General features: G+C 70.3%; 43 protein-coding genes and 2 pseudogenes (1 of these 45 running past the window's edge). 23 read left to right on the forward strand and 22 right to left on the reverse strand.

Going from position 1 to position 57671, the window contains the following annotated elements; genetic code table 11:
* Window positions 1-678 precede the first annotated feature (678 nt).
* Genes ACFY9I_RS19635 through ACFY9I_RS19645 form a run of 3 tightly spaced genes read right to left on the reverse strand, consistent with a single transcriptional unit; the run spans window position 679 to window position 3325 of the window.
* Complete coding sequence (locus ACFY9I_RS19635) at window positions 679-1692, reverse strand: FAD-dependent monooxygenase (RefSeq protein ID WP_391003222.1); 1014 nt, start codon at window positions 1690-1692, stop codon at window positions 679-681.
* A complete protein-coding gene (locus ACFY9I_RS19640) occupies window positions 1689-2228 on the reverse strand; it encodes an isoprenylcysteine carboxylmethyltransferase family protein (protein WP_391003224.1) in 540 nt (179 codons plus the stop codon). The genes ACFY9I_RS19635 and ACFY9I_RS19640 overlap by 4 nt, the downstream gene beginning before the upstream one ends.
* A gap of 38 nt (window positions 2229-2266) precedes the next feature.
* On the reverse strand, window positions 2267-3325 hold the full coding sequence (locus ACFY9I_RS19645; protein WP_391003226.1) for a 3-oxoacyl-[acyl-carrier-protein] synthase III C-terminal domain-containing protein: 1059 nt from the start codon (window positions 3323-3325) through the stop codon (window positions 2267-2269).
* Window positions 3326-3474: 149 nt separating this feature from the next.
* Here ACFY9I_RS19645 and ACFY9I_RS19650 point away from each other — a divergent pair, with 149 nt between their 5' ends.
* Window positions 3475-4344 (forward strand): UbiA family prenyltransferase, encoded by an 870-nt coding sequence (locus tag ACFY9I_RS19650; protein WP_391003228.1) that lies wholly within the window; start codon window positions 3475-3477, stop codon window positions 4342-4344.
* Between the two features lie 239 nt (window positions 4345-4583).
* On the opposite strand, the gene ACFY9I_RS19655 is transcribed toward ACFY9I_RS19650, so the two are convergent.
* On the reverse strand, window positions 4584-4955 hold the full coding sequence (locus ACFY9I_RS19655; RefSeq protein ID WP_391003230.1) for a low affinity iron permease family protein: 372 nt from the start codon (window positions 4953-4955) through the stop codon (window positions 4584-4586).
* 183 nt (window positions 4956-5138) lie between these two features.
* Here ACFY9I_RS19655 and ACFY9I_RS19660 point away from each other — a divergent pair.
* The 8 genes and pseudogenes from ACFY9I_RS19660 to ACFY9I_RS19695 all read left to right on the forward strand — a co-directional run.
* Window positions 5139-5406, forward strand: a pseudogene (locus tag ACFY9I_RS19660) (RNA-guided endonuclease TnpB family protein); the annotation flags it as partial.
* Window positions 5407-5896: 490 nt separating this feature from the next.
* Window positions 5897-7360, forward strand: a complete 1464-nt coding sequence (locus ACFY9I_RS19665; RefSeq protein ID WP_391003232.1) for an FAD-dependent oxidoreductase — start codon at window positions 5897-5899, stop codon at window positions 7358-7360.
* 871 nt (window positions 7361-8231) lie between these two features.
* Window positions 8232-9605, forward strand: coding sequence for an extracellular solute-binding protein (locus tag ACFY9I_RS19670; protein ID WP_391003234.1), 1374 nt, complete (start codon window positions 8232-8234; stop codon window positions 9603-9605).
* Window positions 9602-10546: an ABC transporter permease subunit gene (locus ACFY9I_RS19675; RefSeq protein WP_391003236.1), complete on the forward strand. Its 945-nt coding sequence runs from the start codon at window positions 9602-9604 to the stop codon at window positions 10544-10546. The genes ACFY9I_RS19670 and ACFY9I_RS19675 overlap by 4 nt, the downstream gene beginning before the upstream one ends.
* Window positions 10543-11403 carry an ABC transporter permease subunit gene (locus tag ACFY9I_RS19680; protein ID WP_391003238.1) on the forward strand — a complete coding sequence of 287 codons (861 nt, stop codon included), beginning with the start codon at window positions 10543-10545 and terminating at the stop codon, window positions 11401-11403. The genes ACFY9I_RS19675 and ACFY9I_RS19680 overlap by 4 nt, the downstream gene beginning before the upstream one ends.
* A gap of 519 nt (window positions 11404-11922) precedes the next feature.
* Window positions 11923-12921, forward strand: coding sequence for a family 43 glycosylhydrolase (locus ACFY9I_RS19685; protein ID WP_391003240.1), 999 nt, complete (start codon window positions 11923-11925; stop codon window positions 12919-12921).
* The gene (locus ACFY9I_RS19690; RefSeq protein WP_391003242.1) at window positions 12903-14336 is read left to right on the forward strand and encodes a family 43 glycosylhydrolase; all 1434 of its coding nucleotides are present in this window, start codon (window positions 12903-12905) and stop codon (window positions 14334-14336) included. The genes ACFY9I_RS19685 and ACFY9I_RS19690 overlap by 19 nt, the downstream gene beginning before the upstream one ends.
* A 239-nt stretch (window positions 14337-14575) precedes the next feature.
* A complete protein-coding gene (locus ACFY9I_RS19695) occupies window positions 14576-14716 on the forward strand; it encodes a hypothetical protein (RefSeq protein WP_391003244.1) in 141 nt (46 codons plus the stop codon).
* 280 nt (window positions 14717-14996) lie between these two features.
* Here ACFY9I_RS19695 and ACFY9I_RS19700 read toward each other — a convergent pair whose 3' ends face one another.
* Window positions 14997-17003, reverse strand: coding sequence for an FAD-dependent oxidoreductase (locus tag ACFY9I_RS19700; RefSeq protein WP_391003246.1), 2007 nt, complete (start codon window positions 17001-17003; stop codon window positions 14997-14999).
* A gap of 283 nt (window positions 17004-17286) precedes the next feature.
* On the opposite strand from ACFY9I_RS19700, the gene ACFY9I_RS19705 reads away from it, so the two are divergent.
* On the forward strand, window positions 17287-19197 hold the full coding sequence (locus tag ACFY9I_RS19705; protein ID WP_391003248.1) for an NAD-binding protein: 1911 nt from the start codon (window positions 17287-17289) through the stop codon (window positions 19195-19197).
* Window positions 19198-19451: 254 nt separating this feature from the next.
* Here the strand turns inward: ACFY9I_RS19705 and ACFY9I_RS19710 are convergent, their stop codons facing one another.
* Window positions 19452-22259 (reverse strand): DNRLRE domain-containing protein, encoded by a 2808-nt coding sequence (locus tag ACFY9I_RS19710; RefSeq protein WP_391003250.1) that lies wholly within the window; start codon window positions 22257-22259, stop codon window positions 19452-19454.
* Window positions 22260-22704: 445 nt separating this feature from the next.
* Here ACFY9I_RS19710 and ACFY9I_RS19715 point away from each other — a divergent pair, with 445 nt between their 5' ends.
* From ACFY9I_RS19715 to ACFY9I_RS19740, 6 genes are all read left to right on the forward strand, one after another.
* On the forward strand, window positions 22705-23703 hold the full coding sequence (locus tag ACFY9I_RS19715) for a substrate-binding domain-containing protein (protein WP_391003687.1): 999 nt from the start codon (window positions 22705-22707) through the stop codon (window positions 23701-23703).
* 109 nt (window positions 23704-23812) lie between these two features.
* On the forward strand, window positions 23813-26779 hold the full coding sequence (locus ACFY9I_RS19720; RefSeq protein ID WP_391003252.1) for a glycoside hydrolase family 2 TIM barrel-domain containing protein: 2967 nt from the start codon (window positions 23813-23815) through the stop codon (window positions 26777-26779).
* Window positions 26780-26846: 67 nt separating this feature from the next.
* Window positions 26847-28160, forward strand: coding sequence for an extracellular solute-binding protein (locus ACFY9I_RS19725; protein ID WP_391003254.1), 1314 nt, complete (start codon window positions 26847-26849; stop codon window positions 28158-28160).
* A 98-nt stretch (window positions 28161-28258) separates the two neighbouring features.
* Complete coding sequence (locus ACFY9I_RS19730) at window positions 28259-29239, forward strand: ABC transporter permease subunit (protein ID WP_391003256.1); 981 nt, start codon at window positions 28259-28261, stop codon at window positions 29237-29239.
* Window positions 29236-30114 (forward strand): ABC transporter permease subunit, encoded by an 879-nt coding sequence (locus tag ACFY9I_RS19735; RefSeq protein ID WP_391003258.1) that lies wholly within the window; start codon window positions 29236-29238, stop codon window positions 30112-30114. Before ACFY9I_RS19730 ends, ACFY9I_RS19735 begins: the two co-directional genes overlap by 4 nt.
* A 52-nt stretch (window positions 30115-30166) precedes the next feature.
* Entirely contained in the window at window positions 30167-31666 is a 1500-nt protein-coding gene (locus ACFY9I_RS19740; RefSeq protein ID WP_391003260.1) for an alpha-L-arabinofuranosidase C-terminal domain-containing protein, read from the forward strand.
* A gap of 312 nt (window positions 31667-31978) precedes the next feature.
* Here ACFY9I_RS19740 and ACFY9I_RS19745 read toward each other — a convergent pair whose 3' ends face one another.
* From ACFY9I_RS19745 to ACFY9I_RS19760, 4 genes and pseudogenes are all read right to left on the reverse strand, one after another.
* Window positions 31979-32746, reverse strand: a complete 768-nt coding sequence (locus tag ACFY9I_RS19745; RefSeq protein WP_391003262.1) for an enoyl-CoA hydratase-related protein — start codon at window positions 32744-32746, stop codon at window positions 31979-31981.
* A gap of 35 nt (window positions 32747-32781) precedes the next feature.
* Window positions 32782-34155, reverse strand: a complete 1374-nt coding sequence (locus ACFY9I_RS19750; protein WP_391003264.1) for a hypothetical protein — start codon at window positions 34153-34155, stop codon at window positions 32782-32784.
* Window positions 34155-35759 carry an amino acid adenylation domain-containing protein gene (locus ACFY9I_RS19755; RefSeq protein ID WP_391003266.1) on the reverse strand — a complete coding sequence of 535 codons (1605 nt, stop codon included), beginning with the start codon at window positions 35757-35759 and terminating at the stop codon, window positions 34155-34157. The genes ACFY9I_RS19750 and ACFY9I_RS19755 overlap by 1 nt, the downstream gene beginning before the upstream one ends.
* Window positions 35760-36061: 302 nt before the next feature.
* A pseudogene (locus tag ACFY9I_RS19760) lies at window positions 36062-36286 on the reverse strand (transposase family protein); the annotation flags it as partial.
* Between the two features lie 46 nt (window positions 36287-36332).
* Between ACFY9I_RS19760 and ACFY9I_RS19765 the strand changes: the two are divergent.
* A complete protein-coding gene (locus tag ACFY9I_RS19765; protein WP_391003268.1) occupies window positions 36333-36497 on the forward strand; it encodes a hypothetical protein in 165 nt (54 codons plus the stop codon).
* A 56-nt stretch (window positions 36498-36553) separates the two neighbouring features.
* Here ACFY9I_RS19765 and ACFY9I_RS19770 read toward each other — a convergent pair whose 3' ends face one another.
* The 8 genes from ACFY9I_RS19770 to ACFY9I_RS19805 form a co-directional block, all read right to left on the reverse strand.
* On the reverse strand, window positions 36554-38257 hold the full coding sequence (locus ACFY9I_RS19770) for an AMP-binding protein (protein ID WP_391003270.1): 1704 nt from the start codon (window positions 38255-38257) through the stop codon (window positions 36554-36556).
* Entirely contained in the window at window positions 38254-40056 is a 1803-nt protein-coding gene (locus ACFY9I_RS19775; RefSeq protein ID WP_391003272.1) for a CoA transferase, read from the reverse strand. The genes ACFY9I_RS19770 and ACFY9I_RS19775 overlap by 4 nt, the downstream gene beginning before the upstream one ends.
* Complete coding sequence (locus ACFY9I_RS19780; protein ID WP_391003274.1) at window positions 40053-40844, reverse strand: methyltransferase; 792 nt, start codon at window positions 40842-40844, stop codon at window positions 40053-40055. Before ACFY9I_RS19780 ends, ACFY9I_RS19775 begins: the two co-directional genes overlap by 4 nt.
* A gap of 211 nt (window positions 40845-41055) precedes the next feature.
* A complete protein-coding gene (locus tag ACFY9I_RS19785) occupies window positions 41056-42618 on the reverse strand; it encodes an AMP-binding protein (protein ID WP_391003689.1) in 1563 nt (520 codons plus the stop codon).
* A gap of 1 nt (window position 42619) precedes the next feature.
* Complete coding sequence (locus tag ACFY9I_RS19790; protein WP_391003276.1) at window positions 42620-44002, reverse strand: FAD-dependent oxidoreductase; 1383 nt, start codon at window positions 44000-44002, stop codon at window positions 42620-42622.
* Window positions 43999-44973, reverse strand: a complete 975-nt coding sequence (locus ACFY9I_RS19795; protein WP_391003278.1) for a UbiA family prenyltransferase — start codon at window positions 44971-44973, stop codon at window positions 43999-44001. The genes ACFY9I_RS19790 and ACFY9I_RS19795 overlap by 4 nt, the downstream gene beginning before the upstream one ends.
* Window positions 44974-45092: 119 nt before the next feature.
* The gene (locus ACFY9I_RS19800; RefSeq protein WP_391003280.1) at window positions 45093-46250 is read right to left on the reverse strand and encodes an aminotransferase class I/II-fold pyridoxal phosphate-dependent enzyme; all 1158 of its coding nucleotides are present in this window, start codon (window positions 46248-46250) and stop codon (window positions 45093-45095) included.
* Window positions 46247-47440 carry an aminotransferase class I/II-fold pyridoxal phosphate-dependent enzyme gene (locus ACFY9I_RS19805; protein WP_391003282.1) on the reverse strand — a complete coding sequence of 398 codons (1194 nt, stop codon included), beginning with the start codon at window positions 47438-47440 and terminating at the stop codon, window positions 46247-46249. The genes ACFY9I_RS19800 and ACFY9I_RS19805 overlap by 4 nt, the downstream gene beginning before the upstream one ends.
* 229 nt (window positions 47441-47669) lie before the next feature.
* Between ACFY9I_RS19805 and ACFY9I_RS19810 the strand changes: the two genes are divergently transcribed.
* The 6 genes from ACFY9I_RS19810 to ACFY9I_RS19835 are packed head-to-tail and all read left to right on the forward strand — an operon-like array spanning window position 47670 to window position 53507.
* The gene (locus ACFY9I_RS19810; protein WP_391003284.1) at window positions 47670-48746 is read left to right on the forward strand and encodes a Gfo/Idh/MocA family oxidoreductase; all 1077 of its coding nucleotides are present in this window, start codon (window positions 47670-47672) and stop codon (window positions 48744-48746) included.
* A gap of 1 nt (window position 48747) precedes the next feature.
* Window positions 48748-49680, forward strand: coding sequence for a TIM barrel protein (locus tag ACFY9I_RS19815; RefSeq protein WP_391003286.1), 933 nt, complete (start codon window positions 48748-48750; stop codon window positions 49678-49680).
* On the forward strand, window positions 49677-50972 hold the full coding sequence (locus tag ACFY9I_RS19820) for a M20/M25/M40 family metallo-hydrolase (protein ID WP_391003288.1): 1296 nt from the start codon (window positions 49677-49679) through the stop codon (window positions 50970-50972). The genes ACFY9I_RS19815 and ACFY9I_RS19820 overlap by 4 nt, the downstream gene beginning before the upstream one ends.
* The gene (locus tag ACFY9I_RS19825; RefSeq protein WP_391003290.1) at window positions 50969-52129 is read left to right on the forward strand and encodes an Ldh family oxidoreductase; all 1161 of its coding nucleotides are present in this window, start codon (window positions 50969-50971) and stop codon (window positions 52127-52129) included. Before ACFY9I_RS19820 ends, ACFY9I_RS19825 begins: the two co-directional genes overlap by 4 nt.
* The gene (locus ACFY9I_RS19830; RefSeq protein WP_391003292.1) at window positions 52126-53076 is read left to right on the forward strand and encodes a Gfo/Idh/MocA family oxidoreductase; all 951 of its coding nucleotides are present in this window, start codon (window positions 52126-52128) and stop codon (window positions 53074-53076) included. The genes ACFY9I_RS19825 and ACFY9I_RS19830 overlap by 4 nt, the downstream gene beginning before the upstream one ends.
* Before the next feature lie 26 nt (window positions 53077-53102).
* Window positions 53103-53507, forward strand: a complete 405-nt coding sequence (locus ACFY9I_RS19835) for a DUF6917 domain-containing protein (RefSeq protein WP_391003294.1) — start codon at window positions 53103-53105, stop codon at window positions 53505-53507.
* Window positions 53508-53631: 124 nt separating this feature from the next.
* Here ACFY9I_RS19835 and ACFY9I_RS19840 read toward each other — a convergent pair whose 3' ends face one another.
* The 4 genes from ACFY9I_RS19840 to bla all read right to left on the reverse strand — a co-directional run.
* Window positions 53632-54165 carry an EF-hand domain-containing protein gene (locus ACFY9I_RS19840; RefSeq protein ID WP_391003296.1) on the reverse strand — a complete coding sequence of 178 codons (534 nt, stop codon included), beginning with the start codon at window positions 54163-54165 and terminating at the stop codon, window positions 53632-53634.
* Between the two features lie 208 nt (window positions 54166-54373).
* Window positions 54374-55633, reverse strand: a complete 1260-nt coding sequence (locus ACFY9I_RS19845; RefSeq protein WP_391003298.1) for a nucleotide sugar dehydrogenase — start codon at window positions 55631-55633, stop codon at window positions 54374-54376.
* 53 nt (window positions 55634-55686) lie between these two features.
* Window positions 55687-56136 carry a hypothetical protein gene (locus ACFY9I_RS19850; protein WP_391003300.1) on the reverse strand — a complete coding sequence of 150 codons (450 nt, stop codon included), beginning with the start codon at window positions 56134-56136 and terminating at the stop codon, window positions 55687-55689.
* A 1327-nt stretch (window positions 56137-57463) separates the two neighbouring features.
* A protein-coding gene (bla, locus tag ACFY9I_RS19855) for a class A beta-lactamase (RefSeq protein WP_391003302.1) crosses the window boundary here: on the reverse strand, window positions 57464-57671 show its 3' portion. Its footprint extends 692 nt past the window's final position; only the last 208 of its 900 coding nucleotides appear in the window; its start codon lies off the right edge, out of view; the stop codon is at window positions 57464-57466.

Consider the following 57671-nt stretch of genomic DNA (forward strand, 5'->3'; position numbering starts at 1 on the left):
CCACCCCCCAGGTCATGCGTTCGACAGGGGGCAAAAGTCATGCCGGGCCCGGAGGCCAGCGGCCCTCTTGCAGGACCGCAAAAAACATAACGGGGTCGGCGTCTGGAATGTCGTGAGTTTCAGCAACACCGCCGGGGCCGCGGGAGCACCGATGAAAGTGCTGCTGCTGCTCCGACCGGACGGGCGGCATCGTGATCACGATGCCGCCCGTCCCGTGTTGCGCTCAACGGCGCGGCGGTCGACATCACGTGCGGTCTTTCCTGGCTCGCGGACGCCGAGGCCAAGGCGACCAGCTGGATCACCGCCAACCAGCTTCCCGCGTACCTGGCGGAAGTTCAGCCCCGTCGCCTGGCGGAGTTGGTCAAGACCCGGGAACTGGTGACCAAGCGCCTGACCTCGGAGAGCGAGCGGCTGCTCCTCGATGCTGCGGTGGCCTCCGAGAAGGAACGGAGGGGCGAGAAGCCCAAGGAGTCCTCCGCGAGCCTCCACCGCAAGGCTGCCGAGCTTGATGTACGGCTTCGAAAGCGTCTCGCACTTTCTCGGTTAGGTGCCCTGATGGGACGGTACGGGCAAAGTCCGGCCGCACCGAATGGCTCTGTTGCGGGACCCATCTCCCTCGGTGCGGAGAGCGCGCACGGTTGGGTTCGTTAGCTTTCGGCAGGGGGAAAGGCCGGACCACTACTGCAGTGCGTGGACCGCGGCTGAGAACACCGGAGGCATGCGGGACGCTGCGGGGACGATGAGGCGGGCGGTGCCAGGACGGCGGCTCGCGGTCAGCAGGGCTCCGGTCAGCAGACGGTGGCGTCGGGTCAGCCGGGCCCAGGCGCGCTCGTACTCCTCCGGTCGCCCGGCGGCCAGGCAGCGGACGGCTGCCCCGGCCGTCGCCAGCGCGAGGGCGATGCCCTCGCCCGTGAGGGCGTCCACGTAGCCTGCGGCGTCGCCGACGAGCAGGACACGGCCGGCGGTTCTGCGCCGCACCCGCTGCCGCAGTGGTCCGGCGCCGCGTACCTCCGTCGCGGCCGGGCCGCGCAGCGACGCGGTGAGCGCCGGGAAGGCGGCCAGGTGCTCGTCGTACCCGCGACGCCTGCGGCTGAGGACCGCGACGCCCACCAGGTCGTCACCGACCGGTGTCACATAGGCCTCGCCGTGCCGGGACCAGTGGACCTCCACGAAGTCCGTCCACGGTTCGACGCGGTAGTGCCGGCGCAGTCCGTAGCGGCCGTGGGGGCGGCCCGGCAGTTCCAGCCCCAGGCCGCGGCGCACCGGGGAGTGCAGGCCGTCGGCGGCGATCAGCCAACGGGCCGTGATCCCGGCGGCGGTGACCGTGTCCACGCTCTGGCGCACCTCGCCGACCTTGCCCGGCAGCAAGCGCACGCCGAGGCCGAGAGCGCGCTCGCGCAAGGCGGAGTGCAGTGTCGTACGGCGGATCCCCAGCCCGCTGCGGTCGCGGAAAGACGCTTCGGCGCGGACGGTGCCGTCCACGTAGCGGATGCCGCGCAGTTCGCGGCCACCGACCTCGACGCCCAGTGCCCGCAGCGCGGCGACACCGCCAGGCATGACTCCTTCGCCGCAGGCCTTGTCCACGGGCCCGGTCCGGGGTTCGACGACGACGGCCTCCAGGCCGGCGAGCGCGGCGTGTATGGCAGTGGCCAGACCGGCCGGCCCACCGCCGGCCACCAGTACGTCGATCACACCGGAGCCGGTGTGATCGGCGTGGTCGCGGCGGTCAGCGCCCGGTTCTCGCAGCGGATGCGCACAGTGAGCAGGACGGCGTTGAGTACGGTGAACACGGCCGCGGTGGCCCAGGCAGTGTGGACGAGCGGCAGGGCCACGCCCTCGGCGACGACGGCCACGTAGTTCGGATGCCGCAGCCACCGCCACCGGTAGGGGCCGCTCGTCACCAGCGGCATGCCGGGTACGACGATCACCTGGGTGTTCCACCGGGGCCCCAGGGTGTTGATGCACCACCACCGCAGTGCCTGGGCGCCCGCCAGCACGGCCAGCATCGGCCAGGCCAGGGCGGGTACGAAGGGCCGGTCGGCCAGCCACGCCTCGGCCGGGCAGGCGATCAGCAGGCCTGTGTGGAGGGCGACCATCGCCGGGTAGTGGCCCTGCCCGGTCACCCTCGCGCCGCGGGCGGTACCCCACCGCTCGTTGCGGCGGGCGACGACGAGTTCGGCGACGCGCTCGCCGGCGACGGCGGCCACCAACAGTCCGTACCAGATCATGTGTCCTTCGTGTCCTTCGTGTCCTTCAGCGGTCCGAACTACCAGCGCAACAGGACGAGTTCGCAGGCGAAGCCGGGCCCCATCGCCAGCAGCACACCCGGCGTGCCCGGCGGCGGGCGGCGTTCGGCCAGGGTGTCGCGCAGTACGTGGAGCACCGACGACGAGGACAGGTTGCCCACGTCGGCCAGGTGACGCCAGGTCACATCGAGCGCCTCCTCCGGCAGGTCGAGGGCCTCGGTGACGGTCTCCAGGACCTTGGGGCCACCCGGGTGGCAGACCCAGGCGGTCACGTCCTTCGGCTTGATCCCGTGGTCGCTGAGAAACCCCCCGACGTCATCGGCGAGGTAGCGGCGCACCACATCGGGGACCTGCGGGTCGAGGACGACCTGGAAGCCGGAGTCCTTGATGTCCCAGCCCATGACCCGCCCGGTGTCCGGATACAGATGGCTGCGGGTGTCCACGATCGTTGGGCCGGATGTCTCCTCCTGACGGTCCGCGCCGCAGGCGACGACCGCGGCGGCACCGTCGCCGAACAGTGCGGTGGCGACCAGGTTGGCCATGGAGGCGTCGTCGCGCTGGAAGGTGAGCGAGCACAGTTCGACCGACAGCAGCACCGCGACGTGGTCGGGCCGGCCCAGCAGGTAGTCGTGCATACGGGCCAGGCCGGCGGCGCCGCCGGCACAGCCCAAGCCGAACAGGGGCAGCCGTTTGACGTCCGGCCGCAGTCCGAGGTGGCCGACCAGCCGTGCGTCGATCGAGGGGGTGGCGATGCCGGTGACGGAGGTGAAGATCAACAGGTCCACGTCGGCTGCGGACAGCCCGGCCAGGTGCAGTGCCTCTCGGACGGCCTTGGCACCCAGGTCGGTGGCCGAGGCGATGAAGACGTCGTTGGCGGCGCCGAATCCGTCCAGGTCCCCGTACCGTTCGAGCGGCAGCGTCATGTGCCGCGAGCGGACCTTCGCGCTGCGGTGCAGCCGGTCCAGGACCCGGCGGTCGGCGCCCTCGGGCAGGCAGGTGCGGGCCACCATGTCGGTGATCTCGGACTGGGCGCGACGGTGCGGCGCGAGGGCACCGTGAACGGCGGCGATCCGCGTCATATCGTTCCCGTCGGGTTGTCAACTCGGGTGAGTCGCTTCCCACGTGTTCCCCGAGCCGGGGCTTCGACACCATGAATCGCCCGTCCGGCCGTTCCTCCCCGGGGCGCGTGCTCCAGCCGAGTGGGCCGGGGCCGCCTACGATCGACCGGGTGGGCACTCCCGAACAGTCGATGGTCGGCGGCCCGGCCGCGAGTCGGGCCGGCCGGGTGGGCGGCCTGGCCGGGTCGTGCCACCCCGGGCCTGTTGTGGCGGTCACCGCCCTGATGACAGCGCTCGCCGTCACTGCAGGCCAGAGCGCCGCGCGTTCTGTTCTGACCGGAACCGCCGTTCTGGCCGGTCAGTTGTCAGTCGGCTGGTGCAACGACGCGTTCGACGCGCGCCGGGACATTGCGGCCGGCCGCCGGGGCAAACCGGTCGCCGACGGGGCGGTCGGTGTGACGGAGGTCTGGGTGGCCGCGTATGCCGCGCTGGCGCTGTGCGTGCCGCTCTCGCTCGCCTGTGGACTGTGGGCGGGCGCCGTTCACCTGACCGGAGTCGCGGCGGCGTGGGCCTACGACCTGCGGCTCAAGGCGACCGCATGGTCCTGGGCACCGTACGCGGTGGGCTTCGCCGCGCTCCCGGCGTTCGTGGCACTGGGGCTGCCGGGGCAGCCGTGGCCGGCCTGGTGGGCGGTAACCGCCGGGGCCCTACTGGGCGTCGGCGCCCATCTGGGAGACGTACTGCCGGACATCCGCGGAGATCTGACGACGGGCGTACGGGGATGGCCGCACCGGCTGGGCCCGGACGGCACCCGGCTGCTCCTGCCGGTGCCGCTGGTGGCCGCGTCCGCGGTTCTGGTGCTGGGGCCCGCCGGACCACCCGGCAGGTGGGGAGTGGCGGCGCTGGCGGTGGCCGTCCCGGTCGCGATGGCTGGGACGGTGCTGGGACGCCGCCGGGAGCGGGCGGCGTTCGCCGCAGCGGTCGCCGTGGTGGTGGTGGACGTGGCATTGCTGCTGCTGCGCGGCACCGGAATCGCCTGACCCTGCCGCCTCGCCGGCCGTCAGCCTCACGCCCCTGCGGATGAAGGTGTCCACTCACAGCCCCTCGCCGAGCGTGAGCTGCGGTTCCTCCAGCCGCCCGCTGATGTCGCCGGAGCGGGCAGCGGATGAGTTGCCTCGGTCCGGGACAACGACGACCGGACCCATCCCGGTGCCCTTGCACGGCATCACTCGGCCCGGACAGGTCATGAGGCGGGGCAAGCGTGCGACAGCCGGGCGCATCAGGAGTTTGCTTCCTTGCCGAGGGTGGACCGTAGTTTCTGGTGTGCTTCTCCAGGGCCGCCGCCCTCCTGCCCTTCCAGCAGGGCTGCTGCGATGGCGTCCAACTTGCGCTGGACGGCGCGTTCGGCCCGCAGTTCGGAGTTCTTCAGCAGCGCCACCAGGAGCAGGGTCACCGCCGACATTGTCTCGCCCACGAAAAGGAGCCAGGTGATCGGCAGGCCGATCACGTGCAGCGTGACAGCCACGGCGACCAGGATCAGGCAGATTTCGAAGAACGTTGCTGAACTGGTGAACCGTGAGGCATTCTCGGCCAGCCTCTCAAACGGCTTGCTCCGCGAGCCTCCGCGGTCGGACGGATGCTTGAGAATCATGCCCATTCTCTACAGCGGACGGTGGCATGCCCGAGGGCTGCCACGCCCGGCCAGGACGCGGACCATCCCCGCGGGTTCGGCGAGATTCCGTCCTGGTACGCGGTGAAGGGTTCTTGGTCGACGCGATGGGCGCCGTGACGGACTTCCTGGAGGTGGGCCTTCGACGGGAGAGGGCCCAGGCCTGTGCTCGGCCAGCGCAAGCTCAAGGCGAACATCCGCAGCGGGAATCTCGGCAAGCCCGGCAGCAAGCGCCGCCGCAAGGCCGAGTCCAAGCCGATCGGTTTTCCGCCCCGATGCCGCGCAGCCGTATGACGATCGCTGCCTGTCCTGGCAGGTCGATGAGTAGACGGTGAGCATCTGGACCATGTCCGGGCGCATTCGCGGGGTTCGGTTCGCCGGCTCCGAGCAGGGCCGCAAGCTCCTTGCCGAGCGCCGCAAGGGCGAAAGTGAACGAAAAGGCGAACCGGGTCGGTCAGGCGTGCTGTGTCTGCCGGGGGTGCGGGGACGCCCACGCCGACCGGAATGCTTCCTGCACGATCGCCCACCGCGGCGAGAACGCGTGGAATGCGGGGCGTGAGTCACGCGCCCCTGCCACCCCATAGCCGGATGTCTGGACGGAGGAGCCAACCCGGCGGCCAGTTGGGCACTACCTCCAGGCCCGGCCCTTCAGGGCACGGGTGAAGTTGACCTCGTCCGGAGGAATGAAGCCAGGGAGCATCACGAAGCCGTTGAGCGGTGGGCAATCGGTTTTTCCGGTAGGTCGTGCGGCTCTGGATCGGAGGATCTTCGACTCCGGTCCCGCCGTGCAGAAGCCGGCGCGGCACCGTGAGACCCGAGTGAAGGAGTCGTTGTCGACCTGGCCATGCGCTGGGCACAGGGGGCCCGCAACCGGGATGATGAGCGAGCTGGCTGCGTCGATCGCCCAAGGGGAGTGGCAGTTGATGAGAGCGTGTGTTGTCGGGGCCGGCCCCGGGGGAATCGTCACCGCCAAGATACTGCTGGAGAACGGCTTCGACGTCACGGTCTTCGACAAGTACCAGCAGGTCGGTGGAATTTGGTCATCGGGAGGCTGCTACGACGGGCTGGCCAACCAGTCCGCGCTCCGCATCTTCGAGTTCGCGGACCTGCCCAACCGCTTGCACTTCGCCAGCGCGGCGGACACGCAACGCTACTTGGAGAACTACGCCGAGACCTTCGGCGTGCTGGACCGCGTTCGACCCGGCACCGAGGTGATCTCCATCCGGCCGGTGGACGGCCCTGGGCGGGTGGGCGCCTCCGGCTGGTCGATCGACTCTCGGCCCGCTGGGGACAAGGCGGCGGAGGTTCATCGCGAAACATTCGACTACGTCGTTGTCGCCACCGGGGCTCATCATCATGCCCAGCTGCCCGAGCTGCCAGGGCGTGAATTGTTTCGTGGGACCGTGCTGCACTCCAACGAGGTGCGGGCGGGGACGTTCGCCGGCCGGCGCGTGGTCGTCGTGGGCGGCGGCAAGTCCGCGTTGGACCTGGTCACCCGCGCCGCACGCGAGGCGGCCTCGGCCACCCTCGTGCAGCGCAAGGTGAACTGGATGGTCCCCGAGCGGTTCCTGCTCGGTCTGGTCGGCTACAAGTGGATCCTGTTCACCCGGCTCGGTGAGGCGCTCCTGCCCCGTTACCACGATCCGGCCTGCATCCGTCCGATCGACCGCATCGACGAGCGGGTCAAGCGAGCCCTGTGGTGGCTCATCACCCGCGACACGCTGTTGTCCACCGGGCTGTACCGGCTACCGAGGGAGCTGCGGCCCGCTCACACGCTCCCCTTCCACCTGGCTCACGCGGGAGTGATGCCACGCGGCTACGTGCGGGCCGTCCGCCGCGGGCTGATCGCCCCCAGGATCAGTGCGGTCGAGGAGTACACCGACAAGGGGCTGCGACTGGCGACCGGCGAGGAAGTGGCGGCGGACGTCATCGTGTTCGCCACGGGGCATCACAAAGTCTTCCCCTTCCTGGATCCGAGAGTACGAGTGCACGATTCCGCCGGGCGGCTGCGGCTCTACCGAGGCATCGTGCCACCCAGCGCCGACCGGCTCGGGTTCGTCGGTTTCCGGCAGGTCTTCAACAACATCATGGGCATGGAACTCACCGCGCACTGGCTGACCTGCCATTTCCAGGCGTCGCTGCGCACCGCCCCGAGCGAGCAGGAGATGCGGGAGGCCATCGACGCTCGCCTGGCCTGGCAGGAACAGGTGCTGCCAGGCTCCGGCGGCTACGACTTCGGCCCCTACGACATCCACTGCGCGGACGAACTCATGCACGACATGGGATTGCCGTCCCACCGCGCCGGCAACCTACTGGCCGAATACCTGCTTCCCGGCGGACTCGCACACCGCTACGCGGGCCTGACTCGATCGGGTTCGGCGAAATGAACGCGGGGCATGAGCGGCCCCGATGGCGTGATCGGTAGTAGGTGACCACCCGTCAGTGCTGGATCTCGTCGGTCACCCAGCTCGGGGAATCCCGTCGGGGGAGGTCGGGCCCGCCTCGGCCGTTTACGCTCTTTTGACGCTCTGAGGGCCTGACACCCGCCCGAAGGACCGCGAAAAGCCAACTGGCCTGCGGGTTCTCCCGCTCCCTGCTTCATGTGACGGGATTCCGATGACGCATCACATGGAGATTCCGCGCTCGGGTACCTTGGCGGTTGTCTTAACGGAGTTTGGCGGACACGAACAGGGACAATCCCAACCGTCAGGTCCGCTTGGGTCTTGCGCATCGTCGAACAATTTCGATCGCGGACGTTGCGACGGGGCGGCGGGCCGCTGCCCCGCATGTGGTCCGGATCTCGGTCCTGAAGGTGATCACCAGCGGCACGCACGGCTGGGCGGGACCCACGCCGGACTCCGAGAGGAAGTCTCCTCATAGGCGCGGGGGAGCACCGTGGAGACGTGAGCTCCCCCGCCCTGGACGTCCGCGGTGCGCCCGGTCACTCTGTGCACCACGGGGTCATGAACGCTGGGCTACCGCAGGACCCGCCCGCCACTCCATCTCACCCGGATTCTCATACATGGCCTCCAGGTCACTGGCATCTTCGGCCCGCGAGGGGCGACCGCCACTGGTCGGCCGGTGGCGGCGTCCACCAGTTCTGGGATGCTGCGAGTTTCGGCCACTCGGGCGGACGGACGCCACCGGCCCGCTGTGTGGATGCCTGCGTGAACCGTTGACTCGGCAGCGCTTCGGAATCTACCGTCCGTCCGAATTCGCGAGCATCGTTCGGCATTCCGGACGATCGAGGGGTGGGCCATGAGCGATGAACCACGCTGGAGCAGAAGGAAGTTACTCGTCGGCACCGGAGGGCTGGCGCTGGGTGCGGCAGGCTGTGCCGCACCCTCCTTCGGGGCCGAGGGGAAGACCCGGTTGCGTTACTGGCACCTCTTCGGTGGGGGTGACGGCGCCAATATGACCGCGTTGGTCGACGCGTTCGCCAAGGAGCATCCGGCGATCGACCTGGAGGCGACCCAGCTTCAGTGGGGTACCCCGTACTACACGAAACTGAGCATGGCGGGGGCCGGCGGGCGGGCGCCCGAGGTCGCGGTGCTCCACCTGGCGCGGCTCGCGGGGTTCGGGCCCGGGCGACTCCTCGACCCCTTCGACCTGGATCTGCTGCGTGCACTGGGCGTGGGCCCCGACCAGTTCCCCGAGGACATCTTCACGCGCGGCACGGTCGGCGGGCAGCAGTACGCGATCCCGCTCGACACCCACCCCATGGTGCTCTACTACAACACCGACGTCTGTGAGAAGGCCGGGCTGCTCGGCCACGGCGGTCAGCTCCAACCCATTCGCAGCGCGCGGGAGTTCATGGACGCCCTGCGCGCCGCGAAGAGGGCCACGGGCGCGCCCGGGCTGAGCGCCGAGACGACCGGACCGGACTGCGTCATGCCCTGGCGGCTGTTCGCCACCTTCTACTCGCAACTGGGTGGCACGGTCCTGTCCGCGGACGGCAGACGCCTCACGCTCGACGACGGCAAGGCCCTGGAGATTCTCGAGTTCATGGCCCGGCTCACGGCGGAGGGGTTGATGGTGCGCCGTGTCGACTACCCGGGCGCCATAGGGGTGTTCAACGCCGGCAAGACCGCCTTCCATCTCAACGGCGAGTGGGAGGTGTCGACTTTCACCGCCGCTGAGCTGCCGTTCTCCATGACCCGCGTACCCGCGCTGTTCGGGCGTCCCACTGCCCAGGCCGACTGCCACACCTTCGTACTCCCGCACCAGGAAGGGCGTTCGGGCGGGGCGAGCGAGGCGGCCCACACCTTCGTCGCCTGGATGCTCAAGCACTCCGTGGAGTGGGCCAAGGGCGGCCATGTCCCCGCGTATCTGCCGACGCTGACGCGACCGGACTATCTGGAGCTGGAGCCGCAGTCCGCGTACCGGTCCGTCATCGACGACGTGGTCCTCGACCAGCCAGCCTGGTTCGCGGGCTCGGCCTCGCCGATGTGGATCCAGCTGGGCGCGGTCTTCTCGGGCGTACTCACCGGATCGCGCACGCCGTCGGGCGCACTGCGCGAGGCGAAAAAGCGGCTGCGCAAGCTGCTCGACACCCCCGATCCGCTCGGTAGTGGTCGCGTCGGCGGCGCGCTGGGCAGCGAGCCACTTGTCAGCGAAGGAGGTGCCGTGTGACCACGACGACCGCGACCGTCGTCCCGGGATCGGCGGAGCGGTCGACGGGGCGACCTGTCACCGTCCGCCGTAAGTGGACCGAGCACGGCCTGGTGTTCATTGCCCCTTTTTTCCTCACCTATGCGCTCTTTCTGCTCTGGCCGCTGGTATCCGGCATCGGGATGAGCCTGCGCAGCGACAACATCACGGGCGAGGGGGGAGAGTTCATCGGCTTCGACAACTACACGGAGGCGTTCCAGGACCCCAACGTCTGGTCGTCGCTGTGGAACACGATCTGGTTCACGATCCTGTCGACGGTCCCCTTGGTGGTGACGGGCTTGGTCCTTGCCCTGCTCTCGCACCACCTGCGGTTCGTCCAGTGGTTGTGGCGGCTCTCCTGGTTCGCGCCCTTCCTCCTGCCGTCGGGCGTGATCGGACTGCTCTTCCTCTGGGTGATCTTCCCCTCGGACTTCGGCCTCGCGGACCAGCTGCTCTCCGGGTTCGGCCTGCGCCCGGGGATCGGCTGGCTGACGGACGAGCGGTACGCGATGCTGTCGATCGTGGCGGCCACCGTGTGGTGGACGGTCGGCTTCAACTTCCTTCTCTACCTGGCCGCGTTGCAGTCGATTCCTCAACACTTGTATGAGGCCGCCGAGTTGGACGGTGCGAACGCGTGGCGACGGCTGCGGCATGTGACCCTCCCCCTGCTGAAGCGCACCACGGGAGTCGTCCTGGTTCTCCAGATCCTGGCCTCCCTCAAGATCTTCGACCAGGTGTACATCATGACCGGCGGTGGCCCCGACGACTCGACCCGCCCGATCCTCCAGTACGTGTACCAGGCGGGCTTCACCGGCTACCGCATCGGCTACGCCTCGGCGGTCTCGTACCTCTTCTTCACCCTGATCGTGATCGTGTCGCTGGTACAGCTGCGGTTCTCGCGGCGGAGTGGGGAGTCGGCATGAGCGCGTCACTGTCAACGGACGAGTGCCGCAAGGTGCGGTGGACCCCGGGCCGCTGGGTCATGCTGATCGCGGCCCTGCTTCTGACGGTGGTGTGGGTCCTGCCCCTTGCGTGGGCCCTGGCGACGTCCTTCAAACCGGAAGGCGAGGCGACACGGACGCCCCTGCGCTGGCTCGGCTCCCACTTCACCTTCGACGCGTACCGGAAGGTGTGGGACGCGGGTGATATCGGACGTTGGATGTTGAACACGGCGTACATATCGGTGATGACGACGATCCTGACGGTTCTGCTGTGCGCGATGGCGGCGTACGGCTTCTCGCGCACGACGTTCCGTGGCCGCAAGGTGCTGTACGCCGTCGTCCTGGCGGGAATCATGGTCCCGCCCCAGGTCTTGATGGCCCCGTTGTTCGCGGAGATGGTGCAACTGGGGCTGGTCGACACGTACTGGGGTGTGATCCTGCCCCAAGTAGCCGTCCCTGCCATGGTGTTCATTTTGGTCAAGTTTTTCGACGGCGTCCCCCGCGAACTGGAGGAGGCGGCCTTCGTCGACGGCGCGGGCCGCTGGCGCGTCTTCTGGACGATCGTGATGCCCCTGTCCCGTCCGGTCCTGGCGGCGGTCGGCATCTTCACGTTCATCTCGACCTGGAACAACTTCCTCTGGCCGTTCCTCGTGACCACGGATCCGGGCGGTATGACGCTCCCTGTGGGCCTGGTCAACGTCCAGACGTCCTACGGCCTCCGCTACGAGCAGATGATGGCGTCGGTCGTCATCGCCGGCCTGCCACTCCTGATCGTCTTCGCGCTGTTCCAGCGGCAGATTGTGCGGGGGGTGGCGCATACGGGGCTGGCAGGGCAGTGAGGGGCGGTCTACTGGGGCGTGCTGTGCCCGGTGATCGGAACTCCGGAGGCGTCCACGTGGCGCACGGTCGAGCAGCGAGGCGGACGACGTGTCTCGCGGGACTGGCCGGGACCTGAACGGGCTTGCCGGGGCACTGGGGGTGCGGGCCGGACGGCGAGGTCGTGCATGGGGTGCAGGTGTCATCCTCCCTGTGCGGCGGAGGGCCGTGGGGCTGCTGCGCCGCCCGGCTGCGAGAGCAGGTCGGTGCCTGGGTGGAGCGGCTTCGCCCAGGAGGTGTCGAGTGACCCGCGCGACGGGGTGAGTGTCGCACGCGATTCGATGACCGTCGCGATTCGATGACCGTGGGAGGGGAGTTGCTGCGCGAACGCTTGACGCGCAAGGTGTTCGATTCTACCTTCCGGTTCGAAGATGTGACCGATGTTCACCCTGTCGAACATGCAGGCCGAGCGCACTCAGCGCTCAGAGCACGCCGAACACGTCCTACGGGCCGTCTCTCTCCCCCACGCAAGGAGGATCCGCGTGAGCCTCACCTCCCGCACAGGCGCTCGCAGAACCACCCGCAGAACCGCTCCCCTCGTCGTCCCCGCGGCGATCCTGCTCGCACTCGTCCCGACTCCGGCGTCCGCGTATCCGAACCCTGGCACCGTCTCCGGCTCGATCATGGTCCACGATCCGACGATGATCCGCACGTCGTCGGGTCAGTACCTCCTGTACGCCACCGGCGGCGGCATCAGCAACCGCACCTCCACCAACCGCATCGCGTTCAGCGGCGGCGCGGATGCCTTCTCCAGCAGGCCAAGCTGGTGGCGCACCTACTCCTCAGTGCCGGAGGCCTGGGCACCCGACATCTCGTTCCACGGCGGCAAGTACCTGATGTACTACTCCGTCTCGACCTTCCGCTCGCAGAACTCGGCCATCGGGCTGGCGACGTCGGCGACCGGCCGGCCGGGCAGCTGGACCGACCAGGGCATCGTCTACACGTCGCGTACGTCGAACGACTACAACGCCATCGACCCGAACCTCTTCGTGGACGACGACGGCAAGTGGTGGCTGTCCTTCGGCAGTTTTTGGACCGGGATCAAGATGATCCAGATCAACCCGGCGACCGGGAAGCAGCTCTCGTCCAACACGACCCGCTACTCGCTCGCCTCCGGCCCCACCAACACCGGGGCCGTCGAGGCCCCGTACATCGTGAAACGCAACGGCTACTACTACCTGTTCGCCTCGTACGACACCTGCTGCGCCGGCGTCAACTCCACGTACAAGGTCAAGGTCGGCCGGGCCACCAGCATCACCGGCCCGTACCGCGACAAGAACGGCGTCGCCATGCTGAACAACGGCGGTACGCCCGTGCTGGAATCGCACGGCCGGTACATCGGCCCCGGCGGGCAGTCGATCATGAAAGACGGGGACGGCGATCTGATCGTCTACCACTACTACGACGGCCAGGCCAACGGCACTCCGAAGCTCGGCATCAACTCTCTGAACTGGGGCAGCGGATGGCCCGTCGCCTACTGACCCTGCTGGCGGCCCTCCTGCTCGCGCTGTCCTTGGGCCAGCCCTCGGCGAGCGCTGCCTCCTTCGCCAACCCGGTCAAGGCCCAGAAGGGTGCCGACCCCTGGATCTCCTACCACAACGGCAACTACTACCTGGTGACGACGAGTTGGACCGACGCCATCACCATCCGCAAGTCGTCGACACTCGCCGGTCTCTCGACAGCGCCGAGCGTCCAGGTGTGGACGGGTGACGCGGCCTCGCGCTGCTGCAACATCTGGGCACCGGAACTGCACTTCCTGAACGGCCGCTGGTACCTGTACTACGTCGCGGGCCAGAACGTCTCCGACTACAACCCCACTCAGCGCTCCCACGTCCTGGAGAGCGCCGGCTCGGACCCGATGGGCCCGTACACCTACAAGAACCAGCTCAACAGCGCGTGGATGCTCGACCCGAGCGTGGCGACCATCAACGGAAGCCTGTACCTGTTCGGCAGCACGAACGGCGGCACGCAGAATCTCGTGGCCGCGCGGATGTCCAACCCGTACACGGTCAGCGGCTCCTTCTCGACGATCTCCACGCCCACACACGCCTGGGAGCGCTCGGGCGGCACGGTCAACGAGGGCCCGGAGATACTCCAGCGGGGCGGTCGTACCTTCCTCGTCTACTCGGCGAGCGGCTGCTGGACGCCCGACTACAAGCTCGGCCAGCTGGAGCTGACCGGCTCCAACCCCCTGGCCGCCTCCTCCTGGACGAAGAAGTCCACGCCGGTCTTCCAGCGCGACGACGCGAACGGGGTCTACGGGCCGGGGCACCACGGCTTCTTCACCTCGCCCGACGGCACCGAGAACTGGATCGTCTATCACGCCAACGACAGCACGAGCGACGGCTGCGACAACGGCCGGACCGCGCGGGCGCAGAAGTTCACCTGGAACTCGGACGGTACGCCGAACCTCGGTACGCCGGTGCGGCTCGGCGCCTCGCTCGCCGGGCCCTCGGGAGAGCCGTCGTCCGCCTCGACGACGTACACGGTCGTCAACCGCGGCAGCGGCAAGTGCCTGGATGTGGAGGGGAGTTCGAGCGCCGACGGGGCCAATGTACGCCAGTGGACGTGCGGCGGCGGCAACAACCAGCGCTGGCGCCTCGAGGACCTGGGCGATGACACCCACCGCCTGGTCAACGTCGCCAGTGGCAAGGTGCTGGACACGGAGAACTGCTCCTCGGCCGACGGCGCGGACCTGCGCCAGTGGTCCTGGCTGAACAACACCTGCCAGCGGTTCCGGTTCCTCGCCACGAGCGGTGGCTACGTACGGATCGCCAATCAGGCCACCAGCAAGGTCGCCCATGTCGCCGACTGCTCCACCGCCGATGGAGCCGACGTACGACAGTGGGCGTGGCAGAACAACAACTGCCAGCAATGGCAGCTCAAGCCCGCCTGAGCGAGCCCCCACGGCGTAAGCCGCGACCGGGAGGACAGGAGACGCGCCGGCAGACGCCCTCTGCGACGCGGCCCGGTTCTCCCGGCCGGCCCAGGCCTCGTCGCGGGAAGGCGAGGCCTGGGCCGGTCAGAAAACTGGACGCACCGGAGGTGAGGTCCACTGCGGCCGGCGTCATACGTCCTGTCCGGCTGCGAGGCGTCCTTCGCCACGGTCGTCGCGGCGGCGCAGCAACGGGGCGAATGTCGCCGGCGTCATACGTCCTGTCCGGCTGCGAGGCGTCCTTCGCCACGGTCGTCGCGGCGGCGCAGCAACGGGGCGAATGTACCGTCGGCTACCCCTGGACCGATCGCGACGAGGTGGTCGTGATCGTGCTGGACTGACGCGGCCTCGCCCGGCATGACGTTGGTGAAGCCGACCACTGGACCGGCGACGACAAGAGCGCGGCCGACGGGTCAACGCTGCGGCTCTAACTGAGGAAGCTCAACCGAACCCGACGATCCGTGTCGCCCGGTGTCCAGCTGAACGCCCGCCGCCCAGGTCGAAGGACAGCGGGCTGACTGATCATGAGTCGCGGCAAGGTTCCCGCCACCGCGTGAACGAACCCGGGCGCGGGAACACAGATCGCTTCTCCGCGAGCCCTTGGGCGGGCCGTCGATCAGCTCACGAGGTGTGGACCTCCAGTGCGGCGCGGACCGCCGACTCCAGGGCGCCCTCGATCCAGGCCGGCTTCAGGGAGGTGTGGTCGCCCGCGAAGTGCATCGGGCCCTCGGGCACGGGGATGGAGGGCACCAACTCGGTGTGCTGGCCGGGCAGCAGTACGGACGCCTCTCCGTAGGCGTAGGGGTCGCGCAGCCAACTCTGGGTGCGCCCGGCGCCGGTGTAGAAGACCTCTACGCGCTGTCCGTAGACCTGTTGCAGTCCGCACAGGGCGAGCGGATAGCGGGTCTCGTCGTCCAGGGAGTCCCAGCGGAGTGCGTCGTCCGCCCAGCTGTAGGAGGCCAGCACCACTCCGCCGGAGCTGCCGGGCACCGGGTGGGAGGGGTGGTACATGAACCGGTTGGCGCTGTCCGACACCGAGCCGCCGCCCACGACGTGTGCGGCCTGGGGCTGGTCGCGGGAGGCGGCACGGTTGGCGGCGTAGTGGGTGCGTTGGCCCGCAGTGATGTGGCCGTCCGGCACGGAGGGATGGGCGCCGAGCAGGCTGCCGTCGGCTGGTGTGCGGCCGGTGCGGTAGGCGTCGTACAGCTTCGGGTCGATCCGGCCCAGCTCGCGTTTCCAGTCGGCCTCCGTGAACTCCCACCAACGGCGGCTGAACTCCAGGAGCACCTTCGTGGCGCTGTCATAGTGCAGTTCCGCGACAGCCCGGCGCTTGCGGTACGACATCAGGGGGCTGATCTGTACGTGCCGTAGACCGGAGAAGGGCACCGTGACCACGGCCGCGTCCGCGGTGAACTGCTGGCGCAGCACTGGGCCGTCGCGCCCCTCGGAGACCGTGTCCACCCACACCTGAGGGCCCTTGCGGCCGACGTGTGGAGTGTCGGAGGAAGGACGGTCAGGATCGTAGTACTCGACGCGGGTGACCCGGCGGTCGAACCGGACCGTGTCGCGTACCTGCGCAAGCAGCGCGTCCGGCAGCACCGCCGTGCCGCCCTCCAGCTCCCAGAAGGCGGTGTCGGGGCTGATGAGCGAGGAGCCGATGAAGCTGTGGATGAACGACAGGGGCAGGCGGGACGTGAGGTTCTCCAGGGTGCCGATCAGGTCGACCGTGCGCTCGTCCAGCCCGGCGTGCTCGGTCAGGAAGCGGAACATCGACCAGTCGCCGAATCGCTGGATGACCCTGGCCCAGCCCCGCACCCGTTCCGGCAGCGGCTTGTCGACCCGCTTGCCATCGGCGTCCACGGTGCTGAACTCGTCGCGCACCGGATCCAGCACCGACCGAAGGATGGTTCCGGCGGGGGTGTCCCAGCGGGCGCGCGGCACACCGAACGACCGGTTGATGCGGCGGGGCGCGCGGGCGTAGTCCGCACGCCGCATCCGGATGCCGTTGACGTAGATCCAGGTGCGGTTGGCGGGCCGACCGTCACCGTCGACGTCAACATAGTGGAAACGCCGCTTCTTCAGGTCCAGTTGGTCGATCAGACCCATCACCAGCGGGTGACTGGAGGGCAGGCGCATTGCGCCCGCCTCGGCGTACTGGCGGGGGTCGGCGAAGGGCTGAGCCGCCCGTTCGTGGCCGCCGCGACGGAACGTCTTGATGCGTCCGCCCGCCCGGTTGCCGTTCGCCTCGAGAACGGTCACGTGGTGGCCGGCCCGCTTCAGCAGTAACGCCGTCACCAGACCGGCCGGGCCGGCCCCGACGACGAGGACCTTCTTGGGTGTGGCCGTTCGCTGAGGGGGCAGCCCGTCCTTGAGTACCCGCTCGTAGCGTGGAACCAAGGGGCGGTCGTGGTCGTCCACGACCAGCAGGGCCCGGGCCACAGCCAGGCACCTGTCGAACTCCGCGCCCCGGGTGGGCGACGGTGCGGCAGGGACGGCCTGTACGGGCATCGCCGCGGCAGGCCCGCCACCGGCCAGGGCCGTGGCCGCCGCAGCCGTCCCGGCTGCCGTCGTGAAGCTGCGCCTGGACAGGCCTGGACCTGCCACGACGGCTCCGTGATCTTCAGTCATGACCCACTTGTATCGGTCGGCGGACCCGACTCGCCCACCTGCGCCGGGACATCGCCCCGAACGGGGGATGCCAAGTCATAGCGCTGACGCCCTGTTCCGACGTCCACGGACCGGCGCTCTCTGCAACGTTCCCGAAGGGATGAAAAACCGCCGGTGATCGGCGCGTCACGGCCGCCTCGTCGGCACACTTCCGTGTGGCCGTGACCGGTCGGTGGGGGAGCAGCGGGGCAAACCGGAGCGGCGTGGCTGCCGCTGCCGGAACCCGGCGGAACAGGGGGCAGGCATGGGACGAAAGGCCGAACTCACGGGCAGGGCACGGTACTGGTTCGACACCACCTTGGCCCGCGGTACCTCCGCGCTCGTCGGCTGGCTGGCCTTCGGCTGCCTCATGGTCGTCCTCCCGGCGAGCGCCGTGCTGGTGTGGACGGACCCACGTGTGCCCGCGTCCCGCTCGGAGCGGTTGGCAGAGATCTGGCGTCTCACCGGTGAGACACTGCGGCTCGGCGGGGCGACAGGCCCGCTCCTGCGCGTGCTGTTGTCGGTACTGCTCGCCCTGGTCGCCCTGGTATACGTCTCCACTCTCGTCGGTCTGATCACCACCGGACTCACTGAACGGCTCACCGCACTGCGGCGGGGCCGCTCCACCGTCGTCGAGCAGGGGCACTCGGTGGTGCTGGGCTGGTCCGAGCAGGTGTTCACGGTGGTGAGCGAACTGGTGGCCGCCAACGCCAACCACCGGTACGGCGCGGTGGCCGTGCTGGCTGACCGGAACAAGACCACCATGGAGGAGGCCCTCAGGAGCAAGGTGGGGACCACCGGCCGCACCCGGCTGATCTGCCGTAGCGGTCCCCCCACCGACCCCGCCCTGCTCGCCCTGACCAACCCCGGCGCGGCCAGCGCTGTGCTGGTGCTGCCCCACGACGATCCGTCGGGGGACCCGGAAGTGGTCAAGACGCTGCTGGCGCTGCGGTCCGCACTCGGCGAGGGGGAAGGCCCGCCCGTCGTCGCCGCCATCAGAGACGACCGGTACGGGCTGGCGGCCACCCTCGCCGCGGGAACGCGCGGCATCGTCCTGGAGAGCGACGCGATCACCGCCCGGCTGATCGTCCAGTCCGCCCTCCGTCCCGGACTCTCCCTGGTGTACCGAGACCTCCTGGACTTCGCCGGAGACGAGTTCTACCTCACCCTCGACCCGGCCCTGACCGGCCGCTCCTTCGGCGACACGGTGCTGGCCTACGCCACCTCCAGCGTGGTCGGCCTGCTGCGCGACGGCAGGCCCTTGCTCAACCCGCCGCCACAGACCCTGATCGGCCCTGGAGACCGGCTGATCGTCATCACGCGGGACGACGACACCGCACGGCTCAGCGACTGCTCCGGGCTGGTCGACGCATCGGTGATGACGCCCTGGCAGCCGGCGGGCATCCGGCCCGAACGGATCCTGATTCTCGGCTGGAACCGGCGGGCCTCGCTCATTGTCGACCAGTTGGGCCGGAACGCCGGGCACGGCTCGGTCATCGTCGTGGTGGCGGACCGGGCGGAGGTGACGGCCGAGCAGGTACGGCAGGCCGCTACAGACGTCGCACCCCGGCTGACCGTCACGTTCCGGCCTGGAGACGTCACCCGGCCCGAGACACTTCGGTGCCTGGAGATCGACTCGTACGACAGCGTCGTCGTGCTCGGCCCGGACCCCGTTGCGGGACAGCAGCCCGAAGAGGCCGACAACCGGACCCTCGTCACGCTCCTCGTTCTGCAACTACTGGAACAGGAGACCGGACGGGAGCTGCCGGTGGTCACCGAGATGACCGACGACCGCAACCGGACGCTCGCGCCCGTCAGCCCCGGAGCCGACGTGATCATCAGTGGGAAACTCATTGGCCTGTTAATGGCGCAGATCTCCCAGAACCGGCACCTGGCGGCCGTGTTCGAGGAGTTGTTCTCCCCCACCGGCAGTCAGGTCCACCTGCGACCGGCGTCGTCGTACGTCCTGCCCGGCTGTGAGGCGTCCTTCGCCACTGTCGTCGCAGCGGCGCAGCAGCGGGGCGAGTGTGCCATCGGCTACCGCCGCCACGACCGGGCCACAGCTGTTCCCGACCATGGAGTGCGCATCAACCCGGACAAGAACGAGCGACGGTGCTGGACCGATCGCGACGAGGTGGTCGTGATCGCGCGGGACTCTTCGCCCGTCCGCTGCTGATTCCCGGGCGGCCGAAGAAGGGGCATTGGCCTTGGTGTCCGGCACGTCGAAGGTGGTGCCGTCCACCGCGACCAGTTGATGCCCCGATACCAGGCCCGCTCGTGTCCTCGGCCGCCACCGGCCGGCATGGCACCCTCGGCCGGCTCATGCACCGCCGCCTCCCGGCCCGCGACTAGGGCATAAGCGGCAAGCTGCCTAGATCAAACGCCCACTGAGGCCGGCCCGTCCCATGGGGACGGACCGGCCTCGAGCGTCTACGGGGTCACGGTCAGCGCGGGCGCCATGTCGGCGTTCGCGTTGGTGAGTTTCCCGGAGCCGGTGGCGCCTTCGGAGCTGACGAAGCGCAGCTCGTGGTTGGTGCCTCCCGCGTTGCCGACGGCGAGCAGCAGGGTGGGCTGCTTGGCCGCGTAGGCGTTCTGGACGAAGGAGGTGATGTCGACGGTGATGTCGCGGCCGTCGATGGCGTTGCCCTGATGGGTGCCGCCGCCCTCCGCGACGATGGTCGAACCGAGGGTGAAGGTGGCCGACTTCGCGACAGAGGAGTTCGTCGCGGTGAAGCTCGGCCGGTTCTGCCAGGTCATGGTGTTAACCGGGCAGGACGTGCCGCCACCGGTGCAGGTGGTGTCGCTGACGGGTTGCACGAGGAGTTGGTCGGTGTCAGTCGACGGTACCGACGAATAGCGGTGGCCGACGTAGGTGAGATGGAGTGTCGCCTGGGTCGGTGCCTTGGTGAGGCCGTTGAGGGGGAACCGGATGTAGGAGAGCTTTCCGTCTCCGGATCCTGTGGTGTACTGCTCGCCCATCAGGCCGACCCCGGTGTTGCGGGTGATGAGGGTCAGGTCCGAGGAGGAGTTCTTGGTCTGGTCGCCCCACCACGCACCCACCCAGGTGTCGCCGTCGGCGAGGGCGCCGGCCTTGACGTTCTGGGTCTGGCCGTTCGCGTCCGTGTAGGTGCTGGTCAGCGTGCCGATCCCGCTCGGCGCCAGCGGGAACTGGCTGGAGTACTTGACGAGCTGGCCGCCGACGCGGAGGTTGTTCAGCGTCACGTTCGTGGCGCCGTTCAAGGGGCTGCTGTTCGTCTTCTGCTCCGTGAACCACACGTTGTCGAGCTTGAAGGTGCTGATCGGGGTCTTGGTGTACGTGTACGTGGTGCCCGACCCGTCAGGGTTGGGGGCGAACCCGTAGGTCTCCTGATCCTCGGCGGTGATGGTCTGGGTGGACCCGTTGCCGCCGTTGAGCCTGATCGGTCCCGACCCGTACCGGGAGGTGTCGAACGAGCTGTTCTTGATCACGATGCTCGAGATACGCGGGTACGGCTTGGGGCTGTTCTGAGTGAAGATGCCGCCGGCACCCTGCGAGATGGAGTTGAAGTTGTCGAACGTGTAGTTGTTGAGCTTGTATCCCCACGAACTCCATCCGATGCGGATCGAGTTACCGGCGCCGGAGGACCAGCTCAGCGTGTTGCTGACCGAGATGTTCTTCGATTCCGCGTTGTCCCAGTGGTAGCTGTCGAACCCGAGTTCGTCGGCGACGGCGTCGTGGGCGCCCACCGCGTTGGCATAGCCCTGGATGTCGGGGGTGGAGGTGCCGAGCTGGAAGTTGCCCCACACGCCGCTGGCCATCGGGGCGAATCCGTCGCTGGGGTTGTAGTGGCCGGAGGCGAACGCGTCGTCGTTGCCGAGGGTGAAGACGCCGTTGGCGGTGATGTCCTGGCCGCTCGCGAAGTCGATCCCGTCGATCCACGGCTGGGGGTACGGGGTGAGGCCCTTGATGTTGTTGAACGTCACCCTCTTGGCGGTGTGGGTCTCGTAGTTCCACTGCTTCGAGTCGCGCAGGTAGGTGTCGTTGAACGTGATGTCCGACGAGTGCATGACCATGACGCCGCCCTGGTGCTGGCTGCGGTAGGCGTCGTGCGAGTCACCGACGCTGCGGGCGTTGTAGTTCGCCACGCCGTTGCCGTCGAACATGCCGCGGCCGTCGATCTCGACGTTGTTCGAGTTGACGATTGCGACCGCCGGCTCGAACGCCTCCATGTACCCCTGGATGCGGTTCTTCACCAGGGCACCTTCGTCGGTGTAGATCTTCAGCTTGCCGCCCTTGAGCTTGCTGCCGTCCACACCGTTGACCAGGAGACCGGACGATATGTACGTACCGTTCGGGAAGTAGAGCGTGTTGAGCGCCGTGGGGTTGGCCTTGATGGTGTCGATGGCGGCCTTCAGGGCGTACGTGACGTCGTTGGCGGTCATCGTTCGCACGTTCGGGTACCGCACGTTGACGGTGCTCGCGCTCACCAGGTTCCCGGCCGCGGTCTTCTGACCGGCGGGGATGGCGGTGCCGTTGACGGTCTTGCCGGCCATGGAGCTCGTCGTCGCGGCGGGAGCCTTCTGAGCCGTGCTGTTCGGGTGGGCCGCGAGGTACTTCGCGGCGAACTCCTGGAAGTTGAGGACACCGGTCTGCAGGTTGACGCCGGAACCGTCCGGTGCGCTCGTGGTGTTCGGACGCCGCGCCGGGTCTTCCAGACGGTCGTTGATGACCGCCAGGTAGGGCTGTCCCGTCACGCTGGTCGAGTCGCCGTTGACCATCACGATCGCCTGGTTCAACCCGGCTTCGGCTGACATCTGGAACGTCAGGGTGTGCTTGTCCGCGCTCACCGAGACGCTGCCGGGCGGGTAGTAGCGCGCCGGGTAGACGTTCACCGTGTCGATCGTGGTGCTGGGCAGCGTGACCGTGATCGTCGGTGTCCGGGAGTCCGACGCGAAGCGCGCGACGTCGAAGTTGTTGCGGTTCGCGGTGTACCGCACAGCCTGGACGGGCGTGCCGGCGACTTGCACCTGGTACTTGGTGGACGCCTGGTCCGGGGACGTCGTCGTACCGCCTCCCACTCCCGTCGGTGCGTACGTGTGGACGGTGGTGGCGGCCTGTGCGGGGGCGGCGCCGGTGAGCATGAGGCTAGCCGCCGCGATGGTGGCACTCGCGGCGGCCGCGATGACGCGTTTCACGCGCGATCTGCGTCGGGCTGTGGCGGGGTTCGGGTCGGCGCCGTCGCCGGCCGGTCGGATCATGCCTGTCTCTCCTCAGGACGAGACCTTCGCAGGTCTGTTCAGGCGCTCCCCGCCAGCCGGAGACGGCGCGGAGCATGCGCGACGCCGCGGCCGGGTGCGGCCGTCGGCGCTGTCGCGACCGAGAGGACCACTACGGCGCCTCGAGGGCGATGGCGCCGAGTGGCGTGGGGGGTGGTTCCGCGCGGTGAGCCGCAACGGTTCATCTCGTTGACCGATCCATGTGACCGGTGTGGCCGGGATGTTAATGTCGCATTTCTGGAGCCGTCAACGGTTCCGTCGCCTTTCCGTTGGTGAACCGGGTGTGACGTGGCCCCTTCTCGCGGCGTGTACGTAACCGCTGGATCACGACAATCCGACTAAGTCTTGCTCTGTTGCGACAGTCGACCTACGCTGTCGCCACTTTCGTGGATCGATACATGTTCTGGGGGTGCGGCTCGTGGTGACGATGGCGGAGGTGGCCGCTCGGGCGGGAGTCGCCAAGCAAACCGTCTCCAACGTGGTGTCCGGCAAGAAGGTGCGGCCGGAGACCCTGGCGAAGGTGAACACGGCGATAGAGGAACTCGGCTACAAGCCGAACCTGGTGGCGCGCTCGCTGAGAACCGGCAGCACGTCGACCGTGGGGCTGTTCGTGCCGCGGGTGGCCAACCCCTTCTATTCGGAAGTGGTCGAGGAAGTCGAGAACGTGCTGGTCGGCCATGGGTACAACCTGCTGCTGGCCACGACCCGCGACGACCCCGACTACACCCGGGCCCATCTGGAGAACCTCGCCGCGCGCTCGGTGGACGCACTGCTGGTCGCCGGGGACAACGGCGTCGAACAGCAGCTGCCGATGCTCGTCGAGGCCGCCTTCCCGGTCGCGCTGTGCGCCTGGGAGGGAGACATGCCCACCGCGCTGCCGGTGGTGTCCATCGACTACGAGCACGCCGGGTTCCTGGCCGGGCGCTACCTGAGGGATCTCGGCCACCGGAACGTCGCGGTGATCGCCGATCTTCCCGCGCACTCGCCGCGCGTGCGCGGATTGCGCCGGGCGTTCGCCGACGACGGGCTGGCCATCGACGACCGCCAGGTGTTCGCCTGCACCAGGGACGACGCCGCCGGCGGGTTCGCCGCGGGCTGTGCGGCGCTGGAGGCGGACCGGGAACTGACGGCGATCTTCGCCACCCACGACGTCCTGGCCGTCGGTGCCATCGAGGCGGTCGTCCGGTCCGGGCGGCGGGTCCCCAGTGACGTCAGCATCATCGGCTTCGACGACATCTCTCAGGTCGGACAGATCCAGCCGGCGCTGACCACGGTCACCTTTCCGAAGCGGGAGATGGCCCAGCAGGCCGTCGAGCTGCTGCTGCGCGCCGTCGACTCCGGTCGGCCGCCGACCAACGTACTCACGCTGCTGCGCCCGACCCTTACCGTCCGGGACAGCAGCGCCGCGCCCCGCGCGACCGGATAGCACCTGGCTCCGCTCGACCTGCGCGTTGCCCCCCTATGAGCGAGGGCACGGTCCTGCCCGGCCGGCTCCCGGTCACCGCTACCAGTCCCGACAGAAAGCACCTCCACTGATGAAAGACCTCGACCCCCACGCCTACGTCGAAGACCGGTCGCCGGGCACCGGACGTCTGCGGCCGCGCGCCGCGTTCGCCACCGACCTGCCCGCGATCGCGCTCGACGGCGACTGGAGATTCCGACTGGCGTCAGGGCTGGACGACCTCACCGGGGATCTCGCCGCGCCGGACTTCGACGACAGCGCCTGGGACCTGCTCGCCGTGCCGTCCTGCTGGCAGATGACCGGCCTGCCCGGCGAGCCGCGCTACGGTGCCCCGGCCTACACCAACATCCTGTACCCCTTCCCGGTCGACCCGCCGCGGGTGCCCCGGCAGAACCCGACCGGCGAGTACCGCCGCGAGTTCGACGTTCCGGACGGGTTCCCGGCATCGGCCGCGGTGCTCCGGTTCGAGGGCGTCGACTCCGCGTTCGCGGTGTGGCTCAACGGGATCCGGCTCGGCGACGGCAAGGGCAGCCGGCTGACCACCGAGTTCGACGTCTCCACCGCTCTGCGGCCCGGCCGGAACGTACTCGCGGTCCGCGTGCACCAGTGGTCGTCCGGCAGTTACCTGGAAGACCAGGACATGTGGTGGCTGTCCGGGATCTTCCGGTCGGTGTCCGTGGCCGCCCGCGGTGTCGAGGACTTCTTCGTCCACGCCGCCTACGACCACACCACGGGGCAGGGCACCCTGGCCGTCGACGTCACCGCCCCTACCCGGGTGTCCCTTTCGGTGCCCGAGCTCGGCATATCCGGCGCCGATCCGGCCGGCCCGCACGTGATCGACGGCATCGAGCCGTGGTCGGACGAGGAGCCGCGCCTGTACACGGGGGAACTGGTCTCCGAAGCCGGGGAGCGGATACCGCTGCGCATCGGCTTCCGCACCGTTGCCGTCGTGGACGGTGTCCTGACCGCGAACGGCAGGCCGATCTCCCTGCGGGGCGTCAACCGCCACGAATGGCATCCGCTGACGGGGCGGACCCTGACCGAGGACACCATGCTGACCGACGTGCTGCTCATGAAGCAGCACAACATCAACGCGGTGCGCACCAGCCACTACCCGCCCGACCACCGTTTCCTGGACCTGTGCGACGAGCACGGCCTGTGGGTGTTCTGCGAGGGCGACCTCGAGACGCACGGCTTCGAACCCGGCGGCTGGCGGCGCAACCCCAGCGACGACCCCGCGTGGCGCGAGGCCTACCTGGACCGGGCCGAGCGGCTGGTGGAACGCGACAAGAACCACCCCTCGGTCATCGTCTGGTCGCTGGGGAACGAGTCCGGCACCGGGGCCAACCTGGCCGCCTCGGCCGAGTGGATCCGGCAGCGCGACGACAGCCGCCCGATCCACTACGAAGGCGACTTCGCGAGCTGTGCGTACGTCGACCTGTACTCCCGCATGTACATCGGCGTGGACGAACTGGCCGCCGTGGGACGCGGCCAGGAGGCACCGACGGCTGATCCGGCCGACGACGCGCACCGCCGCACCCTGCCGGCCGTGCTGTGCGAGTACGGACACGCCATGGGCACCGGCCCGGGCGGGCTCTCCGAGTACCAGCAGGTCATCGAGGCACATCCGCGCCTGGCCGGCGGGTTCATCTGGGAGTGGATCGACCACGGGATCGCCCGGCTCACCGGGCAGGAGGATCCCCACTCGTTCTACGCCTACGGCGGTGACTTCGGCGAGGAGGTCCACGACGGCAATTTCGTCGCCGACGGGCTGCTCTTCCCCGACCGCACGCCGTCGCCGGGCCTGGTCGAGTACAAGAAGGTCATCGAACCGGTCCGGATCCGCGTCGACCCGGCGACCCGGCAGATCGACGTGCACAACCTGCACCACGTCCGCGACAGCGGCTACCTGGACTTCCGGTGGTCCGTCGAGGACGGCGGCGAGCCGGTGGGCTCCGGCGACCTGACCGTGCCCGCGGCCGCTCCAGGTACGACGACGACGATCGCATGGCCCGCCGACGTCACCGCCGCGCTCGACGCGGCCCGCAAGAACGACTCCGGCCACGAGGTGTGGCTGACCGTGACCGCGGTGCTCGCCGCCGACGAGACCTGGGCCGGGGCCGGCCACGAGATCGCCTGGTCCCAGGGGCTGGTCGTGGCTCCGGCCGCCTCGCCGGTGCCCTTCACACCGGCGCCGGCGATCGCCCACGACGGGTACATCGCACTGGGTCCCGCGCGGTTCGACGCCCGCAGCGGGGTGCTGACACGGCTCGGCGACCTGGAGCTCGACGGTCCGCGACTGGACGTCTGGCGGGCCCCGATCGACAACGACCTGCTCAGCGCCTTCGGTGAGCCGCAGACCGACGCTTGGTTCGCCGCCGGACTGCACCGGATGCGCCACGACGTCCTGGGTGTCGAACCCGACGCGTCCGGCCTCACGGTCACCGCCCGGCTGGCCGCCGCCGGGTCCTCCTGCGGGCTCGGCGTGGTATACCGCTGGACGGCCTGCGAGACACCGCATGCGGGCCAGGCCCGGCTCCGGCTGGAAACCGTCGTCACCCCCGACGGCCCATGGTCGGTGCCGCTGCCCCGACTGGGCGTCGCGATGTCGCTGCCCGGCACCGACGCCGAAGTCGAGTGGTTCGGTCCCGGGCCCGGTGAGGCCTACCGCGACTCCCGCGCCGCGGCTCGCGTCGGCCGCCACCGGTCGACCGTCTCCGCGATGCAGGTTCCCCAGATCCGCCCGCAGGAGAACGGCAACCGCCACCAAGTCCGCCGCGCCGGGATCACGACCCCGGTTGGCACCCTGCTCATCACCGGCGACCCGGTCATCGACCTGACGGTTCGTCCCTGGAGCACCGAAGCGCTGGCCGCCGCGGCCCACCAGCACGACCTGGTCCGCGACGGCAGACTCCATCTGCACCTCGACCACGCGCACCACGGTCTGGGCAGCGCGGCCTGCGGCCCGGGCCCCTTGGCACCGGACGTCCTGGGCGCGGTCACCACCGCGTTCGGCGTGGAGTTCAGCACCGGCCGATAGGCGGGCCTTGCCCGCCCGCCCATCGGCCATCCAGCAAGTCAGCCCCTGTCACAGAAGGTTTCCTCGCATGAACAACACCACCATACGCACCCGCAGACTTTTGACGATCACCACCGCGGCGCTCCTCGTGGCCGGCCTCGGCGCGTGCAGCAGCACCAAGAGCACCTCCGACACCGCCGAGAAGACCAAGGCCGGGCCGGTGAGCATGGAGTTCTGGGGCTGGGCCGGCTACGAGAAGATCGTCGACCAGTGGAACGCCTCCCACCCGAACGCCAAGGTCACCTTCAAGAAGATCCCGTCGGGCGGCACGGGCGGCTACACCCAGATCAGCAACGCGATCACCGCCGGCGAGGGCCCGTGCCTGGCCCAGATCGAGTACCAGGCCATCCCGTCCATGCTCGTGAAGAACACGGTCATGGACATCACGGAGTACGCGAGCGCCGACATGGCCAAGTTCGTCCCGTCGGCGGTCTCCGCCTCCAGCATCGGCGGCAAGATCTACGGAGTCCCGGTGGACGTCGGCCCGATGGTCCTCTTCTACCGCAAGGACCTGTTCGAGAAGTACGGCATCACCAAGCCGCCGGCCACCTGGGCCGAGTACAAGGCCGACGCCAAGAAGGTCGCCGCCGCCGATCCGAGCGTGAAGTTCGGCAACGGGCCCAGCGAGGGCAACGATCTGGCGGCCTACACCCTGCAGACCGGCCAGTCCTGGTACTCGGCCAAGGGAGACAGCTGGACTGTCAGCATCGACAACCCCGGCACCCGCAAGGTCGCCGAATTCTGGCAGGACCTGCAGGACAAGGGTCTGGTGTTGTCGAAGACCGGCAACGCCTGGGACCCGAAGTTCAACAAGGCCGCCACAGCCGGCAAGGTGCTGACGTTCGTCAACGCGTCCTGGGCCGCCGGCGGCATCAAGTCGGACCTGAAGGGCCTGTCAGGCAAGTGGAGGGTCGCCCCGATGCCGACCTGGGAGGCCGGCGACGGCAAGAGCTCCAGCAACGGCGGCTCGGCCACCTCGGTGATGACCGGGTGCAAGTCGCCCCGCGAAGCCGCGCAGTTCGCCGCGTTCCTGTCCAGCGACCCGCAGGCCGTGAAGACGGGCATCGAAAGCGGGCTGTACCCGGCGTCGAAGGCCGGACAGGAAGACCCGTCGCTGAAGGCAGGTGACCCGTACTTCGGCGGTCAGAAGGTCGGCGACCTGTACAAGGCCTCCGCCGCGCAGGTGCCCAGCACCTGGACCAACGGCCCGACCTATCAGCAGGTCCAGACGGACCTCACCGGCGCCATGGGCAAGGGCACCCTGCCGGACGCGGTCACCAAGGTCCAGGCCTCGACGGTCGCCGCGATCAAGAAGCTCGGACTGTCGGTGACCAACGGCTGAGTCAGCGGGACTCCAACCGCCCCGAAGGATCCCCGCGGCGCCCGTACCGGTGCCGCGGGGACCCGCTCCCTGACGACGAACCGCCCAGCGAGGTTTCCATGAGCAGTCCCAGCAGCACCCGGGCCGCGTCACCGCCGCGGCCGGTGCCCGCGGGCACCCCCCGGGTCTCCGCCTCCGGCCGGCCTCGGCGCACCGGCCGCCGTACCGCGTTGACCGCGTCGGCTTTCCTGGCGCCGTTCGCGGTGCTCTTCCTGACCATGATGGTCGCGCCGATCTGTTACGCGATCTACCAGAGCTTCTTCACCGTCCGCCGCACCGGGCTGTTCGGCGGTGCGCAGTCCACGGAGTTCGCGGGACTGTCCAACTACGCCGCCGCCTTCGGCGACCACGACTTCACCGCGTCGATCGTCCGGGTCGTGCTGCTGGGCTGCGTCCAGGTCCCGGTCATGCTCGGCCTGGCCCTCCTGCTCGCGCTCCTGCTGGACTCCCGCTCGGCCCGGCTGCGGAAGACCTACCGGCTCACGTTCTTCCTGCCCTACGCGCTGCCGGGTGCGATCGCCGCGTTGATGTGGTCCTTCCTCCTGGCGAAAGACCTCTCGCCGTTCACCGGACCGCTGTCCCACCTCGGCATCGACGTCGACTTCCTGTCGCCGTCGTGGGTCCCGTTCTCGATCGGGAACATGATCACGTGGGGTTGGACCGGCTACAACATGCTGATCATCTACTCCGCGCTGCAGACGATCCCGGCGGAGGTGATGGAGGCCGCCGCGCTCGACGGCTGCACCGGATGGCGCCTGGCGTGGGCGGTGAAGATTCCGCTGGTACGTCCCGCGCTGGTGCTGACCACGATCTTCTCCATCATCGGGACGGCGCAGCTGTACACCGAGCCGGCGGTGCTGGTCAGCGCGCGCATCCCGGGCGTCGACCCGAAGTTCTCCCCGATCATGAACGCGACCCTGGGCATGGACGTGGGCGGCCAGAACCTGGCCGCCGCCCAGTCCGTCGTGCTCGCGCTGATCACCCTCGTGCTCTCGTTCGGCTTTCTCAAGTACAACCAGCGCAAGGGAGCGATGGCATGAGCGTGATCTCGGCCGGCCGACCGACCAGACCGGCCCGCAGCGGCACCGACCTCGCGAGCAAGGTCGCCGTCAACGGCATGCTGGGCCTGATGGCCCTGTACACGCTGATCCCGCTGTGGTGGCTGTTCGTCTCCGCGACCAAGGGCTCGGGCTACCTCTACACCGGTACGCCGCTGTGGTTCTCCCACTTCGACCTGGTCACCAACATCAGAGACGTGTTCAGCTTCGAGGGCGGCATCTTCTCCACCTGGCTCGCCAACAGCGCGCTGTACAGTTTCGTCGGCGCCACCGTCGGCACCCTGCTGTCCGCGATGGCCGGCTACGCGCTGTCCAAGTTCAGCTTCCGCGGCCGGGAAAGCGTGTTCAACGTCGTCCTCGCCTCTGTTCTCATCCCGGCGCCGATGTTCGCCCTGCCGTTGTTCCTGCTCATGGCCAAGCTCGACATCACCAACTCCTACTGGTCGGTGCTGCTGCCCAGCTGTGTCAGCCCGTTCGGCGTCTACCTGTGCCGGATCTTCGCCGCGGCGTCCGTCCCGGACGAACTCCTCGAGGCCGCACGGCTCGACGGGGCAGGCGAACAGCGCACCTTCTTCCGGATCGCCCTGCCGCTGATGTCCCCGGCACTGGTGACCGTCTTCCTGTTCCAGTTCGTCGGCATCTGGAACAACTACCTGCTGCCCTCGCTCATGCTCAACACCTCCTCACTGCAGCCCGTCACGGTGGGCCTGGTGCAGTGGCGCGCGCAGTTCGCCAGCGGAGTGCCGCCGTTGCTGCCGATCACCGGTGCGTTCCTGTCGCTGATCCCCCTGCTCGTCGCCTTCATCAGCCTCCAGCGGTTCTGGCGCAAGGGCCTGACCGCAGGCGCCGTCAAGTAGCGGGTTCGATGCCCCACCCCACCCCCATCCCGAACCGCAAAGGACCACTGCATTGCCCCGCGCCCACATCGAGCTCGACAGGCGGGCCGTCATCGCTCCCGTCCGGCGCCGCACCTTCGGCTCGTTCGTCGAACACCTCGGCCGCTGCGTGTACACCGGGCTCTACGAGCCGGAACACCCGAGCGCGAACGACGAAGGGTTCCGTATGGACGTCGTCGCGCTCGTCAAGGAGCTCGGCAGCACGACCATCCGCTACCCGGGCGGCAACTTCGTCTCCGGCTTCCGCTGGGAGGACTCGGTCGGCCCGCGCGACAAGCGCCCGGTGCGCCGCGACCTCGCCTGGCACTCACTGGAGTCGAACGAGGTCGGCCTGGACGAGTTCGCCCGCTGGCTCAAGCTCACCGACTCCGAGCTGATGCTCGCGGTGAACCTCGGCACGCGGGGCATCCAGCCCGCCCTGGACCTGCTCGAGTACGCCAACCACCCGTCCGGTACGGCGCTGTCGGACCTGCGTATCGCCAACGGCACGCCGGAGCCGCACGACGTACGCATGTGGTGCCTCGGCAACGAGATGGACGGGCCCTGGCAGACCGGCTTCATGACGGCCGACGACTACGGCAAGATCGCCGCCCGCACCGCAGGCGCGATGAAGATGGCCGACAAGGACCTCGAACTCGTGGTCTGCGGCTCCTCCGGCTCCTGGATGCCGACCTTCGGCGACTGGGAGCGCACGGTGCTCGAGCACACCTACGACCACGTCGACTACGTCTCCTGCCACGCCTACTACCAGGAGCTCGACGGCGACCTCGGCTCCTTCCTCGCCTCGGCGACCGACATGGACTACTTCATCGACACCGTCGTCGCGACCGCCGACCACGTCGGGTACAAGAAGCGCTCCAAGAAGAAGATCAACATCTCGTTCGACGAGTGGAACGTCTGGTATCAGAAGGAGCACCACGAGTCCGACGAGGTCAACGACGAGTGGCGGCACGCCCCCCGGCAGTTGGAGGACGTCTACTCGGTGGCGGACGCCGTCGTCGTCGGCAACCTTCTGATGACCCTCCTCAAGCACAGCGACCGGGTCACCTCCGCATCGCTCGCGCAACTCGTCAACGTGATCGCGCCGATCATGACCGAGCCCGGCGGCCCGGCCTGGCGGCAGACGACCTTCTACCCGTTCTCGATCACCAGTCGGCTTGCCGCCGGTGAGGTGATCCGGCCCGCGATCGAGGCGCCGACGTACACGACGGCACGCCATGGCGAGGCGCCTGTCGTCGACGCCGTCGCCACCGTCGACGAGGACCGCGCGGCTGTCTTCCTCGTCAACCGCGACCTTTCGCAGACCACACACATCACGGTCGATGTGCGCAGCCTCGGATCTTCGCGCATTCTGGAGGCGGTCACACTCGCCGACCCGGATCCGTATGCGAAGAACACACTCACCGAGCAGAACCGTGTGACCCCGCATGCGAACCCGAGCGCGGTCCTGTCCGACGGCCAGCTCAGCATCGAGCTGCCGCCGGTGTCGTGGACCGCGATCGCGCTGGGCTGAGACGCCATCCATAGCGGTGTTCGTCGGCGGCCGACCGCCTGACCGCCTGACCGCGGGAGAACCGATGCATGACAGCAGGGCCTCTTGGTGTTCGGGGGTGCGAACCGAACCGATCACCAGGAGGCCCTGTTGCCGCACTCTTTCTGGCTTGCGGGCGTGGAGTCCAACTCGCCGTCCCTTTCGTGTGACTGCCTCGCGCACAGGTTCGGCAAGGGACCCGGACTCACAACCCGCACATGACCAGGGGCGGCGGACCGAGACCCCGTCCGCCGCCCCGCTCACCGGGTCAACTCACCGGGGCGACTCACCCCTTCAGCGCCCCTTGAAAACGGGCGCCCTCTTCTGCATGAACGCGCTCATTCCCTCCCTCTGGTCCTCCGTCGCGAACAGCGCATGGAACACGCGCCGTTCGAAAAGAAGCCCGTCGTGCAGCCCGGTCTCCAGGGCCCGGTCGACCGACTCGCGGGCGGCAGTGACGGCCGGGCGGCCGTAAGAGGCGACGGTTGCGGCGGCTTCCGTGCTCTCGGTGAGGACGAGGTCGTCCGGGACCACCCGCGACACCAGCCCCGAGGCCTCCGCCTCGCGGGCGTTCATCGTGCGGCCCGTGAGGATCAGGTCCATGGCCTTGGCACGGCCGACCAGGCGGGTAAGCCGCTGAGTGCCGCCGATGCCGGGGATCACCCCGAGCTTGATCTCCGGCTGGCCGAAGACCGCCGACTCGCCCGCGATGATCAGGTCACACATCATCGCGAGTTCGCAACCGCCGCCCAGCGCATAGCCGTTGACCGCCGCGATCTTCGGCGTCCGGAATCCGGCGAACTCCTCCCAGCCCGCGAAGTAGTCCTCCGCGGCCATGTCCACGGCCGACTTCCCGGCCATCTCCTTGATGTCGGCACCGGCCGCGAAGACCTTCTCCGAACCGGTGACGACGAAGCAGCCGACGTCCGGGTCGCGGTCCAACGGACGTAGTACTTCGAGGAGTTCGGCCAGCAGCTCGCTGCTGAGGGCGTTCAGGACGTGCGGCCGGTGGAGTCGTACCGTGACGACGCGGTCATGACGTTCGATCTTGAGGGTGTTCATCGACTCTCCCTCTCCCCTTCACTCCTGACGGTCTGTTACGAGTCCCAGATCGCGCCGTACGCGGGAATGCCGCGCCGCTCGAGACCGTGAACGACCTGCCAGGTCAGCTTCTTATTGGAGATGCAGATGACAGCTTCGGCACCGAAGTCGCGGTACGCGGTGTACGCGAGCCGCACCATGTCCGGTTTGCCGTGCTGAGAGGTGTCCCAGACCAACGCGTTCGGCTGCACGGCGAGAATCTCGTCGACCAGGCCGTCGCCATAGGTCCTGCGGGGATCACGCGTCGCCCACACGAGCAGTGAGGGAACCTCGGCGGCCAGCAGATGAGGCAGGCAGGGACCGATCCCGCTGCCGGTGGCGACGTAGATCACCTTGCTGAACAAGGTCTCGATATTGGCGACCCCGGCCGTGGTGATGCCCTTGACCCAGACCTTCGGGGGCGCGTCGTCGATGAACGAGCCCGTCCAGTCGCCTGCACGGGAGATGGTCAGCCGGAAGCCGGGTTCGCCGGGTGAGGGCACGTTGGCGAAGGAGTGCCACTCGGTGAGCGGGCTGCGGCTGATGGCGGTGGAGGACCCCGCGAAGGGGGTCACGCCGTGGTCGAAACGGGCCAACGCGACGTGCGCGGAGGGCCGTTCGATCCGTACGTCCACCTTGCGCAGCCGCAGCCAGGGCAGGGCGACGCTGAAGGTGACCACGGCCAGCACCCCGAGGGCGACCGGCCCCTGCGCGCCCAGCAGCGTATGTGTCCAGAACAGTGCGAGGGCGCTCCAGCCGCCGAAGCGGTGGATCTTCTCGAAGTGGTCGTGGAAGCGGGAGCGGAAGAACGGCAGGGCGGTGCCGACGATGACGACGAGCAGAGCGACGAGTACCCAACTCACCGTGATGAGCGGCAGGTTGGCGCCATCGGCGGTCGTCACGACCGCCCCCGCGAGGAACCACACCGCTCCGGCCAGTGCCCCGCCCACGTGCAGTCCGCCGAAGTGGTACACCTTCCCGAGCGTCCACCGCGCCTTCAGCGGCCAGCTCGTCGGAGCCCAAGTCGCCAGCCGGAAGAAGAGGTTGATGACGTACTGCTGCCGTACAACCACCGCGAGCGCGAGGTTCACGAGGGACGCGTAGCCGATGGCTTCGGCGTTCGGCACCCAACCCATCGTCAGCACGGCGATGTTGGCCAGCATCACCAGGGCCGCCAGGCGGTTGTAGTGCATCAGGCGGGGGTGCTTGAGGAGGCGGCGGGGCGCGGACGTGAGCGGAGGGAGTACGGCGAGAGCCGCAGGAGGGGCGGGAGACCCTGCGTGCGTGGCACCTCCCACCTCGACGGATGAGGTCTCAGCGGATGAGGTCGCAGGGGATGAGGTCGCAGCGCACGGGGTCTCAACGGACGAGGCCTCAACGGACGACGGCATCAGGCCGCTCCCTCTCGCACCACCGACACCGGCAGCAGTGGTGCTCCCTCGCCATGAACCGTCACCGCCCGCGCGGCCTCCTCCCGCTCCTCCGCCAGCCGCAGCAGGGCCGCCCGGTCGACCTTGCCCCGGCCCGTCTCCGGCAGCGCGGCCACCGGGATGACCATGGCCGGCACGCAGTAGTACGGCAGTACGTCGGCCACCGCGCGCCGGGCCGTGTCCGGGTCGACGTCGGCCGGGCAGACGAAGGAGATCAGGCTGCGGGCGTCCCGTTTGAGCGTGATGGCGCGGGAGCAGCCCGCCACCGACTCCAGCACCGAGGAGACGGAGTCGAGTTCCACGCGGAAGCCGCGGACCTTGACCTGGTCGTCGGTACGGCCCAGATGCTCGAGTTCGCCGTCCGGCGTCCAGCGGCCGAGGTCGCGGGTACGGAACATGCGGCGCCCGCCGCCGAGGAAGGGGTCGGGGGCGTACCGCTCGGCGTTCAGCGCCTCGTTGTTCAAGTAGCCCGCCGATACGCAGTCGCCTCCGGCCCACATCTCGCCGACCTCCCCGATGGGCAGCGCACGCTGGTGCTCATCGAGGACGTACACCGTGTTGTTGGGAGTGGGGCGGCCGATCGTGAGCAGTGCGTCGTCCACACGGTGTCGGCGCATCGTGTTGACGATCGTCGTCTCCGTGGGCCCGCAGGAGTTGTGGAAGGCGGCCCGCCGGGCCCAGGCGTCCGCGAGCGGGCGCGGGCACGGCTCGCCCGCGACCGCCACCGTCCGCACCTGGGGGCAGCCCGCCGGGTCGATCCCGGACAGCACCGTCGGCGTCGCGATCAGCACGTCCGCCGTACGGGCCGCCGCCGCGACGTCCTTGCCGCGGACGACGAGCGTGCCGCCGTGGGCGAGACAGCCGAGGATCTCCCAGGCGGCCATGTCGAAGGCGATGTTGAGGAGCTGGGCGACCCGGTCACCGGGGCGGATGCCCAGGTCACCGGGCTCGGTGAGGAGGATGTTCGCGACGTTGCGGTGGGTGACCTTCACCGCGTTGGGCTTGCCGGTCGTGCCGGAGGTGAACAGGACGTAGCACCCGTCGTCGGGGCGTACGGGCCGCGCGAGACGGACCGGCCCTTCCGTGGAGAGGTTGGCGAGATCGTCATCGAGCGTGATCAGCCGGTGTCCGGTGTCAGCCGGAGGCACCCGCAGCGTGTGCTCCGACTGAGTGAGGACGACCCGGATTCCGGCGGTGCGGATGACGTGCCGCAACTGGGCGGCGGGGGTGAGGCCGATGTCCTGTGGGACGTACGCGGCGCCGGCCTTCAGCGTGCCGAGCAGTCCGACGAGCATCGGGATGGAGCGGCGTACGAAGAGGCCGACGTGATCGCCGGGCCGTACGCCTTCCCGCAGGAGTCTGGCCGCGAGCCGGTCGGCACGACGGTTCAACTCGCCGTACGTGATCGTCGTGCCCTGGTGCTCGGCGGCGACTGCGTGCGGCGCGACGGTGGCGCGCCGTTCGACGGCGTGGTGGACGAGGGGGTCGGGGACGCGGACTTCAGGACCTTGGCCGAACTGCCAGAACAGGGCCCTGTCTTGGAGGGACAGATGGCTCAGGGGCATGCTTCACAGACCTCCTGGCTGCGTGGGGAGAAGATGCCTCGGGCGACTGAACGCTGACGTGCGTTGCTATGTCGAGCATCGTGCGGAGGTGCAGGGCCGCACCACCGGAGTGCGGTGGCGGCTCCAATAGTTTCCACGTTCAATGTGGGCGGCGTCGCTGGGAAAACAAGTCACATGACTGGACTGACAGCACACCGACAGCTTTCGTACGGGCGGACGACAGAAACCACACGTACAGCGTGTGTAACGGGACGCGTTGACCGAGTGGATCGAGATGGAGATGATCGGCCTCGCATGGCAGGGTGCCGCCCGCACGTCCAGTCAGAAGCGTTTCCAACCTCGGTGATCGGCAACAGCTCGCCGTCCAGGATCACGAACGCCTTGGTGGAGGCGGCCTTCACGGCCTCGGCGAGTGTCGGAGCGAAGGAGGCCAGGACGTCGACGGCCTCGGCGACGTACCGGTGGGCGGTGCTGATGCCTACGCCGAACCCGGCAACGAGCTGGGCGTAGGTGTGACCGCAGCGCAGAATTCAGCCGCTCCCGCACCAGATCCGCGCCGTGTACGGCGAGCTCATGCCCCGTACGCCACCGCGCTTCCTGATCGCCGACGATCCGGGCGCGAGAAAGACGATCATGGCTGGGTTCTGCATCAAGGAGCTCCTGCTGCGCGATGACGTCAAACAGTGCCTCATCGTGGCTTCGGGAGGCCTGGTCGATCAGTGGCACGACGAACGGTGACCGGTCGTTGCGGCTGCCCTCCGGGGTAGTGGCGGAGGGGTGTGAGCGGCAGGTCGTCACCCGCCTCCCGACCGGTCCGGGACGCGGTGCCGAATCGCCTGGGCGGCCAGGGTGCGATGACAGACCTTGCCGGTAGGGCCGAGGGGCATCTCCTCCACCACCAGGAGGAGTTCGGGGAGTTTGCGGCGGGCCATGCCGCGGTTCAGCAGGTGGGTGGTGAGGTCGGACAGGGTGGGGGCGGGGGCGCCGGGTGCCACGCGGAGGCAGGCGCACAGGCGTTCGCCGAGGGCCGGGTCGGGTACCGGGACGCAGACCGCCTCGGCCACCGCTGGGTGGCTGCCGAGTTCACGTTCGACCTCGGTGAGGCTGATGTTGAGGCCGCCGCGGATCACGATGCGCTTGAGCCGTCCCAGAACGTGCAGCCGTCCGTGCTCGTCCAGCCGGCCGAGGTCGCCTGTGCGCACCCAGCCGTCCGACGTGCGGTAAAGGGCGTCCAGTTCCGGCGCGTTGACGTAGCACATCGGCGTCATGGGGCCTTGGGCCTCGATCTGGCCCGTGTACCCGGTGGCCAGGGGCGTGCCGTCGGGGCCGGCGATCCGGACGCGGGCGACCGCGGGGTCGGGGGTGCCGACGCTGGCGTCGGGTGGGAGGTACTCGCTCGCGGTGTGGCAGTTCACGCCGTCCGAGGAGCCGTAGACGGTCACCACCGGCCGGGCGAACCGCCGGAGGCACGCGTCAGCGGTCGCCGCGGGCAGCGCCGCGCCGCTGGAGACGACGGCCCTCAGCGACGAGGTGTCCTCGTCGGGCCGGGGTGGGAGGTCGGCGAGCCGGCGGAGCATCGTGGGTACCGCGAAGAGGTGGGTGGGGCGGTGCTCGGCGACCAGCCGTAGGGCGCCCTCCGCGTCGAACACCGACTGCACGATCAGGGTGCCGCCGAGGGTGGCGACGGTGACGGGCGTGCCGAGGGAGCCGAAGGAGGAAGCCAGCGGGACGAGGACGAGGTGACGGGGCGGCACCGAGGAGTCCGGGTGGAGCGCCCGGACGTAGCGGGCCCTGCCGCCGGCCAGGGCGTGATGGCTGTAGGCGACCATCTTCGGCTCGGCCTCGGTACCTGAGGACACCAGGATGCGGGCAGGGCCGTACGGATCGGCGGCCGGCCGGTGCCGCGGGCCGGGCCGGACCGTGGGGTACGGGGCGTGCAGCCCCTGGGTCCGTCCTTCGCCGGGGCCGGGTACGAACACGGTGCGGAGGTGGGGAAGACCCACGACGAGCCGCGCCTGCGGCACTCCGGTGAGGACGGCGCCGCGGGCCCGTGAGCGGGCGAGCAGCGCCCGCAGGTCATGGTCGTCACCGCCCGGGGGGAGCGGGAGGGCCACCGCGCCGATCGCGTACACGGCGAGTTCCGCGGCGACGGCGTCGCGGCAGTTCGGCAGCCGCAGCGCGACCAGGTCCCGGGCCCCCAGGCCCGCTTGCTCGAACACGGCGGCGATGCGGCGCACCTCGGTGTCGAGGGCCGCGTAGGACAGCGCACCGGCGTCGTCCACCAGCGCCTCACGGTCCGGGTGTTGCCGCACATGGGCGGTGAACAGGCTGTACAGGTCGGTGTCCGGGCACACGCCGGCCGCAACCCAGGCCCGTCGCCGGTCCCGGGGGACGTGGTCGGGGAAGGGGACTCCGGCGCGTGAGATCCACACCGGTTGCTCGGTACCCGTTGTACCCGTCGTACCCGCCGTCTCCGGTGCGTTGGGGGCGGCTGTCATGCGAACTCCCACGGTGTGTACGGGCGGGCGTACTCGCTTGCGGAGTCCGGCGGTGCGACGGCCGTCCGGAAGGCGGTGTCGTGGGGCAGGTCGGACAGGTCGGTCCGCACGGGTGTCGCCGTCAGCCCCGCGTCGGCCAGCCGCACCCGCCACTCCTCGGTCGTACGGCGGGCGAAGCGGGCCGCGATGTCCTGCGCGGACGCGGTGTCGGCGCCGTCCAGGATGTGGCGCACCACCTCGGGGCGCTGCCGGGCACCGGGGCCGAGGTAAAGGTGGCCGTCCGCCGTGAGCAGCGGCCGATCCAGGGGGGTCCAGCGGACCCGGTGCGCGGGACGGGGGACCAGGGCAGCCGCGGAGAGCAGACAGGAGTGGACCTGGCTGCCCTGGTGGGTCGCCTCGCGAACCGCCAGCGCGGTCAACACACCCTGGGCGCACACCAGCCCGCCGAGCACGTCGGTGAGGGTCATCAGGGACGGGGCCGGGGGTTCGTCGGCCGGTCGTACCGCGGCTGCGAGTCCGCTGTGCACCTGGGCGAGGTAGTCGGTGCCCACGGGCGGCCGGTCACCGAAGGCGTCGCCGAAGCCGGATGCCCAGGCGTACACCGGAGCGGACCTCCGGGGCAACAGGTCGGAGGCGGCCAGACCGAGACGGGAAGCTTTCCCGGGGGCCCAGTTGTGCAGGAACACATCGGCTTCGGCGGCCAGGGTGCGGACGGTGCGGCGGCCGTGTGCGGTGGTGAGATCGGCCTCGACCACCGGCTTGCCCGCGTTGAGTGCCAGGAACCGGGCCGAGCACTCTCCCGCCAGCGGGGGGAGCCAGCGCATCGGGTCGCCGCCGGGCGGCTCGATCCGTACGACGTCGGCGCCCAGCAACCGCAGGAGGTGACCGGCGAGCGGACCCTGCACCCTGCGGGTGGACTCCACGACCCGAATCCCGGTCAGCGGCAGGGCGGCGTCGCGGGCCGGGCGCGGGGAGGGGAATCCGTCGGCGCTCTCCGCAAGCGGCCCATGGCCCCCTGCCGGTTTCGGCCAGGGGGACAGTTCCCAGGGCTCGGGGTGGACGGCGGGGGCCGGGTCGGAACGTACGACGAGGAGGCTGACCCCGCTGTGGTGTGCGGCGGCGCGAAGATCCGGCAGCGTGCAACGGCGTGCGGCCTGCCGCAGCGCGTCGGGCAACGGACAGACCGCGGTGGCGAACCGTTGCTGGAAGGGCAGCCAGCCGCGGCCAGCGAGGGCGGGCGCCACACCGAGCCGGACCCAGAACTCCCGCCAGGCGTCAGGGTCGAGGGTCTCGATCTCCACCCGGACGCCGTCGGACGTGACCAGGGTCGCCAGGCCGCCCGCCTGCCTCGCGGAGCCGGGCGGGAATGAGGATCCGGGCGGGTCACCGCTCCCCCCGGCCGTCGCGGCGGCCAGGTACTGGCCGACTGCCAGCAGCGCTCCCTGGGCCACCGAGGTCCTCACCTCGCACAGGTCCAGCCCGCGGGCCCGCCCGACGCGCAGGGCGGTGGCGCCCACGGCGGCGAGCACCCCTGCCACGACCGAGGCGTAGTCGACTGCCAGCGGGGAGGGCCCGCCCGTGGCCCGGCCGTGGACGTGCATCAGACCGCAGGCGGCCTGCACGGCGCGCTCGTCCGGGAGTTCCGTCGCGACGGGGCCCGCCCACTCGATGCGGAGTCGCACCGGGTCCGGGCAGGCGCCGGCCCCCTCCGGCAGGGCCTGCGCGGTGTGCCGCAGCAGACGCTCCGCGATCGTGGTGGCAACGGCAGGCCGGGCCTCGGCCCGCAGTCCCGGCGTCACGGTCGCTCCTCGGCGGGCCGCCGGCCCTGTACGGAGTAAAAGACGCTGGAGGCGGCGCGGAAGGACGGGTCCCGCATCAGCTCCCGCACCCGGTCCAGGTCGTCGTCGGTCATGCCCTGCTCCTTGAGCCGGTCCCGGAGGTTGTGGGTGTGGTTCAGTTGGAGCCCCAGGCCGGGGTCCTGCGGGTGTCGTACGCCGATGTGGAGGTGGACGTCGAGGGCGGTCAGTCCGGCCGCCCGCATGGCGGCCGGTACCTTCCGTGCCCAGCAGGGGTCGCCGCCCGCAGCGCGCAGCGCCGCCGTCTTGGCCTCGAGGAACCGGACGTACAGTGCCTCGGCCGGTGGGTTCGGGGTGAGCAGCGGCGGTTCGTAGGAGGCGTCGATCTCGTCGATCTGCAACAGGCCGCCGGGTTTGAGGGCGCGCACCAGCTTGCGCAGGACGGCGTCGCGGCAGGGCACGTGCTGCAGGGTCAGGCGGGCCACCACCAGGTCGTAGGCTCCCGCCGGGCCCTCCGGGAGCGGGTCGCGGGCCACGTCGAGGGCAGCGACCTCAATGCCCGGGCCGGGTACCAGGTCGCGGGGGTCGAGGTCGGTGGCGAGCACGGAGCCGCCCGGTGCGACCCGGTCCGCCAGCCAGCGCGCGATGCTGCCACCGCCGGCACCGACCTCCAGACAGCGCCAGCCCGGACCGACGCCGGCGGCGGCGAGCCGGGGCAGGGTCACCGGGTCGTACGCGGCAGCCAGGCAGCGGTGCTGGTCGCGGCTGTGCGCGGTGCCGTTGCCGAACACCGCGCGTGCACCTTCCCGGGCGTAGGACGGCTCCCGGGCGCAAGACGGCTGGGACACGGTATGGGGAGGCGGCTGGGACACGGTATGGGGAGGCGGCTGGGACACGGTATGGGGAGGCCGCTGGGACACGGCAGGACTCCTCTCGGCACGTGGTGGCTTGTCAGGTCGTCACGTGATGGCTTGTCAGGCCCAACTCGTAGGTGGTGTCCTGTCAGGTCCAGCGGCCGGTCCCGGTGACCGCGATGCCGGTGAGGCGCCGGGCCAGGGCGGCGCGGCGAACCTTGCCGGTGCCGGTGCGAGGGACTTCGTCCCAGGTCAGGACCGCGGGCTGACGCATCGTCGGCAGCCCCTCGACGGCCCGTTCCCAGGCATCCGGATCCAGCCGGCCGTCGGCGGTGACCACGGCCGGCAGCGGATCGCCGTCCGGGGCGCCGACGATCACGCATTCCAGGGCCTGTGGCAGCCGCTGCTCCAGCAGATCCTCGGTCCGCAGGCAGCTCATTCCGGGCAGGGAGTCGGCCTCGCGGTCCAGGACGCTGACGCTGCCGTCACGGTGGTGCACCCCCACATCACCGGAGGACCACCAGTCGCCGACGCGCTTGGCATCCCAGCGTTCCTGTTCACCGACGTAGCCCAGGGCGAGGGCCGGTGTGCGGATCAGGAGCAGACCCGGGCGGCCGCGTGGCACCGGGCGCAGCGTGTCCGGGTCCACCACGCGCAACCGGGTCCGGCCCGGCACCGGACGGCCCAGCCGACGCGTCGTGGACGCGGCGTCCGGTGCGAGCGCGGAGCTCCGCGTGTGGAAGCGGAACGTCAGAGGTCCGGTCTCGGTCTGACCCCAGCCCTGCATCCACAGCGGGTGGGCGCGGCGGCTGGCGGCAAGGTACGCGCGCAGCGCGGGCGGGTGCATCGCGTCGTAGGTGCTGATGTACAGGCGGACGCGCCGGAACGGGTTGTCCAGCCGTGCGGTGAGCGGCCGCAGCCGGACGTAGGTGGCGGGCAGCGCCTCCACCACGGTGGGCGGGTACGCCCGCAGCAACGGATCGGCGGTGTCCGGGTCGTCGCCGGTGAGGACCACGACCTTGGCGGGTGCGAGTGCCGTCACCACCGCCGTCCAGCAGAAGGTGCGCCCGTGTGCGTACGCGCTGGCGTTGCACAGGATGTCGTCCCGGCGCAGGCCGATGCGCGGGTAGCGCACCGCCTCCAGGCGGGCCAGCTTGTGCACGAGTGTCCGCGTGGAGTGGACCACGAGTTTGGGCACGCCGGTCGTCCCCGAGGTGTGGTGGATGACCAGGGGCTCGTCCTCGTGACGTCGTACCGGCGCACCGGGGTTGGAGCCGTCCAGTGCGGGGAGGTGGACGGCGCCCGGCACGGCGGTGTCGACGGTGATGAGGACGGGGGCCGCCGCGGCGGCGTCCCGACAGCGGGCCAGCACTCCGGATGTGGTGATCAGCGCGGCCGGCCGCAGCCGACGCAGCAGGGTGAGGAGGTCCGGGGTGTCCAGTCGGGCGGACAGTTGGGCGGGCACGGCGCCGACCCGGACGGCGGCGCAGGCGAGCAGGTCGTAGTCCCAGTGGTTGTCCTTCACGATGGCCACACGGTCTCCGGGCCGGACCCCGGCGTCGGTGAGCCGGGAGGCGGTGGCGCGGACCAGGGCGGCGAGCTCCGCGACGGTCCACCGGGTGCCCGCCCGCGGGGCGATGTCGAAGGGCCGGTCCAGGTGGAACACGGTCCGGGCACCGCCCGCCGCCGCCTCGTCGAACAGGGTGCCCATGTCATGCGGTCGCACGGATCTCCTCCGCTCGGTGGGGGCCGGACGGCGGGCGCCGCCTCAGCCTGCTCAGGACCCGGGACGCGGCCAGCGCCCCCGCCCGGACGGCACCTTCGGACGCGGGCCGCAGCATCACCCAGTCGCCGGCGTACTCGACGGCGCGCACCGGGCGGGCCAGGAAGCCGGGGCGTTCCCGCAGCGCCTGCGGGGTGGCTTCCGGCAGGCCGTGGCGGAAGGCGTGCACGAGATGGTGGAGGCGGGCACCGGCGAGGCCCGGTACGTAGCGTTCCGCCGCGTGGGCGAGCACGTCGGCGGCCTCGTCGGGGGAGGCGTCCATCAGCTCGCGGACCCGGCGCGGACCGGCCACGAGGGTGATCAGCCCGCGGCCCGCGGGGGCCCGTCCGGGGTCCTTGGCGTGGTCGACGACCACAGCGGAGAGCACGTCCTCCTCGACGGCCGGGGTGAGCAGGATGTGCACCGGACGCCGGGCGGGCGGTGCCAGCGGGTGGTCCAGCAGGCAGCTGACCTTCATCATCGGGGTGAAGGTGCAGGCCGTGACGAAGGGGCGCTCGTCGGCGGGGAGGTCCGGGCGCAGCGTCACCGCCACGGGCGCCGGTACGGCCAGGACGGCGGCCCGCGCCCTGACCTCTTGGTCGTCGCATCCGTCGTCGAACCGCAGGACGGCGTGCCCGCCCGCGTCGGTGACCTCCCGCACGGCGCGGCCGGTCACGACGTCGGTACCGGCGGCCAGCCTGCGGGCCAGGAAGTCCATGCCGCCCCGGTAGGTACGCCAGGTGGCGGGGGAGCCGGACTCCAGCAGCAGGCTCACCAGCGGGGCGGCGGCGGAGCGGGCGGTGTCCCAGCCGAAGAAGCCCCCTGCGACCGGCTGGAGGAGGTAGTCGTGCAGGTCGGGGTGGTAGCGGGCGGCCGTCTGCCGCACCGTGGCGGCACCGAGGGGAGTGTGCTCGGGGCGGTCGCCGTCGAACCGGGCGCGGTGGCGTCCGGTCCACGCCGAGAAGGCGACCAGGTCGAGCCGGCCGTGGGCGGACAGCCCGGCTCCGGTGAACACCGCCGTGCTCTCGCCAACGCCGAGGTGGGCGCGACCACCACGCCAGACGGCCACCCCACCACCGACCCGGGGGACGTCCGCCGGGGCGGCGCCCAGTCGGCGCAGCAGCTCCCAGGTGGCACGGTAGCCGCGCGACGCCACCTGCTCGGCTCCGGTGTCCACCGTCCAGCCCTCGTGGCGCAGGCTGCGCATCCGGCCGCCCACCTGCGGCAGATGCTCGTAGACCCGCACCGACAGCCCGGCGCGCCGCAGTTCGTGGGCGGCGGTCAGTCCGGCGATGCCCGCGCCGACAACCGCGACATCGACCTCGGGCGTCATACGGCGGCCCCCGCCGCGACCAGGATGTTGGCCACGGTCATCAGCACCACGCTCAGCCGGTGCACCGCGAAGCCCGTCCGGCGTGCCGTCATGATGTCCGCCCGGACGAATCCGGTCAGGTACTGGCGGGCCCGCAGCACGCTCGCCGGCAGCATCAGCACCACGAACCACCACGGTGCCACCCCGGTGATCGAGGCGACCGCACCGATGGAGAACTCGGTGACCGACAGGGCCCCGATGAAGACGGCGTTGCCCCGTTCGGACACCAACGCCGCCACGGTCGGACGGCCCACCGCCCGGTCCCCGGCGACGTCGTTGGTGTTGGAATAGACCCCGAACATCAGCGGCCCGAACCCGAACAGCACCGCCTGCACCATCAGGAAGCCCGACCAGCCCCCTGCCACCAGGCCGTACGGCACGATCACGAGCACCGCGCCGAGCGCGACGAGGAACACCTCCTGGAAGCCGTGGTAACTGAGCTTCAGGCCGTACGAGTACTGCAGCGACACGGCGAACAGCGCGCCCGCCGCCACCAGCGCCCACAGCGGGCGGTACGGCGCCAGCACGGCGGCGCCCGCCCACAGCACCGCGCCCGCGGCCGCGCAGCCCCAGGCGAAGCGCAGCGCCTGCGGCACCGTCAGCGTCCCGGCGACGAGGGGTTTGCGTGCCTTGCTGCGCAGCGGGTTGTCGGGGCCGTAGTTGGCGAGGTCACTGCCGTCCCGGAAGCCGGTGACGTCGTCCAGGGCGACCATCGCCATGAGGACCGCGATCTCCCCGGCCAGGAACAGCACCAGGACCAGCGCCTGCCGGACCGTGAAGTCGCCGATTGGGAACAGGGCGGCGGAGAGGGCGAGAAGGATTCCGAGGTAGTAGTCGTACACGTCCAGCTTGCCGAGCCGCGCGTAGACACGCAGCATGCCGGTGCGGTGGGCGGCGGGCGCGGAACGGGCGGCCGCGATGCTGTCCGTCATGGGTGACCTCTTGGGATTCTCTGCGTCGGACGGGGGTGCCGCGCGCGGCCCGGGTGACCGGACGGCCCCGGCGGCTGACGTACGTGCTTGTCGGACTTGTCGTACGTGCTCGTCGTACGTCAGGAGTGCTCGGTGACGAACGTGGACACCAGGTCGGCGACGTGTTCGACCTGCGCGTCGCTCAGCAAGTGGTGTACCGGCAGCGCGAGATGACGGCGGGCGGCCTGTTCGGCCCGCGGCCAGCGGGCACCGGGTGGCGCGTAGGGGGCGAAGGCGCGGTGCGCGGGCAGGGGGCGCGGATAGTAGACGTGCGTGGCCACCCCAGACTCGGCCAGGTGGGCGCCGAGGGAATCCCGGTCGGAGGCGAGCACCGTGTACACGTAGAAGCACCGGCCGTCCCGGTCTGGCGGGGGCGGGACCACACCGCGGTCGGCCAGCGGAGTGAAGCGCTCGGTGTAGTAGGCGGCGATCTCCGCCCGCCGTGCCAGCCGCTCCGGGAAGCCGCGGTAGCGGTGCGTCTGGAAGGCGGCCTGGATCTCGTCGAAGCGGCTGTTGAGCCCGATGGCGTGGTGCACGAAGCGCCGCCCGGCCACCTGGCCGTGATTGCGCAGCATCCGCACCTTCTCGCCCAGCTCCGCGTCCCGGGTGACGACCACGCCGCCTTCGCCGGGCATGCCGCAGGTCTTGACCTGGACGAAGGAGTAGACGCCCGCCTCGCCCCACAGCCCGGCCGGAACACCGCGCAGGACGCCGCCCTGGGCGACCGCCGAGTCCTCCACCAGACGCAGTCCGTGCCTACGGGCCAGCTCGACGAAGCTCGGCATGTCGGCCATCACGGAGAACATGTGGGCCGGCAGCACCGCCTTGGTTCGTGCGGTGACGAGCCGCTCGGCATGGTCCGGGTCCATGGTCATGGTGTCCGGCCGGATGTCGGCGAAGACCGGGGTGGCTCCGGTGCCCACCACCGACGCGGCCAGCGGCGCGCACCCGAACGCGGGCACGATCACCTCGTCACCGGGGCCGACGTGCAGAGCCCGCAGCACCAGGGAGAGCGCCGAGGTGCCGCTGGAACACGCGACCACGTCGGCCGCCCCCAGGTCCTCGCGCAGCAGATCCTCGAAGGCCGCGGTGCGCCGACCCAGGATGAACCGCTGCTCCGGGTCCAGGCCCACCTCCCGGACCAGGCCGATGAGCGTGGCGCGGTCGGCTTCGAAGAGGGCGGACGGGAAGAACGGGACGGCGGGAGGGAGCGATGCGGGAGGGAGCGATACCGTCATACGGTCGTCCTCCCTTCGGTGAGGAAGGAGCGGACGGTGTCGCACACGCGGTCCAGGTCGCCGGGGCTGAGATCGGGGTGGAGCGGCAGGGCCACGGCATGCCGGGCCGCCGCCTCGGCGTGGGGGAACTCGCCCGCCTGGTGGCCCAGTTGGGCGAAGGCGGGCTGGTGGGGCAGCGGCACCGGGTAGTAGACCTCGGTGCCGATGCCGTGTCGGTCGAGATGGACGACGAGGGCGTCCCGGTCCTCGGTCTCGATGAGGTAGACGTAGTACACGTCGCGGGCGCCCGGCCCCTCGGCGGTGACGCGGGGCAGGCGGATGACGCCCGGCACGTCCCGCAGGCGGACGGAGTAGGCGTCGGCCAACTCGGCCCGGTACGCGATCTGTTCCTCCAGGAGGGGCAGCTTGGCGAGCAGGACGGCCGCCTGGATGTCGTCCATCTTGCTGTTCACGCCCGGCCACGCGCTGTCGGTCGAGATCGCCCGAAAGTCGTTCAGCGTACGGCCGGTCCTGCCGTGGTGGCGCAGGGCCGCGACGGTGTCCGCCACCTCCCTGTCGTCGGTGAGCACGGCTCCCGCGTCCCCGAGCGCCCCGAGCGTCTTGGAGGGGAAGAAGGACAGCACCCCTCCGGCGCCGTGCAGGCCCGCGTGCACACCGCGTCGGCGCATGCCGATCGCCTCGGCGCTGTCCTCGACCACCGTCAGACCATGCCGCCGTGCGACGGAGGTGACGGCCTCCAGGTCGGCCATCGTGTGGAACAGATGCACCGGCATCACGAACCTGCTGCGGGCAGTGACGGCTGCCTCCAGGGCCGCCGGATCCATCGCGTACGTCTCCGGGTCGATGTCGACGAACTGGGGCCGACCGCCTGCCAGCACGACGGCCGACGCGGTGGCGAAGAACGAGTACGCGGGCACCAGGACGCCGTCGCCGGGACGCAGCCCACAGGCGCGCAGCAGCAACACGAGCGCGTCGGTGCCGCTGTTGACGCCGACCACGTACCGCGCGCCGGTGTAGTCCGCGAGCACCGCCTCAAGCTGTCCGACCTGTTTTCCGTGAGAGAACTTCCCGCTGTGGAAAACCTCCTCCAGTGATTTTTCGATGGAAGGCCACAGCAGTTCGAAGGTTTTGGCCTGAGAAAAGAAGGGAATTGCGTGCGTCGTTCGTTCAGTGGCTGATAATTCGCTCAAATTTCGTCATCCGCCCCGTGGATTCGTGCGTCCCGTGAGCCATGCCGAGACCGCCTGTTGAGTCATGCCGAAACTCAACGCTAATGGGACTCATCGGCCGCGGAGAATGGGAGAGGGGCATCTTCACACGTTGTGAGTAAAGGGCTTCCGTATGTCTTGACCCAATCCTGCCAGGGCAGCAATAGTCCTGCGTCGCAATGGAGTTGGCGCATGGATAGGAGGCAGCCCTGTGCTGCAGCCCCTCGTGGTCGGGCTCGGCCGGTCCGGATCCGGACTGCATGTGAAAACACTGGCCCGGCTGGCCGGGCGGACGGGAAGCACGGGTGATCCACCGGTCGCCCTGCCCGCGATCGGGTGCGACCCGCGCGCCGATGTCCTGCGACTCCCGGCCGAGCCCAGCGAGTTGACCGTCTGCACCACGCTGGATCAGGCGCTGGAGCGCGTGGATCCCGCCACCGCGGTGGCGCACGTGTGCACGCCGCCCCGGTTGAGGCACGCCGTGATCGCGGAACTCGCCGGGCACGGGTTCCGCCGGATGATCGTGGAGAAACCCCTGGCCGCGTCCCGCGACGAGCTCGACGCCCTGATCCGGCTCCGCGACGAGGCGGGCCTCGCCCTCGTGGCCATGGCCCACTGGACCGGCTCCCGGCTCGCGGACCGGCTGCGCCGGCTCGTCCGCGGCGAACAGCTCGGCCCGCTGCGCCGCATCACCGTGGACCAGCACAAGCCACGCTTCCTGCGGTCCCTGACCACCGACGGGCACCGAAGCGCCCTCGACGTGGAGCTGCCCCACTCCCTGGCTCTGGCCCTCGACCTGGCCGGCCCCGCCGAACTGCGCGCCGCGCACTGCTGGGACCTGCGCTGCGAAGAGCGGGAGCTGCCCGGCATGGGTGGTGCCCAGGTGGAACTGGAGCACAGCACCGGGGTGTCCACGCTGCTGCGCTCCGACCTGGGCGCACCCGTGCGACAGCGCAGCGTCGTGTGCGAGTTCGACGGCGGGACGGCCACCGGCCACTTCCCCCTGAGCGAGGACGACGACCACGCCCAGCTCGTCATCACCCCCACAGGTGGCGACACGCCCGCGGCGCCGACCGGAGCCCACGCCACAGGCGGTGTGCCCGGGCCCGGCCGCCAGGTCTTCCGGGACGACGCCCTGACCGACTTCCTGGAAGGCGCCTATCGCGGCTTCCTCGCCGAAGCACCGGACGCCACCGGCTTCGCGCTCGCCTGCGAGACCGCCCGCCTGCTGTGCGCGGCCCGGGACCACTGCGCCGCCGCACCGTCCGCGCGCACCGGGAGCCGCTGAGATGCTCCGACACCGCACCGCCGGGCACGACGCCGCGGAATTCGGGCCCCTGGCCGGGATCGGTGACGAGGCGGCATCCGGTACCGACGGCCAGCTGGCCGCCCTGCGGCACCTGGGCTGGAACTCCATCGAACTGCGCACGCTCGACGGCACCGCACTCGCCGACCTCTCCCCGGCCGCCTTCGCCACCCTGACCCGGCGGCTGGAGGACGCCGGCGTCACGGTGATCGCCGTGGCCTCCAGGATCGGCAACTGGTCCCGTCCCGTCACCGGTGACCTCGCCGTGGACCTCGCCGAACTGGACGTCCTGGCCGAGCGTTGCGCCGCCCTGGGCTGCCGTCTCGTACGGATCATGTCGTACCCCAACGACGGCCTGACGCAGACCGAGTGGGCTGACCGCGTCCTCGCCCGCACCGCCGTCCTGGCGGACCGCGCCGAGCGGGCGGGCCTGGTGCTGGTGCACGAGAACTGCGCGGGCTGGGCCGGGGACCGGGCCGACCGCGCGCTCCGACTGCTGCGCGGCGTCGACAACCCGGCCCTGCGCCTGCTGTTCGACACCGGCAACGGCGTTCCGTACGGCTACCGTGCGCCGGACATGCTGCAGCACCTCGCCCCCTACGTCGCCCACGTCCACATCAAGGACGCCGTCCGCACCCCGGACGGCACCACCGCCTACACGCTGCCCGGTGAGGGCGATGCCGAGGTGGCCGCATGCCTGCGGATCCTGGCCGCCCACGGCTACACCGGGGCCCTCTCCCTCGAACCACATCTCGCCGTGCGCCCCCACGACGGCCTGGTCCGGGCCGGTGAAGAGGCCGGTGACCTGTTCGTACGGGCCGGACAGGCGCTCACCCGGCTGCTGCGGACCGTGGCGGCGCCCGCCCACCGGGTCGATGCGTCGGCGGCACCCGCCCACCCGGACGGTACGGCGTGACCGTACTGTTCACCGACCAGTACCAGAAGCTGCTGCTGGACCTGTTGGGCCTGCCCAGCGTCAACCCGCTGGAGGCCGGAGGGGACGACCCGCCGTCCCGACTGCCCGACCTCCTCGACCGGTACGCCGCAGCCGCCGCCGACGCGGGGCTGCGCACCGTACGGCTCGCGACCGCGCCCGCCGCCTGCCTGGACCGGCCCGGGGTTCCCTCCACCGTCCGGGCCGCCGCTCGCGATCCGCGCTTCCTCACCGACCAGCCCAGCCTGCTGCTGCGGCTCGGACCCGAGCGTCCCCGCGCGGACACGGTGATGTTCAACGTCCATCTGGACACCGTCGCCGGACACAGCCGGCCCGCCTTCGACGGAAGCAGGTTCACCGGCCGGGGCGCGGCCGACGCCAAGGGACCCGCCGTCGCCCTGCTCGCGGGGCTGCGGGCCGCCGCGTCCCACCCCGCCGTCGGACGGGACGTCACCGTCCTGCTCCAGGCCGTCGCCGGGGAGGAAGGCGGCGCCCTGGGCACCTACGGCACCCGCCCCCTGCTGGAAGCAGGCCACCACGGACGCCTCAACGTGTTCTGCGAACCGACCGGTCTGCGCGCGCTGCCCCGGGCGACCGCCTCCATGACCGCCCGGATCACCGTCACCGGTGAGGACGCCGTGGACGACCACCCGGACGCCGGACACAACGCCACCGTGCTGCTCGGCTTCCTCGCCCAGCACCTCGCCGCCCGCCTGGACGGGGCCGTACCCGGCACACGGGTGTGCCTGGCCGGGCTGCACACCGGCCGCACGCACAACCGCGTCCACGGCACCGGCACCCTGCTGGTGAACCTGTCCTACCGCACCACCGCCGACGGCCGTCACCTGAAGGCCGCCGTGACACGGCACCTCACCGACGGTCTGCTCCGCTTCACCGAACTCTTCGCCTCCACCCGGGAGTTCGCCCGCACGGCACGGGACGCGACACGCCTCACAGAGCTCGGCTGGGACAAGCACGGACTGCCCGCCCTGGACAACCACGACCCCTGGGCCGAGGCGCTCCTGGCCCGCGCGGGAGCCCGGCCCGCGGACGGCGACCCCGGCTTCACCTGCGACGCCATCTGGGCCGCCGGTCTGGACGACGCCTTCACCACCGTGCTCGGCCCCGGTGACCTCGCCGCCAACCACGCCCACGCGCCCGGGGAGTTCGTCGACCTCGCCGACCTGGAGAACTTCGCGGGCGTCGTCCACCGCCTCGTCACCCTCTTCGCCGAAGACCACCGACCCGCCCCTCCCAGAAGGAACCCCGTATGACGGCATCCACCGCCTCCCCGGCAACCTCCGACCACGCATCCGCCTCGGCAACGTCCGACCACTCATCCGTCCTCGTCGGCCACGCCGAGCTGCATGCGGCGCTGACGGGCCTGTTCACCGGCCACGGCATCCCGGCCCACAGGGCCCGGCTCGCCGCCGACGCCCTGTGCCACGGCGACCTCACCGGCCTCGACTCGCACGGAGTGTTCAACCTCCCCCGGCTCTACCTGCCGCTGCTGGAGTCGGGGCGCTGCGACCCCCGTGCCGAACCGCGGACCGTCACCGACCTGGGCGCCTGCGCGGTCGTCGACGCCCGCCGCGCACTGGGCCTGTGGGCCGCGGCCGAAGCCATGGACGACGCCGTCGCCCGGGCGCGTAGGCACGGCGTCGGCCTGGTGTCCGTGCGCGGCGCCACCCACTTCGGGTGCGCCGGCTTCCACGCCGCCCGCGCCGCGCACGCCGGGATGATCGGCCTCGTCGCGAGCAACTGCGGCGGCCAGCGCATCGCACGCCCGCCAGGAGGGGCGGTGGCCATGCTCGGCACCAACCCGTTGAGCGTCGCCGCACCCGCTCTCGACGGCCACCCCTTCCTGCTGGACATGAGCACCACCGTCGCGCCCACCGGACGGGTACGCGTCGCCGCCCGCCGGGGCACCGAGGTGCCCGCCGGCTGGCTGGAGGACGCGGCGGGCGACCCGGTCACCGACCCGGCCGCCTTCGACCGCGGCGAGGCGTTCCTGCGCTGGCTGGGCGGTACGGCCGAGACCGGCGTACACAAGGGCTATGGACTCGGTATCGCGGTGGAACTGCTGGCCGCGGTGGTGTCCGGGGCGGCCGTGGGGCCCTCGCCCGCCGCTCTGGCAGGGGACGGCCGGCCGCACGGACGGGACGACGACATCGGCTTCTTCCTCCTCGCGATCGCCCCGGAGGTGCTGCGTCCGGGCACGGACGTCGCCGGCTCGACCCGGTCCCTGTTCGGCGCGCTCGCCGACTGCCCGCCGGTGCCCGGCGGCGCACCGGTGCGTTACCCGGGGTGGCGGGAGGCCGCACTCGCCGCCGAGCGCCGCCGCGACGGCATCCCGCTGCCGGAACACCTGTACCGGGAACTGGCCGACCTGGGCCTCTTCGTCGGCTCTGGCTCCGGGAACCCGCGATGACCCGGCCCCTGCGGCTGGGCGTCGTCGGCCTCGGCGCCATCGCCCCCTACTACCTGGCCGCCGCCGAACGGCTGCCCGGCTGGGAGCTGTCGGCCGTGTGCGACACGCGCGACCAGGCCCTGGAGCAGTACCGGGGCCCGGCGGCCCGCTTCCGCGACCACAGGACACTGCTGACCCGAGCACGGCCGGACGCCCTGGTCGTGGCCGTCCCCAACCACGTGCACCTCCCGGTCTGCCGGGAGGCGCTGGCCGCCGGTGTTCCCGTGTGCGTCGAGAAACCCCTCGCCCTCACCGCCGCCGAGGGACGCCTGCTGGTGGATCTCGCGCGGCGTCGCGGTGTCCCTCTGCTGACGGCGTTCCACCGTCGCTACAACGCGGCCGTCCGCGCGCTGGCGCACCAGGCGGCCGGCCGGAAGATCGTCGCGGTGCGCGTGCGGTACCTGGAACGCATCGAGGAACATCTCGGCGGCGAGGACTGGTACCTCGACCCGGCCCGCTGCGGCGGCGGCTGTGTGGCCGACAACGGCCCGAACGCCCTCGACCTGGTGCGGCTGCTGCTCGGCGACGTCACCGTCACCGGCTGCGGGATCCACCGCGACGGCTCGGGCGTCGACCGGCAGGCAGTGATCCGCCTCAGCAGCCCCACCGGAGCCACCGCGTCGGTGGAACTGGACTGGTCGTATCCGGGAGAACTCAAGGACGTCGAGGCCGAACTGGCCGACGGAGAGGTCCTGCGCGCCGACATGCTGGACGGCCACCCCGGCTTCAAGGCGTCGCTGTGGCACGAGTACGAGGCGATCCTCACGGAGTTCGCCTCCCTCGCCGCCCGGCGCGCCCCGGCCGGGCCGGGAGCGCACGGAGGCCTGCCCGCACTGGAGCTGGTCGAGGCGGCCTACCGCTGCGCCCGGCCCGCGTCCGATGCGGCGCCGGCGGAGGCGAACCGGTGAACCCGGCGGAGGACGGCCCGAAACGTGTGGTGCGGGCAAGCCTGGTCAAGGTGCTGACGCATCACCGCACGGACCGCGGGATGCGGCTGGAGGAGCATGCTGCGCGCTGCGTACGGCGGGACGAGGTGCACGAACTCGTCAGCACCGACCAATGGGACCCGCGCCCCGGCGCCCGGATCGACCGGGTGGGCTTCCTCGGCTTCGCGGAACTGGTGTGCGGCGGTGTGATCGACCGTGGTGACCTGGTGAGCATCGGGGACACGCCGGTCGGCACGGTCCTGGGCTTCGATGCCTGCCACCTTCCGAACCACTACAACATCCTGATCCACACCCCCCGTCCGGTCAGTGGCCGGGACCTGCGGCTTCGGCCCGAGGCCCGTGTCACCTTCGTCCAGGGTCCGGATGAAGGGGGCCTGGGGCCGAAGGACTGACGCCTTCGTCCAGGCGCGGCCCCTTCATGAGGCTTCATGGGGGCCTGCACGGAGCTTCATGGGCCTTCATGGGTGACCCCCCTGAGCGGATACTCAGGGGGGTCACCGGGGCTGGTCCGGCAGGTCAGCCGAGAAGCTCGATGTCCAGTCGGCCGAAGTGGAAGTCGCGGAGCGCCCCCAGCAGTTCCTCCTCGGACAGGCGGCCGTCGCCGTTGGCGTCGATCTGCCCGAACATGTCACCGGCCTGGGAGTCCGGCACGCCGACGGCGGTCAGCCAGGCCCGGAACTCGAGCTGGTCGATCTCGCCGTCGTGGTTGTCGTCGCACAGGCGGATCAGCGCCTTGACGACGGGGGAGAGGGCGCGGTTGAAGCTCGCCTCGCCCTCCTTGAACAGCATGTCCCCCGTGGCGTTGAGGAACTGCTCCCGGCCGATGCCGCCCCCGGCGGGGACTCCGGCCTTCAGGGCCAGGTTCTCGTAGAGTCCCTGGAACGCGTTCAGGAGTTCCCGGACCTCCGCGGAGTCGGCCTTCCTCCCCAGGTTCTGGGCGATCCGGGCTGCCTCGCCCTGGAAGTCGCCGGGTTCCAGCACACCGTTGCCGTCGGTGTCCCACTTCTCGAAACGCTTCACCAGACGGTCGTTGGCGACAGCAGTGCTCATGTGTTCTCCTTCTCGGTTCGTCTCGGAGAGATGACGGACTGCGGCCCCTGGTAAGGGCCGCGACCACGCAGGGCGGTGCCACTGCGGGGGTCTGTGGGCCGGCGGGACACCAGCAGGAAGGTGCCGACCGTGGTCGGCGGGGCGAGGCGTCGGCTGGGCCGGCGAAAAGCGGGCCGCGTCGGTGCCGCAGACGCGGCGGGCGGGGCTGTCAGAGAAGCGTCACCCTGCTGCCCACGGCCTTGCCGCGTGTGTCCAGCACGGCGCAACGGGCTCTGCCCAGCGCTTCCCTCGCGTAGCAGGCGTGGTCCTGCAGCAGGATCGCCACATCCGCCTCACCCAGGGCTTGCCCCAGATCCGTGGCGCGCGGCAGGGACCGATCGTCCACGCTGAAGTCGGCGGCGTACGGATCGTGGTAGAAGACGTCGATCCCCATGGCGAGCAGCCCCGCGGCCACGGGGCGGGCCGGTGACTCACGGACGTCGGCGACATCGGCCTTGTAGGTGACGCCCAGGAGGAGGGCACGTGCGCCCTCGGGCCGGCCGCAGGTTTCGTTGAGCAGTGACAGGGCCCGGTCCACGACATGCCTCGGCATGTGGGTGAGGACCTCGTCTGCGGCTGCCAGCATGCGGAAGGGGAAACCCTGGGACTCGGCCCGCGCGGCCAGGTAGCGGGGGTCGACGGGGATGCAGTGCCCGCCGACGCCGGGACCGGGATTGAAGGGGGCGAAGCCGAACGGCTTCGACGCCGCGCAGTGCAGAACGTCCCAGACGTCGATGCCGGCCTGGTGGCAGAAGAGTGCCACCTCGTCGACCAGGGCGATATTGACGTAGCGGTAGGTGTTCTCCAGGAGTTTGGCCATCTCCGCCTCCCGCGTGCCCCGGGCGAGGACGAGGTGGTCCACGAACCGTCCGTAGAACGCGGTGGCGTACTTCACGCACAGAGCGGTGCAACCGCTCACGACCTTCGGGGTGTTGCGAACGTCCCAGGTCTCGTTGTTGGGGTCGATGCGCTGCGGAGAATACGCGAGATGGAAGTCCTCGCCCGCTCGCAGTCCACTGCCGCGCTCCAGCAGCGGTCTGACGACATCCTCTGTGGTGCCCGGGTAGCTGGTGGACTCGAGGACGACGAGCATGCCGGGGCGCAGCCGGGCGGCGACGACTCTCGAGGCGTCCTGCACCGCGGACAAGTCGGGTAAGCCCTCCGGCGTGAGCCCGGTCGGAACACAGATCACCACGGTCTGTGCGCCGTCGAGGACCGCGGGGTCGGCCGTGGCGCGGAAGCCCGCGTCCAGCATGGCCGCGACCTCGGAGTCGCAGACACCACCGACATGCGAGCGGCCCTCGGCGAGACCGGACACCACGATGCCGGACACGTCGTACCCGGCGGTGGCCAGGCCGGCCGAGACCGCGGCTCGGGCGAGCGGTAACCCGACATGGCCAAGCCCCATGACGACAAGGTCGACGGTCATGCGCAGCAGTTCTCCTGGGTGTGTGTTGGGGGCGGGGCGCGGGAAACGGTGGTTCAGGCCGAGAAGCTGCCGCTGCCGGGCGCCACGTGCGCCCCGAAGCCCGGCTGCACGATGAGGCCGGGCGTCAGACAGAAGGGGTCGCCGTGCACCGTGACCGGCCGGTCCGTGCGATTCATCAGCACGTGTGCGTCCACCGGAAGCTTGTGACAGCCCTGTGGTTCCGGGTAAATGGTCAGCGGCGCCAGTTCCGTCTCGAAAACCACGACCTCGCCGGGTTCCGCCGCCGCGGCTGTACCGGGGGCTGCGGTCCCCCAGAGGAGCACACAGGTCACAGCGAGCAGAAAGGTCCGGGCACCACGCATAAGCGGCCTCCACTGGAATTCTTCGGTCATTCTTTTTCTTCGGTCATTCCCTTCACGCGAAGGACGGTTGAGTACCGAGGTCCCCGCGTGAATATCGTCATCGTCCGTCGGCGCGTTCTTCGTGCATCCGCGGATGGTCATCCTGATCGTGCGTCGTGGCATGGCGCAGTACGGCGTTGAACGCCTTGTCGGCGGCGCCGGTGCCGCGTCGAAGGGGGTGACCCCGGAGACCGTTCTCGCGGGGCCCCTAGCACGGTGGCCGCCGAGACGAGGGCGTTGGCGTTCGCGGCCTGTTCGGCGGTCAGGCCGAAGGCCGCAGGGGAGATATGGGTCGGCGTAGCAGTCGGTGAGCGTGGTGCGGAGCATGGCGACGTGGACGTCGCTGAAGCCGGGCGGCAGGCGGCTGCGGTAGAAGTCGAGGGCCTGCCTGGTCATGAAGACGCCGTCGTCGCTGCGGGGCCACTCCGGGTCGCGCATGGAGTGCCACAGTTCGCGGGCTTTGGCTTACTTCTGGGGCAGGGCGCACTTGCCGGGGGCGCCCGGGTAGTGCAGGACGTGGTGCCAGGCGCACAGGAATCCGACCGCTTCTCCTGCTCGACGCGGATACCCAGGTTCCACATCGGCTCCACCACCTGAGTGGAGAAGACGTAGGCGGCGACGGTGTTCTTTGGGGAGACCGGCTCGTCCACGTGTCGTGGTCCCATTGTCCGGAGCGCTTGTGCAGTGCCCGGACGGAGGCGTGGTGGTGCGAGAAGAACGACTCCGCCCTGCGGACGTCCTCGGCTGTCCAGCTGGGCAGCGGCGCCACGGCCTCGCGCGGGAACTCCTCAAGCCCGGGCGGCAGTTGGGGTCGCCGCGTGGAGAGCGTACGGATGGCGCGGAAAAGGTCGTTGACGTGGAAGATCTGGCCGGAGTCGAGCAGTTCGGCCACAAGGACGTCCACCGGCGGATCACCGAACCTGGTGGCCTCGGGCAGGTGATCGACGGTCATGGGCACAGATGCTTCCCTTTCTGGCGGCCATGAGATGGGAGCGGAACGGTCAAGTCGTGCGGCGTTCCTCGAGAGGAGGAGGCTGCCGAGCTCCGGCGCCTGGAGTCTGTCCGCCTGCCGGAGAAGGATGCGCCGACAGCATGTGGTGTACACGTGTGAGTGAACGGGGCCTCGCTCGCGAGCACGTCGAGTGGCTGCCCAGCCGGCCCGGCCCTCGCCACCGGTCCGAGAGGAGGCGAGCCCCTCTCTGTCAGCCTTGAGACAGGCCGGACGCGCGGTCGCTGGCATCGGTGATCATCCATCTGGCGGGCGATGGCCTTGACCGGTTGGGTCGTCACCGTCCTCACCCCGGCGCAGCGGCCGGAGTGCCGGCGGCGGGACGGCAGGTCTCGATGCGGTCGCACAGCCGGCGATCCGGCAGGCCGAGCCGAGCCGGTCGGCTGCCGCGTGTCGTGCGTGGACGTGTGGGAAGTGGTGCTAGCGCAGGGCGCGGGCCAAGAGGCGCGCGGTGTCCGCGATCAGCTTGTTCTCCGGCGCGGCGTCCTGGTCGAACTTGCGGGACATGATGGAGAGGATCAGCGGGGTGCCGTCATCCGTCCAGGCGATACCCACGTTGTTGTTGGTCCCGTAAGAACCACCACCCGTCTTGTCCGCGACCGCCCATGAGGACGGCAGACCCGCGCGC

The organism is Streptomyces sp. NPDC012510 (assembly GCF_042955065.1).
Taxonomy (GTDB): Bacteria; Actinomycetota; Actinomycetes; order Streptomycetales; family Streptomycetaceae; genus Streptomyces.

What these genes read in the sequence shown, in the direction of transcription:
- ACFY9I_RS19640 (WP_391003224.1), bottom strand. Translation starts at nt 2,228, where the DNA reads ATGATCTGGTACGGACTGTTGGTGGCCGCCGTCGCCGGCGAGCGCGTC.
- ACFY9I_RS19645 (WP_391003226.1), bottom strand. Translation starts at nt 3,325, where the DNA reads ATGACGCGGATCGCCGCCGTTCACGGTGCCCTCGCGCCGCACCGTCGC.
- ACFY9I_RS19655 (WP_391003230.1), bottom strand. Translation starts at nt 4,955, where the DNA reads ATGATTCTCAAGCATCCGTCCGACCGCGGAGGCTCGCGGAGCAAGCCG.
- ACFY9I_RS19665 (WP_391003232.1), top strand. Translation starts at nt 5,897, where the DNA reads ATGAGAGCGTGTGTTGTCGGGGCCGGCCCCGGGGGAATCGTCACCGCC.
- ACFY9I_RS19670 (WP_391003234.1), top strand. Translation starts at nt 8,232, where the DNA reads ATGAGCGATGAACCACGCTGGAGCAGAAGGAAGTTACTCGTCGGCACC.
- ACFY9I_RS19680 (WP_391003238.1), top strand. Translation starts at nt 10,543, where the DNA reads ATGAGCGCGTCACTGTCAACGGACGAGTGCCGCAAGGTGCGGTGGACC.
- ACFY9I_RS19690 (WP_391003242.1), top strand. Translation starts at nt 12,903, where the DNA reads ATGGCCCGTCGCCTACTGACCCTGCTGGCGGCCCTCCTGCTCGCGCTG.
- ACFY9I_RS19695 (WP_391003244.1), top strand. Translation starts at nt 14,576, where the DNA reads ATGTCGCCGGCGTCATACGTCCTGTCCGGCTGCGAGGCGTCCTTCGCC.
- ACFY9I_RS19700 (WP_391003246.1), bottom strand. Translation starts at nt 17,003, where the DNA reads ATGACTGAAGATCACGGAGCCGTCGTGGCAGGTCCAGGCCTGTCCAGG.
- ACFY9I_RS19705 (WP_391003248.1), top strand. Translation starts at nt 17,287, where the DNA reads ATGGGACGAAAGGCCGAACTCACGGGCAGGGCACGGTACTGGTTCGAC.
- ACFY9I_RS19710 (WP_391003250.1), bottom strand. Translation starts at nt 22,259, where the DNA reads ATGATCCGACCGGCCGGCGACGGCGCCGACCCGAACCCCGCCACAGCC.
- ACFY9I_RS19715 (WP_391003687.1), top strand. Translation starts at nt 22,705, where the DNA reads ATGGCGGAGGTGGCCGCTCGGGCGGGAGTCGCCAAGCAAACCGTCTCC.
- ACFY9I_RS19720 (WP_391003252.1), top strand. Translation starts at nt 23,813, where the DNA reads ATGAAAGACCTCGACCCCCACGCCTACGTCGAAGACCGGTCGCCGGGC.
- ACFY9I_RS19725 (WP_391003254.1), top strand. Translation starts at nt 26,847, where the DNA reads ATGAACAACACCACCATACGCACCCGCAGACTTTTGACGATCACCACC.
- ACFY9I_RS19730 (WP_391003256.1), top strand. Translation starts at nt 28,259, where the DNA reads ATGAGCAGTCCCAGCAGCACCCGGGCCGCGTCACCGCCGCGGCCGGTG.
- ACFY9I_RS19735 (WP_391003258.1), top strand. Translation starts at nt 29,236, where the DNA reads ATGAGCGTGATCTCGGCCGGCCGACCGACCAGACCGGCCCGCAGCGGC.
- ACFY9I_RS19745 (WP_391003262.1), bottom strand. Translation starts at nt 32,746, where the DNA reads ATGAACACCCTCAAGATCGAACGTCATGACCGCGTCGTCACGGTACGA.
- ACFY9I_RS19750 (WP_391003264.1), bottom strand. Translation starts at nt 34,155, where the DNA reads ATGCCGTCGTCCGTTGAGGCCTCGTCCGTTGAGACCCCGTGCGCTGCG.
- ACFY9I_RS19755 (WP_391003266.1), bottom strand. Translation starts at nt 35,759, where the DNA reads ATGCCCCTGAGCCATCTGTCCCTCCAAGACAGGGCCCTGTTCTGGCAG.
- ACFY9I_RS19765 (WP_391003268.1), top strand. Translation starts at nt 36,333, where the DNA reads ATGCCCCGTACGCCACCGCGCTTCCTGATCGCCGACGATCCGGGCGCG.
- ACFY9I_RS19770 (WP_391003270.1), bottom strand. Translation starts at nt 38,257, where the DNA reads ATGACAGCCGCCCCCAACGCACCGGAGACGGCGGGTACGACGGGTACA.
- ACFY9I_RS19785 (WP_391003689.1), bottom strand. Translation starts at nt 42,618, where the DNA reads ATGGGCACCCTGTTCGACGAGGCGGCGGCGGGCGGTGCCCGGACCGTG.
- ACFY9I_RS19790 (WP_391003276.1), bottom strand. Translation starts at nt 44,002, where the DNA reads ATGACGCCCGAGGTCGATGTCGCGGTTGTCGGCGCGGGCATCGCCGGA.
- ACFY9I_RS19795 (WP_391003278.1), bottom strand. Translation starts at nt 44,973, where the DNA reads ATGACGGACAGCATCGCGGCCGCCCGTTCCGCGCCCGCCGCCCACCGC.
- ACFY9I_RS19800 (WP_391003280.1), bottom strand. Translation starts at nt 46,250, where the DNA reads ATGACGGTATCGCTCCCTCCCGCATCGCTCCCTCCCGCCGTCCCGTTC.
- ACFY9I_RS19815 (WP_391003286.1), top strand. Translation starts at nt 48,748, where the DNA reads ATGCTCCGACACCGCACCGCCGGGCACGACGCCGCGGAATTCGGGCCC.
- ACFY9I_RS19825 (WP_391003290.1), top strand. Translation starts at nt 50,969, where the DNA reads ATGACGGCATCCACCGCCTCCCCGGCAACCTCCGACCACGCATCCGCC.
- ACFY9I_RS19830 (WP_391003292.1), top strand. Translation starts at nt 52,126, where the DNA reads ATGACCCGGCCCCTGCGGCTGGGCGTCGTCGGCCTCGGCGCCATCGCC.
- ACFY9I_RS19840 (WP_391003296.1), bottom strand. Translation starts at nt 54,165, where the DNA reads ATGAGCACTGCTGTCGCCAACGACCGTCTGGTGAAGCGTTTCGAGAAG.
- ACFY9I_RS19845 (WP_391003298.1), bottom strand. Translation starts at nt 55,633, where the DNA reads ATGACCGTCGACCTTGTCGTCATGGGGCTTGGCCATGTCGGGTTACCG.
- ACFY9I_RS19850 (WP_391003300.1), bottom strand. Translation starts at nt 56,136, where the DNA reads ATGACCATCCGCGGATGCACGAAGAACGCGCCGACGGACGATGACGAT.